The organism is Clostridium saccharoperbutylacetonicum N1-4(HMT) (assembly GCF_000340885.1).
Lineage (GTDB): Bacteria > Bacillota > Clostridia > Clostridiales > Clostridiaceae > Clostridium > Clostridium saccharoperbutylacetonicum.
In genome coordinates, this window is record NC_020291.1 from 6,470,685 (window position 1) to 6,528,355 (window position 57,671).

The following is a 57,671-nucleotide window of genomic DNA, read 5'->3' on the forward strand; positions in this document are numbered from 1 at the left end:
CAGCTATATAATTGTTATCTATGTGATCTTTTAATACTTTTTTTATTTGATTGATTTCTGTATTTTCAAACACTGTTATTTGCTCCTCCTCTAACATATTTTTTTAGTTTCCCCTGCTTTTATTTCCACTGGTGTTCCATTAAGTTCTATCCAAGTTGAAATTGCAGATGGATTATGCACAAGCTCAAAATCTGTAGAAAACTGCAATCTATTTAGAGAATCAAGATAATCTACTATTTGAATATTTGTTGCATACCAGACATCATCCCTATTGCCTATATATTCGCAAAACTTCTCTATTCTATGCCAATTGTTATCTAAATCAAATTCATAGCTATGCCCCCATAAATAAAAAAGCCCTAAACCATGAAATTCTCCTTCAATAAACCTTTCCGCTATCTCCATCAAATGTGGGGCATTATGATGAGCTGTAGGATTCCATTCCAAATAGTTTGAAGGTAAAGTAAAATTCCCATGCTCGTTTACTGTTCTTGAATAAACTACTCCAAGAGCTTCTAATACCTGAAATACTGTTTTATTATAAGTGCCGAAAGCATAAGCCATTCCCCTTACAGGATACCCAAACATCTTCTCATGATTTTTTCTATCTTGCAGAATTTCCTCAACCATAAGTTCCTTAGGTATATCTGTTAGTGAAAGGTGTTTTAATCCATGAATAGCAACTTCATGCCCTTTATATAAATCAATCACCTCATTGTCTTTTATTCTTTCTATAACTAAATCCTTTATTACACAAGCCCCTTCTTCTCCTTGAAGTCCTGAATTTAAATTAAAGGTAGCTTTTAGATTATATCTATTAAAAATTTCAACTAGCTTCTTATCCTGAATAACACCATCATCATAGCTTAAAGTAAATGCTTTTCTTTTTCCCTCTGGAAAAAGTTTAGTTATTCTAGACATATTCACACCTCCGCATTTTATTCGTTAATCCAAAGTATTGCTTTTTCTATATATTCATTCCAAAAATCCCAATTGTGAATACCTGGCCCTTCTATATAAGTATGCTCTATTCCCTCTGAAACTAAAAAATCATGATAGCTTTGATTTTCTTTAATTAGGAAATCCTCTGTTCCACAAGCCATATATATTTTAGGGATATATTTATTTTCTTCTTTTGATTTAAGAATAAGCGCCTCTGGATCTTTATCACTTCCTAATAATTGATTTAAATCTCCGAAAACCCTATTGTAATATTTATAATCAGCCATCATATCCTTATAATCAACTGGAATTCCTGCAATATTTCGAATTATAAGTGCTGAGGATAATGCAATAATGCAGCTAAAATTGTGAGAATATTTTATTCCATTTCTTATTGCTCCATACCCTCCCATGGAATATCCTCCTATGAATGTATCTTCTCTTTTATCTGATAAATGGAACATCTTTCGTGTGAACTCAACTAACTCATTTCCAACAAATTCTCCAAATAGCTCTCCTCTATCAGTATCGTCAAGATAGAAGCTATTTTCACCTGAAGGCATAAACACTGCAACATTATACTTTAGAGACAATTCCTGAATTTTACTTCCACAAACCCAATCATGATGATTTCCAGAGTAACCATGTAAAAGATAAATAGCCTTCATAGGTCCTTTTTGAGCTTCACTCATTCCTGGTATCTCAATAGCATCTATTGGTAAAAGAGCATTAAAGTTAACAAGTTTTTTTAATGTTTTTGAATAAAAATTTGTTTGTAAAAATGCCATTTTTCATCCTCCTCATTATTTTTTTATTGTGCCTTAATATTTAATGCCTGCGACAGTGCATTTATACACTCACTTCTAGCTCGCCTGCTGATCTTTGCATTATTAAAAATTGAATCAAAGCCATGAAAACATCCTGGATATAAATGAAACTCAACAGGAACGCCAGCCTGAGCTAATCGTGCAACATACTCTAAAGTTTCATCTCTGAAAGGATCCAGTTGCCCTATAAATGTATATACAGGCGGAAGCCCTGTCAAATCCTTAGCTCTGCTCGGAGCAGCATAGCAAGGAATTTGCTCTGAATTATTATTACCTAAATACATTTTCCATGCAATCTCATTAGCTTCTCTATTCCACGCTTTCGGTAAGTTTTCTTCGTTGATTTCATAACTTGAAGGGGTTACATTTCGATCGTCTAGCATTGGATACAAAGGCATCTGAAATGCAATCTTTATTTCACCTCTATCACGAGCCATCAAGGCTAATGCCGCTGTTAAGCCACCTCCAGCGCTAGCTCCTGCAATTGCAATTCTTGAAGCATCTATTTTTAGTTCCTCTGCATTATCAACAGTCCACTTAAGTCCTGCATAACAATCTTCTATTGCCGCCGGATATGGGTGCTCTGGTGCCAACCTATAATCAATTGAAACTACAACACAATTGACTTCCATAACAAAACATTCACATAATCCATCATCTCCGTCAGCATTACCAAGTATATAACCACCACCATGAATCCAAACTACTGCTGGCAATTTTGAATTTTGCCTATTCTTAGGTTCATAAATTTTGACCAATAGCTCTGATTCCTTAATTCTACGAGTGGCTGTGAGTACATTAACAGACTTTTCTATAGGTGGTACCGCGAAGTTCCTCATCTCTTCCAAATTCTTAGTCAAATCAATTTTTTCGTTACTTTGTAATATTGGCAACAATTCTGGCAAAACTTTTTCTTCGTAAGACATAAATCTCCCCCACTTAAATATTTATTTTAAACTCTTCTTTGCATTACGCACAATCAAAAAATAATTAATCTGCATGCTTGCATCTTTGGTCTATTATTTTTTTCATGTTCCTTATTTAAGTTTACAAATATATAAAAGGTTCTTTTGCATCTATAAAATGTACAGATGTTCCTTCCAGCATTGGCTCTAGCCATTCAGCCATATATTTCATACCTGCTTCTTCACTACGCTCATGCCCTAATACTAGCATAGCTTTATTCATACCTAATGCAGCAGCATCACGAATATAAGGACATAAAGTCCACTCTGTAATATCGCCACATATCATGACATCTAAATTTTGTTCTTTCATTAGAATCATAGGCATTTCTTCTACACCAAGTCCTAAACTTCCTCCGCCAACTAGAAATCCTGCTCTTTTACATCTAGTATCTGGAGAACCAACAATTTGAATAACCTCCATTTCTAATTTTTCCTTAAAAAACTCTGCTAACTCTCTTAACGACATCTCTGGTATTTCATAGCAATGTGGAAATTGCAGTCCCTTTATCAAATAATCTTTCCATCCAATTTCTTTTAGTACTCCCTCATAAATTAAATCAAATGGTGCAGCATGCATATGATCGTGAAATCTCCAAATTGCAATACCATGTTCATCAAGAATTTTTTTCTTTTCTAAGTATATTGGATCATCTTTTATCCATTCTATTTTATCCTCACCTGTGTAATAAGTTGGTTCATGAGTGATAACAAAGTTTGCTCCACAATCAATAGCTTGTTTAATTACGTCTACAGTGGCCATGAAAGTAGTTACGACACCTGTTACTTCCATATCAAAACTACCACTTATAAGTTGATCACACGTTTGTTCAAATTTAACCCCACCAAACTTATTCATAATTCTATCAATAATTTCTTTTACTTTCACTACATATTCCTTCTTTCTTATTATCTACAAATTATAGTTATACACATTATATACCGATTACATTGCTATGTCAAACGGTTGATATATATTCTAATTATTAACTTAACTAACAGCATAAAAAACTCTTTAAAAGAGTTGCTTTAAATGTACTAAACTCATTTCCTTTGCAAATTTACTTAGTGAACTTGTATAATTTAGACTTTTAATTCCTCTAGTCAATGCAAGAACTAAAAAATGCATTAATATTAGAAAATACAACTGTTAAATAGGCATACTTCAATGTTAAACAAATGTGTGATAGTAAGGTTTTGTCCTTTAAGACATTTTCATAATTCGAAATATCAATTTAATATATCACCTTTATGTTAATCGATTGACATAAATCTTGAAACCTATTATACTGAAAATACGAAAACTTAAAAGTAAACTTAATCTAAGAAATTACATGTTCATAATCATTCTTGCTCTTAAATTTATTAATAACTATAGTAAGAGAGTCGAATTATGCTATAACCGAAAAAATCAAATATATAATAAGGAGGAAATAAATGTTTCACTTTAATGATACCTTAAATTTTGAAAATAAAGATATTGATGTATTTACAATAGGAGAATTGTTAATAGATATGATCTCTAATGATTATGGTGATGATTTTAATTGTAATAATTATACTAAATATTTTGGAGGCTCACCTGCCAATATCACCATGAATATAAAAAAATTAGGTGGAACTTCTGCTATTGCAGCATGTGTAGGCAAAGATAGTTTTGGTAATTTCCTAATTCAACAGCTAGAAACTAATAATATCAATACTAATTATATTAACAGAGTTGAGTCCTCTACTAGTATGGTAGTTGTTACTAAAAGTAAAACAACTCCTATCCCAATATTTTATCGTGGTGCAGATTACAACTTAGACTATAATGCAAAACTTGATTCAGCATTGAAAAACTCTAAAATAGTTCATTTTTCATGCTGGCCTATATCTCAAAAGAATTCTAGAATTACTATTGAAAAAGTAATTGAAGAAGCTAGAAAAAATCATGTCATTATAGGATTTGATCCAAATTATCATAATCTGATTTGGGAATCTGGACATAATGGAATAGAATATATCAAAAATCTTATAAGCAAAGTTGATATAATCAAACCTTCTGAAGTAGATGCTGAAAGAATCTTTGGACCAGATACACCTGCAAATCAAGTAAAGAAATTTATAAATTTGGGCGCAAAGCTTGTAATAATGACTCTTGGAAAAGATGGTGCCATAGTAACCAATGGTATAGAAACTATTACATTCCAAACTCTGGCAACAGAAATAATTGACACTACTGGTGCTGGAGATGCATTTTGGTCAGGGTTTTATACTGGAATGGTTAAAGGTTATACTTTAAATGACGCCTTAAATCTTGGCTTTGGAGTAAGTGCTTTCAATCTAAAATATGTAGGTGCTATTGTCAATTTACCTACTATTCAAGAAATTAAAAACATTTATAATATATAAACATATAGGAGGATTTTAAAATGGCAATTAAAAATCAAGTACAACTTATTACTTATCCTGATTCTCTTGGTGGAGATTTAAAGACTCTTAATAACATACTTTTAAAATATTTTTCTGATATATTTAAAGGCGGCGTTCATATACTTCCTCCATTCCCTTCTTCAGGAGACAGAGGCTTTGCACCATTAACTTACTTTGAAATTGACCCTAAATTCGGTACTTGGGAAGATATTAGACACATTGGTGAAAATTTTGATGTTCTTTTAGACTTAATGGTAAACCATATTTCCAAAGAATCCGAATTTTTTCAGGACTTCTTAGAACACGGAAAAAAATCAGAATATGCTGATCTTTTCCTCACATTAGATAAAATTTGGAGTGATGGAAAGCCTGTTCAAGAAGATATTTCTAAGATGTTCTTACGAAGAAGACAACCTTATTCAACTTTCACTATAAGCGAAACTGGTGAAGAGGAAACTGTTTGGACTACTTTTGGAAAAGAAGATCCTTCTGAGCAAATAGACTTTGATATTAATTCACCAAAAGTTAAGGAATTATTAAAAGATTTTCTTACAAACTTCAGCAAACAAAATGTCAAAATAGTTAGATTAGATGCTGTTGGATATGTAATTAAAAAATTAGGAACCAGCTGCTTTTTCATTGAACCAGAAATTTATAAGTTTATTGACTGGATTACAGAACTGGCGACTTCTTTAGGACTTGAACTACTTCCTGAAGTTCATGCTCACTACACAACCCAATTTAAGTTAGCAGAACATGGTAGCTGGATATATGATTTTATACTTCCTTATAGAATTCTTGATACATTAATAAATAAATCTAACTCAGAACTTTACAAATATTTAAAAGTTCGTCCTCATAAACAATTTACAATGCTGGACTGCCATGATGGCATTCCTGTTAAGCCTGACTTAGATGACTTAATAAACACTAAAGACGCTAAGAATTTAGTTGATCTCTGTGTGGAAAGAGGTTCAAACTTAAGTCTCATTTACTCTGATGCACATAAAGCTAAAGATGGCTTTGATGTTCATCAAATAAGATGCTCTTATTATTCAGTTTTGAACTGTGATGATGATGCTTATCTTGCTGCAAGAGCGATTCAATTTTTCACCCCTGGTATCCCTCAAGTATACTATGTAGGCTTGTTAGCAGGAAAAAATGATGAAGAGAATGTAAAACTAACTGGTGAAGGCCGTGAAATAAATAGACACAACTTCACATCTATAGAAATTGAACAAGAAGTCCAAAAAGAAGTTGTTCAAAGACTTCTTAAACTTATAAAATTTAGAAATGAATATCCAGCATTTAATGGTGAATTCAATATTGTAAATTCTGAAGATGACGAAATAATTCTCTCATGGAAAAAAGATAAAAAATTCTGTACATTAAACATATGTCTTCAAACAAACAAATCAGTTATTGAATATGTTGATGATAATGGAGATATATTAATATACAATATTTAATGATACAAGTAGCTGTTTATTTAGAATAGCTACTTATATTATTATTGTACTAAAAATCTCATTGGTGTATTATTTAATTGATATGAAAAATAGAAAATGAACAATGCACAATGCAGTATAGTGCGCTTTATTATTTTTCATATTAAATTATAAAATTCATATTTGTAAAGGGTGTTTTTATGGCAACAATTAAAGATGTCGCTAAAATAGCTGGAGTTACAGTTACTACTGTATCCAGAGTTTTAAATGATAGAGGATATATAAGTGATGCTACAAGAAAAAAGGTTCATGATGCTATGGAAGAGCTTGATTATAAGCCAAATGAATTGGCTAGATCTTTATTTAGAAAAAAATCTAATATTATAGGTCTTATAATTCCAAATGTATCACATCCTTTTTTTGCTGAATTAAGTAATTATATAGAATATTATGCTTATAAAGAAGGATACAAAATTTTACTATGCAATTCTTACCAAGATAGCGTCAAAGAAAAAGGTTATATAGAAATGTTAAAAAGAAATCAAGTTGATGGAATCATAATGGGGAGCCACACTTTAGAAACTTCAGAATATATTAATACAAATCTGCCTATTGTAGCAATTGATAGAAACTTATCCGATAAAATTCCATTTATCACGTGTGATAATTACCATGGTGGAGTTTTAGCCACAAACCTGTTAATAAATAAAGGCTGCAAAAAGTTGGCACATATAAGTGGTCCTTTAGAAATAAATACTCCAGTAAATAAACGATATCAAGCCTTCATTGATGTTACTAGAGAAAAAAATATTGAAGGTATTGTTATTGAAGCAAAATTAGATACCTTTGAAGGATATAAGAAAATAGTCTTTAAATTGTTTCAAGATCATCCTGATATAGATGGAATATTTGCCAGCAGTGATATAATAGCTGCTTCAATTATTAACGTTGCTCATTATCTTGGTAAAAAAATAACAGAAGACTTAAAAATAGTAGGTTATGATGACATTAGTACCGCTTCATTAATAGTTCCTACTCTTACTACAATAAAGCAGCCCATTGAATATATGGGAAAATTGGCTATCGAAATTTTAATAAAACAAATGGAAAAAGAGCAGGTAAATTTAGAAAATGTTTTACCTATAAATTTAATAGAGAGAATGACTACTTAAATTGAATTCACTGAGTCAAAAAGTTCATCAATAGATATAAAATCACTAGTACTAAAAATACAATTTTTTAATTTATTCCAGATATTTTCTTGTGTATTCAACACTAGAGAATATTTTGGAGTATTTATTAAGAACAATTCTTCGCTATCAAGTGACAGCTCTTTCCTTAGAACAAAATCTGCTACGTTCAAAAGTTATACCCTCAAGGAGTACAAGGTCCTCAGATTTAATTTGATTGTAATTTCCCCAAAGAATAAGAAAAATTCTCCACAAAGAAGATAATCTCTGTAAATAATACAAAAATTATCTTCTAATCTTTTATTTCCAGTGAGAACTCACCTAATATTAAATTCTTATTTTATTGATTGTGGATAATTAAATATATTAAGTGGATCATACTTTTCATTTATATATTTCAACCTACATGCATTTCCACCATAATATTCTTTTCCATAATTTATTAATGGACTGTACGGAAAATTAACATATACTCCTTCTGTTATCATTTTTATATAATTTAATCTGCTAGCTACCCATTCCTTATTTTCTTCTGTATAAATTGAATTCTCCCATACTGATTGTATACCTATAATATAATTGGAGTCTCTATAATAAAAGGCTGTTTCATGCTTTCCTTTATCCTTTACCGCTCCACCTAATCCATAAAAAGTAACTGCAGCATAAACTGACCCTATAGGTTTTTCTTGAAGAGAAGATGCTAATTTTAATAACTCGTGCTTTGAATATATTCTATTTGCAAATCTACCAGTAGATTTAAATTTTTCACTAGTTGGATATATGGCTTCAATCTTTTTTATAGCATTTAAAAAGGTTGTATATTCAAAGTTAGACTCAGCTCTTGGTACTACCAATAAGGGTTTTAAGATTTCTTTTAATTCTTCTATATCTCCATAAAATAATCCTATAATGAATGCTGCTACACCCTCATCTGCAGAATTATAAAAACTAGCTCTCATATTCACTCTTCTATCTAAGGTTAGATATAAATTTTGAAATATATCCATAATACTTGCTTGTTCTAATGGTGTAGTATTTGGATAATATATTGTAAATTCTGTTACCTTATTTAACTTTGGTGGTAATCTAAAAGTTAATGAGATTACTATTCCAAAGTTTCCTCCTCCACCACCCCTTAATGCCCAAAATAAATCACTATTACAATCTCTATTTGCAATGAGTATCTTACCTCTATAATCTACAAGTTCAAACTCTAATACATTATCAAGACCTAAACCAAATAACCTGCAAGATACTCCCCATCCTCCTCCTAAAGTGTATGCTGCTACCCCAACAGTCGGGCAAGTTCCACCAGGAAAAGGATATCCTCTTGTGCCTACATATTCGTAAAGTTCACTATTTTTTACCCCTGATTCTATTTTTACTGTATTAGTTAATTCATTTATAATTATTTTCTTCATTCTACTAACATCAATTACTATAACATTATTCCCAATTGAATATCCCTCATAATTGTGTCCACCAGATCTTATTCTAAATTTAATATTTTTTTTAATGCAAAACCTTAAAGCACTTATAACGTCTTCTCTACTAGTACAATATAATATAGCTATTGGATATTTTTGTATTGCTCTGTTCCACACCTGTCTATCTTCTTCATATTCTATATCATTAGGTGTTACAATCTCACCATTAAAACATAAATCCTTAGCTAATTCCATCATTATCATCCTTTGTAATAGAATATTTTGATTTACAATAAATCTATCTACTTCTATCAATATATGATAAATATAACAATTACTTTCACATATTATATCAAAATATGCACACACCCCTCCAAATATAATTATATATCTTATGTATCAACATTATATTCCAATATTCTCTATATACAGATTTTTATATTAACAGGATTTATCATCAACTTTCTTCTTGAAGCAAAATAGGAAGGCGAACCGCCTCCATTATCATCTGGGCTTGTTTCGCCTCCGTTACTTAGGCATATTATTAAGTTATCATTGATGTTAAGTTCTATTGATTCCATATCTCTAGTTTTGTTCATGGTTATTTTTGAAATCAACATACGCAGTATTTTCTTTCGTTGTTCTCTTGAATGCAACTCTGATAGCATCTTACCGAAACTTGACAGTATCTTACAAACTCATCCGAAACCTCCTGAACACTATCATCTACCATTTCGCTTTTCTTTCATACGTATTGTTGGAACTTATTTTCCTTACCTTTATTTTCTATGGTAACCTTTAAAGTATTATGATATAATTTCCGTGTATAATTCAATAGGTTTTTGTGGGCTACTGGTATCACTTACCTCTTTTTAGACGGGAGGTGATGCAAATGAGTAATGACGTTTTAATTTTGCTATTTCAAGGTGGATTATTTTTACTATCACTATTAACATTAATAGTGATTCTTATAGAAAAAATCTCAAAAAAATAGTAGCCCCGAACGCAATTTGGAAAGCTACTAATTTTTTAACTAAAATTCTTAGTGATACCAGTTGCCTAAGCAACTAGAATTATATACTATAGTTAAAAACATACTGCAATATGTTTTTAACTATTTTTATTTTGCTACTATTTACTTATATTATATCAATTTTTAATAAAAAATAAACAATTATTTTTTTATTACTTATTTAATATATTAGTCTTTAATTGAATTTCAAAGGAAACTCGACTCACATTCGTTCGCTGAGTAATTTCGATGACGAAATGCAAAATGCCCACAGGGAAAGTTCATGTTTCCAAATATAAAATTTGGACATTCACTTTTCAATTCTTACTTATGATATGCTTCTCCGTAACTACTATAAGTGAGGTTTTTTATAATGAAATGTGTTATATAACATTTTTTATATAACAAACACTCTCTATATTTTTATCTGGATAAATAGCATTTGAATTCAGTCCAAATTTACTCATAAGTGTTACCTCCTTTAATGTTTAAGTTTCATTTTATTTTTATACTCTAAAAGCTTGTCATGATTTCTTAAATACTTAATCATTAAACAATAATTATTCATTGCCCACAGAAATTTTATTGTATTGTGATTTTAAATACTCAATAATTTCAGTTTTATTTATAGGTGATGAATGTCCTGGAAAACAAACATCAAACTCTAAGCCCCCTAACATATTTATAAGACTCTCTAATTTAACTGCGTTATACTCACAATTATTATAATAATCCATCCCATAAGCATCTCCTATAAATACTACTCTTTCCTCAGGTATATAAACTATTACTGAGTCCTTAGAATGAGGTGATACCACATTTTTTAAAATGACTTTTAATCCTCCTAATTCTACTTCTAAATTATTTTTAAATACTATATCAGCAGGTACAACATTTATATCGTTAAGATTTTCATATTCTTTACGAATATTTGTATCTGCAAATTCAATATCCTCTCCAGTTAAAAGACGCTTTTTCATTGCATCATCTGTCCACTTCCACTTAGACATAACCTTTAACTGTTCATTAGTTATTTCGCATGCTATTGTTTTTCCTGTAACTGAATGCATTCCATACGTATGATCCCAATGCCAATGAGTGATCGCAACATAATCAGGTAATCTTAAATTCAATTTTTCTATAGAATCATTAAATTTCTCAAGATGTTTTTTTGAATTTCCTGCATCCACCATTAAAGCATATTTATCTCCTTTAATATATCCAAGCACTGGTCTATCAGTTTCTCTGTCATTAATAAGATAATAAACCCTTTGTGTAACTTTTCTTAAACCCATTAAATATTTCCACCTTTCTTAATACAAAATTAAAACTCCCCATAGACAAACAATATCATCTATAGGGAGTTAATTATTTAAAAATCTTTTATCCTATTTAAATTAAATTTAATACTGAACATATATTTTAGCTTAACAAAAATAAATATATATAATATATGTGTATCTAAAGTTACTTTATTTTTTATAAAAGAGTTTAATAGAAGATATTGTTCTTAAAATGCGCACCTAATTAAGTTCCATACTAGAACTTTAACGCATCTAAAACTATTTAATTTCAATAGTTTAATTAAGAACAACTAAACTCATCTCTTCAAGTCTCCTTTTTTATAAAATAATCACTTCAGATAGTATCATACAGCATTTTTACTGTCAATGTTTTTGTTTAACAACTTATAACTAATAAAATATTATTAAATATAATATTATTTATAAGTTTAACATAACTTTATATCACTTCAAGTCCAAATTTAGTAAAAACACCATTTGATTATTATATAGTATTTCCATCTCTAAAAATAGCCTTAATTAAGTAATTTCAATGGTTAGTACTATAAACCTCACTTATTTATGGTACGGTTTATCATATCAGTAGTAAGTGATAACATTCTTCAATTTTAGATAGAATATTCTCTGTTAGTTGTTTGAAATCTCATATGAGTGGATTCCTATCTTCCATATGAAAAGTTTAGCTTCTTTGTTTCTAATATGACTATTTCTGTTGAAGTTACATATTATAAAGTATATTTAGATTATAAATCTAAGCATACTTTATAATATATAGTTTATTGTTTTATCTACAAATGTTAATATTCTTTTACCTTTGATATTATATTATTAATGAACAAAAGCTTATTTTTCCTCTAATCCTCCACAAATAGCATTCATTAATGATTTATCCATTTTAATTTTCCATATTCCACTCGTTTTGTTAAGTGTGATTTTCAAGTCAGATGTAACCATTTTACTATTAGCATTTTTGATTGCTTCAATGAGCGGATTATCTGAATCTTTATAATGCAATATATCATTATATACATTTGATAAATCCCGATTGGTAATTTTTATTTTAACCGTTGCTAAATCATCATTTTCATTTACTTCACCTATTTCATAAGAAAGATTGGCAAAAACACTCTCTATAAATTTTTTTCCTTCTCCATCTAAATTATTGCCAAAGAGCTTATTATCCTTATAAATAAAAATACCATCTTGTCGCTCATTATATTGAATAAATTGATTAAATCCCGTTGAATTTGCATTTTTCAGTGCTTCGAAAGCAATTTCTACGGTTTGCTTAGGGGATGTGGTTGATGACAAATTGATTGTTTCATTACTAACACCTGATGAATTTCCACAAGCGCATAATGACATTATAAATACAAAAGTAATTAATAAAATGAAAAATTTTGTTTTCACTTTAACGGCCTCCTAAAAATGTTTTTGTTAAAAAAGCAAGGCTAAAAATGAACACAACTGCAACAACAGAAATACCCCCAATAAATAAAAGTATGGTAACCATTCTTCTTAATGTACGATTGTCACTCTTTTCTTTAGAATCAATTTCAATTGGCTCAATTATCGGCTCCACACCTTTTAATAAATAGTCGGTACTCACATTATAAACTTCACTTAATTTAATAATATTATTGATATCTGGATTACCTTGGTCACTTTCCCATTTTGATATTGCCTGTCTTGTTACGCCTAATTTTTCTGCTAACTGTTCTTGCGAATAGCTTCCTTGTTTTCTTAATTTTTGTAATCTTTCAGACATACCCATTATATAGCCCCCTCTCTTATTCAATTATATAGAAAATCATAAGTTGCAGTCTACCAAAAAATGGTGAAAATTTGTCAACTAAGCGTTGCTATTCGCTTTTTTACTGAATATATATAATAATTATATTTATTTAGTACTAGATTTTTTCTGCAATTGCATTTAAGAATTTCAAAACAAAAACAGGTGTAAAAATAGTAAATACCAATGCTGAATATGCCATTGGATAATCTGGTAATTAAAAAGGTTTATTATAACCTTCCTCCTATCCTAGTAAATCATATAGGCGATATTTTAATTAATATTCTATTTTAGCTAAGTAGTGTTAAAAGATAATTCTTAAGAACCATTTATATTTATACTGTCCTAGAAATAATGATTCTAAACTTACACATATGAAAAGAAAACCCATCAACATCTCTGTTGATAGGTTCATGGTGAAAGTAAATAACACCTAACTTCTATTTTACTATTAAATTACATTTAATTTATCCTTTATTTATGATATGGTTCACCGTAACTATTATAAGTGAGGTTTTTCCATTTTATTCTGGTGTATATATTCTACATAGCACTTAAAACAAAAATTCATTTTCCCAATTAAAATCACCAGACTCTTCATAAGATGATGGCCAATGACTGCACCACTTAGGGACATTAGGTTTTTCTACTCTATCTATACTTGGAGTATAAGGCTTTATATCTAAAATACTGCTATTGTTCATTGCATCAATATAAGCAATATAGATTCTACCATTATCATAATCAATATGTGTTATTTCAATTATAGATAATGCTATTGGATTTGGCCTTTCAGGTGACCTAGTTGAAAATACTCCTAACTTTTCAGGAGCTTTTTTATAAGGCTTCTTTACTTCAATAACTCCTCTACTTTCATTATTATCACACTTATCAAACCACCAAAGTACGTCAATGTGAGAAAAATCTTCTAATCCTTGAAGTCCCTTTACATACTCTTTATTGATTTGAATAAACATCCCTTCTCCTTCCACATTAATTCTACCAATTTCTTTTAATTGCATAATATTTACCTCCTAGATATTTATCTTATATAAAAATAATAGACCCTCACATAATGTGAGAGTCAATAAATTTTATTTTAATGGAATCTGTATTTCCGTAAGATATTCTTCTGGATTCTTAGTATCATCTACACCTATATGACATATCTGTCTAGAAGGACTTTCAGTCATTTGTTCATTATGACTTTCAAGATAATATGCAAGCATTTCATATGCCTTTGCTAAATTTTCATATGGCCCATACACCATTGCATATGCCATCTTCTCTACTTCCTCTACTTCTCTATATATAAAATTGCCTTTATTTTCTCCTAATTTATCTACAATAACCCCGACTTCAACATCTACATTTTCATCTTTATGTTCAATATCATGATACATAGCCATATTATTATACACATCCTGCTTTATAGAAATATTTTCTTTCTTAATAAAATCACATAACCTATTCCATAAAACTCCCTCATGAAAATAAGTTGGAATTATATCTCTAGTAGATAATATCAATATATTGTCTACTTTTTTAAAACTTATATTACAATGTATTTTAAAATTCTTTTTTATGCTTTCATTTATTGCATTATTTATTTTTTCTATCCTCTGTTTTTCAATTTCTATCTCTTTATTAATTTGAATCTTCTTTTTTTGTAATTCATCCACTATATTTAATTCTTTATAACCTAGTATAATATCTTTTATTTCTGCAGTTGAAAATTTTGTATCTCTTAATAAGATTATTTTTTGAAGCACTGATATCTGCTCAGCAGAATACATTCTATATCCTGTAAACAGATCAACGTTTGCAGGTTTTAATATTCCAATTTCATCATAATATCTTAACATTCTAATAGAGACCTGAGTCAATTTTGAAAACTCTCCAATTTTAAACATAATATCCCCTCACATTAACTATTTTCCAATATGCATTATAATTGTAACATATTTTGTAAATATACTATTGCTTATGATACGGTATTTTTAGGCAAAAAAATAACCCTAAGTAGGTCGTATCAATGCCTAAGGGTATAAACCTCATTTACTTATGATATGGTTCACCCTTCATTATCCTAAACCCTCTATAGATCTGCTCCAATAACATAACTCTAAAAAGTTGATGTGGAAATGTCATCTTTGAGAAACACAATTTATAATTTGCTCTAGCCAGAACACTCTTTGAAATTCCAAGACTTCCACCTATTATAAATGCTAAGTTTGAATTTCCTGTTACCCCTAAGTTATCGATATAACTAGAAAATTCTTCTGATGTTAATTGCTTACCACCTAAATCCATTGCTATTACAAACATATTATCTTTAATTTTGCTTAGTATTCCTTGTCCTTCCTTTTCCTTAATTGCTTCTTCTTCTTTTTCTGAAGCATTATCAGGTGTCTTTTCATCTGCAAGTTCTACTATATCTAATTTGCAATATCGCCCTAATCTCTTTGAATATTCATCTATTGCATCCCTTAAATACTTCTCTTTAATTTTACCAACAGTTATTATTGTGATATTCATTATTTTCTCCTTTTGCGTTTCATACTATAATATATTATAACTATAAATAAAGACTGTAGCCAATTTTTTATTCAGCTACAGTCATTTTTTTAATGAATTATTAAATTTAAACACTCACTATATTTATTATGCGATTTGCCTTTCCTTTTTTAGTTTTCTTTTAATTTGATATAATCTATAAGCTGTTAACATAGCTCCTATCCCACAAATAATAGCTGCAGCTACGTACACATACTGCATACCATATACAAAAATATCATCTCTTCCTTCAACATATCCAGTAACATGATATCCAATTTTACTACTCATACGATAATATAATAAGGTTGTTGAACTAGATATTCCAAAGACCATTCCCAAATTTCTTACTAATGCATTTATACTTCCTGCAATACCTAAATTCTTTTTATCTACTGTAGACATTACTAATGAATTATTAGGTGATTGAAACATTCCATTTCCTAATGTCATTATAGCTATAAATACAATTAGCGCACCTAAATTAGAGTATTGGCTTAAAGTTGACATTAAAAATAATCCTAAGCTAGTTCCTATAAGTCCTATAAATGTTAGAACTTCTGAGCCTACTCTATCAGACATATATCCACTCATTGGTGCAACTACTGCCAATATTATCGGCGATACCATCATAAATAGCCCTGTAACTGATGGACTTAATTTCATTACATATTGCAAATAGAACGGCAATATAATATTAGAACAACTTATTGCTACAAAAGAAATAAATGCACAAAATATACTAAGTGAAAATAAAGGATTTTTAAAGATTTCTAGCTTTAACAATGGAGCTTTAATTTTTCTTTCAGTGATTATGAATAACACAAATAATATTATGGAACTAATCAAAGAGCTTATAATAAATTTATTTTCATATCCAATTTCTTTTCCAAAAGTTAATGCTCCAAATAATAATACCATAGTAAGTCCAAACATAGCTGAACCTTTTATGTCTAATTTTTCATTAGATCCACCACCACTTTTAGGAAGTGTTCTCATTGCAAGAAAAAGAGCTATAATTCCTATAGGAACATTTATTAAAAATATATACTGCCAACTTAAAACTGATACTATTATTCCACCTATAGGTGGACCTATCATGGACCCCAAGGCTACAAAAGTTCCATTTATCCCTAGCGCTCTTCCTCTCTCATTACTAGGAAAAACGTGAGTAATAATTCCATGACTTGTTGACATAGCACCAGCAGCACCTATTGCCTGCAGACATCGAGAAAAAACTAACATCATTAATGAATTAGATAATCCACAAATAAGAGAACCTATTGTGAAAATTATTACCCCTAACTTAAAAATCGTAGCTTTTCCTTTAATATCAGCTAATCTTCCAAATATAAGAATAGTTCCAACTATAACTATTAAATAGCTTGTTACTACCCATTCTATTAATGCCATACTTACTGAAAGCTTCTGTGCCATAACAGGCAATGCAACATTTACTATGCTTCCATCAAGTGTTGCCATAAATGTTAATAATACTGTTGTAAGTAATATTAACCATCTTTTGTTATTTATATTTTCCATATATTTTATCCTTTCGTTTATAAGATCTTCATTTGATTATTTATTTCATTATTATCATTAGTAACTTAATTTAAAATTATAATATAATTTTATCATTTGTACAATTATATAGATATCCAAATTAATAATCAAACTTATTAATGGAATATAGATGCATCATTGAGAAATTATAATCGTAACACTACACTAGAAATCAGATACATTTTTCTGGAAGCAGGCATGTGAAATTGAGCTGATGATGGTTCTTAATGGGGGCTTGTTTTATTTACAGTTTGTCCAGATTTTATATCTGGAACACACTGAAATGACGACAAGCCGCCATTTAGAACCTTCCAGCGAAAATTTCACTAGTCCTGTGGAAGATAAATGTATCTGATTTCGGTAATTGTTGCATAAGTATAATTCTTGCATTATATATCTCTATAAGGTTAATTCAATTACTAAAAATATAATCCACAATTCAAGTATTATTTTTAATTTTATCCACATATAATCCTCATTCTATGGATAACTTCTATATTTAATCCTCTATATAAAATTAAACATATTTTTCAGAAAAGATCACTGTTAATAACCTTTTCTAAGAAATATGCCTAATTATAATTACCTTTAGCTTAAATTTATTTTAATTTAAAGGAACCTACCATTTCATCTAAATTATCTGAAGAATATTCTAATACTTCAGTAGCTTGCTTTAATTGTCTTATTTCAGATAATATCTTCTTAACCATTGTTAATGATTCTTCACTCTTGCTTGAGCTGTTTTCTGTGGATTGTTCTACTTTGTCTGCCATAGTGCTCACATTATTCATAACCTCTCCAACGCTTTCACTTTGAGTAGAAGTTATTTCAGCAATAGACTGCATAGAATTAGCAATTATATTTATATCCTCATTTATTTGATCAAAGGATTTAATTGATTTTTGTACACTTACTGTTGATATACTTACTTTATCATTTATTTCCCCCGCATATTCAAAAGTTGCTTGTGTTTGATTTCTAACTTGATTAATAACATTACTTATTGATTTAGTTGCAGCTTCTGTTTCAAGTGCTAGTTTTGATATTTCTCCTGCAACTACTGCAAATCCCTTTCCACTTTCACCAGCTCTTGCGGCCTCTATGGATGCATTAAGAGCTAAAAGTTGAGTCTGCTTACTAATATTACTTATGACATTTACAACTTCACTTATTTCTTTAGAATATCCTTGCAAAGTACTTATAGAGTTAACAGTTTTGCTTATTGTACTTTCTAAATCTTCCATATTATTTAATACTTCTTTTGATGCATTTTGTGTTGTTACTGCACCCTCATTAGTATCTTCTACTATTCTAGAAACTTCTAATATAAGGCTATCCATTTCTTGAATTGATGCTGTAATCTCTGAAAATTTACTTTTAGTATCTTGAAACACTAAATTTTGCTCCTTAGAATTTTCCAATAAACTCATAACTGTATTTTCAATTATCCCCATTCCTCTTCTAACATTACTTGTTATATTTGAAACTATATTTACTGATTTCTTTGTAGTACTTACTGATTTTTTTACTCTATATAACATGCTCATTTGATTATTTATAAATTTATTAAACCATCTAGATAATTCTCCAATTTCATCTGATGACATTTTATTGACCCTTTTTGTTAAATTTCCTTCACCTTCTGCTATCTCTTGTAATATATTTATCGTCCTGCTTAAAGGTGATGAAACCATCTTTTTAGAAATCACTAACGTTGATATTGATAAAATAATCCACATTGCTAAAGATGTAAATATACTCATATCTGGTGCAACTTTTGTAGTAACTAAGTTTATTAATATTAATACAGCTGACATAATTGATATGGCCATTGGCATTTTTAAATTTATACTTTGAAAGTTATATATTTCATCTATATCACCTTCACACATCATTCCCCAAACTTCATCACAATTAGGAGGTGTTATTAGAGTTCCTTTTCCTCCAACCATAATGTGTCTATAATCTGGATAACCAGGCCAACAATCTAAATTTTCTCCATTTTTAATTGTATTTGCAACACCTTGATGTAATTGATTAGTTGCGGGATCTGTAAATATAATTTCGAATTCAGTATGCTCTTTAATTTGTACCTTTCCCCATCTTTTCGTTTTCACACCCTCCTTAAGATTATCTCCCAAAGTAAAAGTATTATCTTCAAATCTACTCCTTGAAATAGCTGTTCCTGTTTTAATCCCTCTGTTGGATTTGACCATAAATAAATAGTTATCTCCAGAATCTTTATATATATGTGTATCCTCATCTTGAATTACATTGCTCATATCATCATTTAAAGTTCTACAGCATAATATCCTAATTTGCCCATCATGATTTTTACATCTACTTGAAAACATTAATGTTACATCATCAGCAAACTTTTTATTTTTTATATCTGTATCAAGACTTCTTTTATCTATATATGGTCCATACATTAATGGCTTATCTTCTAATCCAGCAGCAAAATTAGGCAAATCGCTCATATTTAATCCTACATGTTCTTTACATGAAGAAACAGAAACTATCCCATTTTCATCTAAAACAAATATTTCACAAAAATCTTCATATTTCTTTACATTCTCTACTAAATAATTGTTTACTATATCATTATTGTCCTCTAATGCTACCAGCGAATTCTTAATGTTTTCTAATTGTGCCCACTTATCGTTAAACCAATTTTCAAGTGCCTTTTTTCTTCCATTAGATATTCCTTCAAAAACTTTTTCTGAATGTTCTCTTAAATTACGATTAAGTAAATACTTAAATTTTAAATTCATATTTATTCCCCCCGAAAAAATATTGCTTATCTCTATATTGCTAAAAAATAAAAGCACAAATAAAGATTTTTCAACCTATATTTGTGCTACCATAGCCTTACTATTATTTTATTGTTGTTCTAATTATACTAAATATTTCATAATTTGTGAATTGTATTTTTTCATAAATAATATAAAAAGAAAAAGTTCTAACAAAATAGAACTTTTTCCAAATGATTTCATATAATTTTTATTTATTCAAATCTATTATTTTTCTTTTCCACAACACTTTTTATATTTCTTTCCACTTCCACATGGACATGCATCATTTCTTCCAACCTTATCTAAATTTCTTACAATTTTAGATTCCTTATATTCTTTTTGTATTTCGTTTCTCTTTTCTGCTGAAAAAATTCCATCCCATTGTGGTAATGTATATAAATATTCTGCTTTAGCATCTAACATATTGAAATATAAAGTTTCTAAGTTTATATCTAATACTAATTCTGTATCAGCATCAACAGTTTCAAGATCATATTGATTTTTTAAACTATCATTAATTCCATCCATAAATCCCATAGTGAACTCTACTGTAGAATTATATTCTTTAGCTAATTCATTAATAGTAGTCTTTTTAGCATTATTATGGTTAGCTAGTAAATCCTTATATATATTCTTTTCTAATTTACTATATTCATCCCAAAATGCATTTTCACCCTTAGTTTTTACATAGTCTACAACCATGTCAGTCCAATCTTTATATAAACTCATTTTTAAGTCCTCCTTAAAATCTTCTTTATTATATTTAATATTTATAAATTATAACCTATATTAATTAAATTTCTATATAACCACTAGGATTATGTCTATTTGCCATAGTTAATATTATGTCTTCCTTTTGCCTAATTCCATTTTCATTTAAAACATTTAAAACTGTTTGATATGCCAAATCAGGCTGATTATTTGTATTACTTAAATGTCCTAAAATAACTTTCTTATTGGTTGAAGTTTTATATAACTGAACTATAGCACTTCCACAATCCTCATTAGATAAATGTCCTATTTCACTAAGTATTCTTCTTTTTAAAGGATATGGATATGGCCCAAATTTAAGCATATTCACATCATGATTACTTTCAAGAAGAATAACTTCTGAATCTTTTATATTATCATAAATTTCTTTAGTAAATGTCCCAAAATCCGTTGCTACACTTATGTTTTTTTGACCCGAACTCACTGTATACCCCATTGGAGCTGCCGCATCATGTGGTATATTAAATGCTTTTATGCTCATATCACATATCTCAGTAACAGATCTTTTATCTATTACTTTTATGTTGTGCTCTTTTATCTTTCCAATAGAACTTTCCATGGCAGACCAAGTATCTGCATTTGCATATATAGGAATATCATATTTTCTTGATACAACACCTACACCTTTAACATGGTCACTATGTTCATGGGTTATAAAAATCCCATTAATTTCAGTTGGATTTTGGTTGATCTCCTGTAAAGCTGAATCGATCTTTTTACCTGGGAGTCCTGCATCTATTAATATCTTAGCTTTATCTGAAGCAATAAACATACTATTTCCGCTACTACCACTATATAAAGAACAAAATATCACGATAACCTCTCCCCCTTGGAAATTTTATTACTCCTCAACTTCTATTCTTCTAATATCTGCACCTAAAGCTCTAAACTTATTATCAATATGAGGATATCCTCTATCTATGTGCTCTATATTAGTAATTTCAGTTGTACCTTCTGCCACTAAACCAGCTATAACCATAGCCGCACCAGCTCTTAAGTCTGTTGCTTTTACTACAGCTCCAGTTAATTTTTGTGATCCATCTATAATTGCAACTCTGCCCTCAACTTTTATATTGGCACCCATCTTTTTTAACTCATCTATATGCTTGTGTCTATTTTCCCATATAGATTCAGTAATTAAACTTCTTCCTGGTACAGTACTTAGTAATGTTGACATTGGCTGTTGAATATCTGTTGGAAATCCAGGATATGGAGTTGTTTTTATATTTACGCCTTTAAGTGGACCTTTTACTGTAACTCGAAGAGAGTCATCCCCTTCTTCAATTACAGCTCCCATTTCTGTAAGCTTAGCAGTTATTGATTCCAAATGCTTTGGAATTACATTTTTTATATAAACATCTCCACCTGTAGCTACTGCTGCTATCATAAATGTACCTGCTTCAATTTGATCAGGTATCACACTATATGAGCAGCCCTTCATGCTTTCAACACCTTTAATTCTTATTATATCTGTTCCAGCACCCTTGATATCAGCACCCATTGAGTTTAAGAAGTTTGCTACATCAACTACATGAGGTTCCTTAGCTACATTTTCTAATACTGTAACTCCCTCTGCTAGTGTTGCTGCTATCATTACATTTATTGTCGCACCAACTGAAACTACATCAAAAAATATGTTAGCACCTTTTAATTTATCAGCTTTAACAATTGCAGCTCCATGCTCTATAACTACTTCAGCACCTAAAGCTTCAAATCCTTTTATATGCTGATCAATAGGTCTTACTCCTATTGAACAACCTCCTGGAAGAAGGACTTTAGCCTTTTTAAAGCGTGCCAATAAAGCCCCAATAAAATAATATGAGCCTCTCATTCTTCTTGCATCGTCTGTGCAAGCTTCAAAGTTATTTACATCAGTACTGTCTATTTCTAAAGTATTATTATCTATTTTAACTATATTACAACCTAAACTTCTAAGTATTCTCTCTAAGCAATGTACGTCTTCAATATCTGGTATGTTATCAATTGTGCATTTCCCATTACTTGCTAATATTGCTGCTGGTAATATTGCCACTGCAGCATTCTTAGCTCCGTTGATATCAACACTACCTTTAAGCAAGTTTCCACCGTTTATAACTAATCTTTCCATTGAATTCACCCTATCCATTAAATCTATATATAATCTATTTCTTCATAGTAATTTTTATTATTAAATAAATCCTTGTTTATTAAAAAAGTCTACTCGTACTATTATAACATAAACTGAATTTATTTAAATATATTTTTTAATCTATAAGCACTTTTTTCACCATAATTACTAGTCTAAAATAAATTAATCCTTACATTTTTTGTTATATTATTACTTTTATTTAATATTTTTCTTAATATTACATAATTATTATCCCAATTCACCAATTAATTATTCTTACAATCATATTCTTTTATATTACTTATTATGCTATAATAAGTAATATTCTAGTAATACACTATTTGAGATTGTGAGGGTTATCATGAAGTATTATATAGTTGCATTATTTGATGAAAATACATATCAAATAATATCTCCTATTCAAAAAAATATGTCAAAAAAATTTAGGGCTAATAGAAATTCACCGGCACCTTTTGTTTTATTATCAGCAATAGAAAATCCAAATTTAGATAAATTATATCCTATCGTTGATAAAATAGTGGCTCCTTATAAGAGTTTTAGAATTGATGCTAGTGATTCAGTATATTTATTTGAACCTACTAAAAGTATAAATTTAAAAGTTGATGATAAAGGTTACATAAAGAGACTTTCTCGTAGTTTATTTGATATGTTAGAACTTAATGGATTTAGTGTTAAATCTTTTGAAGATAACTTTGTTTCACTTGCTAATTTAGTTTACATTCCTAGAGATTACAAAAAGCAAAGTCTAAAATTAAATTTTCCGGATATATATGATGAAAATAGTTGTGTAAAACTAAGAATTAAGAGTATAGAAATATGGAAATTACCTACTGTTAAGAAGAATACACCATTAAAATCCTATGTTTTAAAAGATTTTTAAACTATACTCTGTTGTTTATATGCAATAATTTTAAATTAACAATAAGAAATAAAAGATTAGATTAAATATTAAGTTTTATATTTAATCTAGTCTTTTATCATTTTATTAGATTAAATAATTGATAAAATAATCAAAAAAAATAATAATTTATGAATTTTCTAAAAATATTTTTTCTGTATTCGTTTTCCGAACTTTAATTTACTTTAAAGATTTTGTAAAATAGTAGTATTACTAAAAGTACAGGAGGATTTATTATGAATATTCAACCACTATTTAAAGTACAAAAAAAATACAATGATAGTTTGTCAATAAACGAAGATTTAGACGCTCATAAATTGCAAGTACGTAAAAACTTAGAATTTGAAATTGCTCTTGGAGATTTAGCAAATGAAACTAATTGCTTTAACTACCTATTAAACAATTCTAATCCAATAAACATAACTTCTGTATTCCATAAATATATAACTTGTATTTCTCAGGTGTTGACTTTAGGGATTGACCACAAATACACAGATCTAATTGCAGTAACAATGAATCCCAACGATTATTGTCTAAGTGATCAATTTTTAAATTTATATATTGATACAAATGATTTAATTGCATCACCATCAATGGACCATTACTTAACTTTATTTGAAGATTTATTAAGTTTAGGGCTAACATTAGGTTTTTCAGAAGCTCAAATACAAAATCAATTTTTAAAAAGCTCAGATAAATTAGTAATGCTTTAATTGTTTATAACTTTTACATAATATACTTTTCTTTAATATAATATTTAGTTAACTTACGGGCATAATACTCCTGAGGTGATATTATGTTTGGAATATTATGCGCATTAATTTCTGGAGTTGCTATGAGTGTGCAAGGTGTGTTTAATACAAGGTTGGGAGAAAAAATAGGAGTATGGGAAACTACATTAATTGTTCAAGTTATTGCTCTTATAGTAAGTATTGTAGTTTTTTTCTTTCTACGAGATGGAGATTTTACTAACTTGAAGGAGGTAAACAAACTCTATTTATTAGGGGGAATCCTAGGAGTTGTAATCACTTTTACAGTAATGAAAAGCGTTAGTTCCATGGGACCTACCTTAGGTATCGGTATTATTTTAGTATCTCAATTACTTGTTGCTGCACTTATTGATGCTCTAGGATTATTTGGAAGTGATAAAATTAAGTTTTCCTTAAATCATTTTTTAGGTATTGCTATTATGATTATTGGTATTGTAATATTTAAATGGAATCATTAAGAAAGGAATGACATGCTTTGAATTTTTTTTCTAACATAAATTTTTTATTCCATTTAACAATTAATAATGTAAAAGAATATTTTAGCAAAAACCAGCCAATTAAATCTGATGATATTACTGAGAACTCTGTAAATTGGTTTGGTCATGCAACTACAGTTATTAATTTGGCTAACAAAATAATTATTACAGACCCTGTATTTTCGAGTTTATTAGGTTATTTTAAGAGATTACCAGAAAAGCCTGACTATTTATCTGATTTAAAAGTAGATTATATACTATTATCTCATGGCCACATGGATCACTTAAACTTTCCTTCATTAAAAAAGTTAAATAAGGACGCAACTATAATTGTCCCTAAAGGATATGTTCGCATTATGAAATCATTAGGCTTCAAAAATGTTGTATTGTTACACCCTGGCGACGTATATGATGATGGCTTTGTAAAAATTACTGCTTATGAAGCTAATCATGATGGGAGACGTTTTTATTTTGGCCAAGATAATGAAAGTATTTCTTATTTAATTGAACGTGAAAATAAAAGTGTATTTTTCGCTGGCGATACTGCTCTTACAGATAAATTTAAAAATATTAGCTGTGATATTGCATTAATGCCTGTTGGCTGCTATAAACCTGATAGATTTACATATATGCACTGCACTCCAGAGCAAAGTTATGAAATGTTTAAAATGATGAAATGTCCAATAATGATTCCAATTCATTATAAGACCTTCAAAATTTCTTTGGAAAACTTTAAAGAAACTGAAGAATCATTATTAAACTTAAATGACCAATCTATAAAAATTATAGATATTGGAGAAACTTATAGTTTTTAAATACATTTTAATTAAAATATCTTTTAACAAATAAGTGGTAGGTAATTATTCCAATTATTGTTCTATTACAATATAATGAGGAGTACTTAACCTGCCATTTATAATTTTCCATAATCAAATTTATTTTCACGTAGAGAATAAATTTATTTTAATTATATTAACAATAAATTTATTTTTCATATAATATATTGAAGTAATAATATTTTGGAGAAATATATGTTCTTATTTAAAAAGAAATTAGATCATAATCTACAATCCTATATATCCAAAAATGCTTTTAAAAATTACAGAGTGCTTATTCAATATAAAGATTTTCAATCTTCAATTGTAAAAAAGATCAGTTCATATAGAGGAACTGTTTTTCATATAATAGAATCTTCTAATCTTATAAGTGCAAGACTTAATTCACGAGGTATTGATAGGTTGTCAGAATATCCTGAAGTAAAAAAAATTTACTTAGATGAATACTTATTTTTATGTGGTATGAGCGTTACTACTGCCAACAAAGTTCATTTCTCAGAAAAATTTAATTTATCAGGTGCTGGAATTGGCATAGGACTTGTTGATAGTGGCATATATCCTCATCAGGATTTAACCTCCCCTAGCACTAAGATAGAATTCTTTGAAGATCTAATAAATAATTTCAAGTATCCATATGATGACAATGGCCACGGTACATCAATTGCAGGAATTCTATGCAGTAGTGGTTTATCGTCTAATAATATGTATAAAGGTATCTGCAATAAAAGTAAATTATATTGCTATAAAGCCTTTGATAAGCTTGGAAAAGGATTTGCCTCTGATATATTGTATTCAATTGAAAGTTTATCTAATAAATCTAAAGAAAATAACATAAAAGTATTATGTCTTCCCTTTGAACTTTTAACTCATAATACATTCATCATTTCTTGTTTTGATTTAACATTTAATTATGCTATCTCTAAAGGCTTGATTCCAATAGTGCCTAGCGGAAGTAATCTGAGTACTAAGACTTCTATAATGGGTATTGCAACTCTTCCAAGCTGCATTACTGTATCAGGATTAAACACAGCTTCACCAATTATAAAACCTTATGCTTACTCTTCTGAAGGTATTTATGTCAAATTAAATAAACCTAATTTATCTGCTGCTTGTGTTAATATTGTTTCCTTAAACTCTGACAATAATTACATTCCCGAAAAAAATGGCCTTAAGCTTTATCCTAACAGACTAGATATCGCATATAAGACTTTTACTGGTTCATCAATTGCTGTTGCTTATATTAGTGGTTTATGTGCTTTGCTATGCGAAAAAAATCCAGCTATGAGCTTCAAAGACATGAATTCATTGTTGAAAATTGCATGCGATCCTATTGATGATATCTCTAGTTCAATTCAAGGTGAAGGTTTAATAAATATACACAAACTTATAACTTAATTAATATTTCATACCTTATAGCATATTTTATAATATGCTATAATTATTTACATATAATATTTTTTTATTATAATTATTTAATATAATGTAAATGACAGACCATTTGAAAGGTTGGTGACATAAAAATGAGTACATTTATGTTAAAGAATAAATCTCTAAAATCTACTCCTGTAAGTAATATATTTCTCGAGAAATACATGCCTCAAGCTAGAGGTGAATTTGTAAAAATTTATTTATTAATGTTAAAACATAATATTTCTGGAGAATTAGGAATTAGCTCAACAATATTAGCTTCAGCATTAAATTTATTAGAATCTGATATTATAAATGCCCTTAATTATTGGAATGATCAAGGAGTTTTAAAGCTAACTAAAATAGATACTATGGGAAATTTTGATGTAGAATTTTTAGACTTAATAGAGGAACCAGTAAATACTAAAAAGGAAGTTGATTTACTTGAAGCCTTAGACAGTACTAGTACAAAGGATATGCTAAAAGACATTGAAACACTTTTAGCAAGACCCTTATCGCCAAATGAAATGTCTATTTACTTAAATTGGCAAAAGGAATTTGGCTTTTCCTCTGAATTAATTTTAATATTAATGGAATACTGTATATCAAAAGGCAAAAGTGATCCTAGATATATTGAAAAGGTAGCCTTGGCTTGGCATGATCAAAAAATAACAAATGTTGAGCAGGCACAAAACTTAATCAAAAAAACTGAAGATAAATGGCTTAACATAAGAAAGATATTAACCTACTTAGGTATAAATAATACTGATATAATGAAGCCACAACAAGATTTAATTGAGAAATGGCTTTTAATCTACAAATTTCCAAATGAAATTATAACTAAAGCCTGTGATATATGTTTTGAAAGATTAAGTAGAGCTGATTTCAAATACATCGATGGAATACTAACTAACTGGAATAAAAATAATATTAGAACGCTAGAAGATATAGCTCTTAAGGATACAAAAAATTCTAAAAATAATAATTATCAAAAAAATTATATCCGCAACAATAATAATGATAAATCAACTCCTAAATTCAATAATTTTGAAGCAAGGGAGTATGATTACGATTCCTTAGAAAAAAAACTTTTAGGATGGGATAATGATGATTAAAGGATATCAAACTGAAATTTTAAAAATATATGATAAAATTAGAGAAGATGAGGCTAAAGCTTTAAAACTTAGAAAGGCAGAAATTTCTGAGAAATTTCCAGAGATTATCGAATTAGATAATCAAATTCAGAAGTTATCTTTAAAAATGGCAGTGTCAATACTTAAATCTACTGATGGCGAAAAAGTAATTGATGAATTTAAAGAAAATATAACTGACTTAAGAGTAAAAAAGTGTGAAATGCTGGTTGAACGAGGATATGATCCTGAATACTTAAATTTACGTTACCATTGTACTAAATGTAAAGATACAGGCTTCATAGGACCTGTTAAGTGCAGTTGCTATAAGCAGAAATTAGTTAAATTGTATTATAAAAATTCTGAATTAGAAAATACAGTAGCATCCAATAACTTCGATAATTTCGATTTAAACTTATTTTCTAATCATAAACTTGGAGACGAAAAATTTACACCTCGAAAAAATATGGAAAATATTTTGCAATTTGTATTAAGAGAATATCTTCCTGACTTTTCAAAAATATCAACCAATATGTTATTTTACGGTAACCCAGGCAGTGGTAAAACTTATTTATCTTACTGCATAGCAAAAGCCATATTAGATCTTGGATATTTAGTTGTATACAAAACTTCTGATGAATTAATTAAGAATTTAAGAGAAATAAGATTCAATAACGATTCCTCACTAGAATCCTTGATTTTAGAATGTGACTTATTAATAATAGATGATTTAGGAGCAGAGCATCTTAACGAATTTTCTATAACTGAGTTATTCAATGTAATTAACAAGAGAATTCTTACAAATAAAAAAATGCTTATTTCTACTAATTTAACCTTACCAGGTATAACGAAACAATACAGTGAAAGAATTGCATCTAGATTAATTGGTGAATTTAAACTGTGCAAATTTTATTCTGAAGATATAAGGATAAAAAAGAATTTAGAAAAGAATAAATAACCCATTCCCTTTATAAAAAAGCTACTGCATATTACATGCCGTAGCTTTTTCTATTTCATAGTTCGTAATATATCTAAACAAAAAAATAAGTCCTAGTTAACACTAGAACTTATTTTACTTTGGCGACTCAGAAGGGGCTCGAACCCTCGACCTCCGGCGTGACAGGCCGGCACTCTAACCAACTGAGCTACTGAGCCATCTTATGGTGGGCACAACAGGGCTCGAACCTGTGACCCCCTGCTTGTAAGGCAGGTGCTCTCCCAGCTGAGCTATGCGCCCATAAGATAGATAAAATGGTGACTCCTAGGGGAATCGAACCCCTGTTACCACCGTGAAAGGGTGGTGTCTTAACCGCTTGACCAAGGAGCCATGCTTTGTATGGTTTCTTTAATCTTGAATGTTACAACCCATGTCCTTGAGTTATTCAAGCTGCTGACCACATAGACTATAATACATAAATTTAGATTCCGTGTCAACACATTTTTTCATTTTTTTTATTTTTATCTTGTCTGATATACTTTCTGTACTCATTTTATTAGCATTTTTTCACCATTTTCAATAATTTTATAAACATATAATTAAATTTCATTTACTCTTAGATTTTACTTTTTTTAAATATAGTTTTAATAATTTTAAATTTTTTTAGCTTAATATAATTATTTACATGTATAATTTCCCCTAACTATTATAAATCTATTTACAAATATTTATTAACATTAATACTTTTTTTAAATATAAATTTAATATCCATTTATTTTAACATACATATTACTATGATAAAATTTATAAAGACACATATAATTCATTGTAAGGAGAAATTAATTAATATGATATATCACGATTTAATAGTTGTTGGTGGCGGTGCATCTGGTTTAATGGCAGCAGTAGTTGCTAAAGACTTTGGCTTAGATGTAGCTATTGTTGAAGGTACTGATAGGATTGGAAAGAAAATTCTTGTAACTGGAAATGGACGTTGTAATATAAGTAATAAAAATATTACCTATCCTTATAAAAATTTTCATAGCGATAATAATAACTTTTTCCAAGATGCTTTAAGTAAGTTTTCAGTAGAAGATACTGAAAATATGTTTTTATCTCTTGGTTTACCATTTTCTAATTCTGTTAATGGTAAACTGTATCCAAAATCTCTTCAAGCTTCCTCTGTCATAGATATATTTAGAATGGCTATTGATGATAAAAATATACCATTGTATAACAATTGCCAAATTAATTCGATAACAAAAAAGAAAAACTTCATTTTATCTAGCAATAACGCTGAATATAATAATTTTTCTTGCAATAAACTTATTTTAAGCTGTGGAGGAAAATCTGCTGCAAAAACAGGTTCTGATGGTTCTGGCTACAAACTAAGTAAATCTCTTGGACACAGTATTAAAACACCTCTTCCAGGCATTGTTCAATTAAAATTAGATTATCCTTTTTTAAAAGCTCTATCAGGAATAAAATTTGATGGTTCCGCTTCTATTTTAATAAATGATGAACTTATGCGTACTGAAACAGGTGAAATACTCTTTACCGACTATGGTATTTCTGGTCCACCTATACTACAACTATCATCTTATGCCTCTAAAGCACTTTCAGAAAATGCTAAAGTTACTATACGATTAGACATGTTTCCATATGAAAGTAACGAAGATGTAGAGAATTTCTTATCTTCACATATTTCTATATTTAACCATAGAGAAATATCATCAGCATTGATTGGAGTAATAAATAAAAAATTAATTCCTACTATACTAAAAGATGTTGGTATAAAAGATATTCATTTGCCTTGCAGCAATTTAGACTGGAAATATATCAATAAATTGATTGCTAAATTTAAGAAATGGGATTTTAACTGTACAGGTACTAATGGATTTCCTAACGCCCAAGTTACTGTTGGTGGAATTGACACTAAGGAAATTAATAGCTTAACATTAGAATCTAAATTAGTTAAAAATCTCTATATCTGTGGTGAAGTCATGGATGTTCATGGTGATTGCGGTGGCTTTAACCTTCAGTGGGCGTGGAGTTCTGGTTATTTAGCCGCAAAATCTGCTGCTAGCAAATAAATAACTTAATAATAAAATTAGCTATAACAAACTTATAAATACTATTACGTTTGTTATAGCTAGTTTTCTTAAGGCACATGAAAATAAATAACAAGTCCAAAGCTACTATGAGATGTTCTTAAATGTAGCATAGCTACTCTTTTTAATGTGCACATTTTTCCCATTCAGCCTCTATTAATGCTGCGTCTACATCTTCAGCATTTCTTATTGTATGATATGACTTCAACTTATTATCATCTAGCACTTTTATTGTAGCCGATGATGATATAACTTCTCCATAATTAGTTTCCTTTTCAAAAATAACTTTAATTCTTCTAAGTTCATAATTATTAATAACATCAAGTGGAATTGCTTCCATGGCCCATTCAAAATACTTAACATTATTAACATGATTATTTGAATCAATATCACTATATCTAATGCTAAATTGTTTATTATATTGATTTTCATCAATTTTCTCTATTTTATCCATACTTATATTATAATCAATATCGCCATCAACACCATAAAAATCATATTGTTCTTGTTGTATTCTCATTGGTCTTCTTTTTTCAATATCAATTAAGAAAAATAAGGCTGATCCTTCCCCAATAATATTACCTGCTTCATCGTTGATTTTATAATTTCTTAATCCATAGAATTTTTTAAAACCTACAGGTTCTGTAGTAATACTTATGGTTTCTCCAAACAATGGGTATCTATGAATCTTTATATCATACTTATAAAATACCCAACCACAATTATTTTTTTTGCAATACTCAATTCCGCCTCCCAAACTCTCAGATTGCTGAGTACCTACATCCTCAAGAAAATTAATTATTGATGGTAATTTACATCTCATTTTTGAATTTACTTCATAATAATGTATTTCATATTTTTTTGTAAAACTTTTGCTCATATATATTTATTGCACGTACATAAAATCAATAATCCGCATATTTACCAAACACTAATTTAAACAAAATTTTAATTATGCGCTTTCTATAAGTGCAATAACCCTTCCCCCTTTCTAAAATTATTAATGATTTTGCCTATTCTCATATAATATTATCATAAGAATATGTTTAAATGTATTAAACATTCCATATTTACAAATATATTTATAAATATAGAATATAAAAAAAGGATTTTCTAAAAAGAAAATCCTTTAAATAAATAATATAATTATCTATTTAATGCTTCTAATAAATCGTCTAAATTTATTCCATGAACAGTTGCAGCTTCTGCTATAGTCTCAGCTTGAGCTGATGGACATCCAACACATCCCATTCCAAAACTCATTAAAACTCCTGCTTTAGAGGAATCCGCATTAACTACTTCACCAATTGTCATATCCTTAGTTACCATACTCTCACCTTCTTTAATATAACTTATGTAATTATTGTCTCAATTAAAATTATATTTTATACCAAAGTGAAAGTCAATACCCGAGTATAACACTATACTATAAACTATCTATTCTCATAGTTTGATCTCTCTTTGGACCAACTCCAACTATTGAAATTTTAGTTTCTGTAAATTCTGATATCCTAGCTAAATACTTCTTAACATTTTCAGGTAATTCCTCATAGCTTCTAACATCAGCTACACTATCATCCCATCCATCAAATTCTTCATATATTGGCTCACATTGAGCTAAATCTTCTAAACTTGCTGGAAAATAATCTATAACTGTACCATTAAACTTATATCCAACACATACTTTAATCTTTTCTAAGCCAGCTAAAGTATCAATCTTAGTAACAGCCAATGAAGTCAATCCACTTACTCTAGCAGCAGTTTTAACTATAACTAAATCTAACCATCCACATCTTCTTGATCTTCCTGTAGTTACACCATATTCATGGCCTTTTTCTCTAATCCAATCTCCAGTTTCATCAAGCAATTCTGTTGGAAATGGACCTTTACCAACTCTTGTAGTGTATGCCTTTGTTATACCTACTGCATTAGTAATCATATTTGGACCTATTCCTACACCACTAGAAACACCGCCACCAGTTGTATTTGATGATGTTACATATGGATATGTACCATAATCAATATCAAGAAGCATTCCTTGAGCACCTTCAAATAAAACTATTTTATCTTTCTTAATTTCGTTATAAACTCTTACAGATGTATCTTGAACAAATGGTTTTAACTTTTCAGCAAATTCTAAATATTCCTTTAAGATTTCATCAAAATTTAATGCTTCTCCTCCTAATACTTTAGTAATATAAGCATTTTTCATTTCAACATTTTCTTTTAATTTTTCTGTAAAAACATCTTTATGCAATAAGTCACAAACCCTAATTCCGCATCTTTCAAATTTATCTGTATAACAAGGTCCTATTCCTTTACCAGTAGTACCTATATCATTCTTACCTCTAGCTTTTTCTTTTAATTTATCTAATACTTTATGATATGGCATGATAAGTTGTGCTCTGTCACTCACAATCAACTTTTCAGGTGTGACTTTAACACCAACACCTTCTAGGTAATCTATTTCTTCAAATAAAGCCTTTGGATCTACAACTACTCCATTTCCTATTACATTTAATTTATCTTCATATAAAATTCCAGATGGTATTAAGTGCAGTTTATATTCCTTGTCACCAACTACTACAGTGTGACCAGCATTATTTCCTCCTTGAAATCTAACAACTACATTAGCATCTTCCGCTAAATAATCTGTCATCTTTCCTTTTCCTTCGTCTCCCCATTGAGCTCCTAAAACAATAAATGCTGACATTTATCTTGCCTCCCTTAATATAAATAAGCTTGCCTTTTTTATTTTAATTAATAACTTGGAGTCAATTAATATATTTTAATCTCTCCCTTTAAATAGTAGCAAAGTACATTTCCACGGTCAACTATATATCGAATATTTTTTTGCTTTTTTTATAAATAATTCGTATAATTGTTTTATATTATTAAGTTTTTGCTTAAATTTAACTTATTTTATCTATAACTAACATGTTAAGGAGTGTTTTTAATGAATATTTATGAAGAAGCCTTAAAATTTCATGAAGAAAAAAGAGGCAAATATGAAATCAAACCAACTTGTGAAGTAAAAAACTCAAAGGACTTAAGTCTTGCATATACACCAGGTGTCGCTGAGCCTTGTCGTGAAATACATAAGGATCCTCAAAAAGCTTATATATACACTCGTAAATGGAATACAGTTGCCGTAGTATCAGATGGTACCGCAGTACTAGGCTTAGGTGATATTGGGCCACTTGCAGCTTTACCTGTAATGGAAGGAAAGAGCATTTTATTTAAGGAATTTGGCAATGTTGATGCATTTCCTATAGTTTTAGACACTAAAAACGTTGACGAAATCGTTAATACAGTTGCAAATATAGCTCCAACTGTAGGTGGTATAAATTTAGAAGATATTTCAGCTCCGAGATGTTTCGAAATTGAAAAGAAATTAAAAGAAAGATTAAATATTCCAGTATTTCATGATGATCAACACGGAACAGCAATCGTTGTTTTATCAGCATTAATAAATGCTTTAAAGATAGTGAAGAAAGATTTAGAAACTATAAAAGTAATTATTAATGGTGCTGGTTCTGCTGGAACTGCTATTTGTAAATTATTACTTTCTTCTGGAGTTAAAAATATAGTTATGTGTGATATTGATGGTATAATAAGCCGTGATAAAGATTTAAGCCATAATATTTACATGGAAGAATTAGCAAATATAACTAACCCTAACAATGAAACTGGTAAACTTGCAGACGCCATAAAAGGTGCAGATGTATTTATAGGTGTTTCTGCCCCAAATATAGTCTCAAAAGATATGGTAAAAACTATGAATAAGGATGGAATCATTTTTGCTATGGCAAACCCAACTCCTGAAATCTTTCCTGATGATGCAAAGGAAGCTGGTATTGCAGTAATGGGTACTGGTAGATCTGATTTTCCTAACCAAATAAATAACGTATTAGCCTTTCCTGGTATATTTAGAGGTGCACTAGATGCAAGGGCAACAGACATTAATGAAGAAATGAAAGTTGCGGCAGCTTATGCGATTGCAAATGCTATTTCTGAAAAAGATTTATCTCCTGAAAACATAATCCCTAAAGCATTTGATTTAAAAGTTCAAACTTTAGTTGCTGAAGCAGTTAAAGAAGCTGCAATTAAAAGTGGAGTAGCATCAATTAAATAATATTTAATTACCATAAAGTTAATCTTAATTCTAATTTGGAGTTGAATAATATGAGTGAACTATTAATTCCTATAAGTGACTTTGAATTTAAAAATAATGTTAATATTAGATTTGACAACATACTTGACGGCTTTAATTTATTCGAAAATTTTACTATTGATGCTAGTAATATAGAAGATGGTGAAAAAATCTTAATTAAATTTATAGAAGAAGTTTTTGAAAAAAATAATTCTGAAGCTTACATCGATTTCTATATTGCTAAACTTTCAAACGAAGATAGAAGTCGCCTTGCAAAACTTATGCCTGAAGAAGATATTAAAACATTAAAACTTCACTTAAATTTAAAGTCTCATGATGGAGTTTTTTATCTTCTTAAAAATAAATCCCTTATACCATTTTTAGTTCGGCTTAACACACGGGAAGTTTTCTTTACTACTTTTTATTTTACTAACACCCCTATTACTATCTGGGGAAATTATAACCTTAAATTTCCATGTTTTGTGGATTCTAAAGAAAACTTGAATTTTTACTCCAGCTTATTAAAATCGTTAGCTTTATGATATAGTCCTAATATACAAATAAAGATAGATGATTCTAAAACATCTATCTTTATTTAATCCATCTACATATTTTGTGATTTTTCTGCACACTTATCAATAGCTTGTATAACACTATTTCTAAATCCCAATTTTTCTAGTTCAGCCACTGCAACAATTGTGGTTCCTGCCGGAGAACAAACTGCATCTTTTAATTCCCCTGGATGCTTTCCTGTTTCTAATACCATCTTGGAAGATCCTAAAACACTTTGTGCTGCCATCTTATAAGCTTTAGCTCTAGGTATTCCTAGTTTCACAGCTGCATCTGCCATGGCTTCTATAAACATGTATACATATGCTGGTGACGATCCACATAAAGCTGTAAATGCATGAAAATCCTTTTCTTCTAACTGAACACATTCTCCAAAGCTTTCAAATATTTTAAAACAATAATCCAATTCATCTTTGCTTACGTTTTTATTTGGACATATTGCTGACATAGCTTGACCAACAAGTGCCGGTGTATTAGGCATAGTTCTAATTATTTTAGCATCTTCGCCTATCCAATTTTCCATATTATCTATACTAATTCCAGCTGCTATTGAAATAATTAACTTATCTTTGTTTAATTCTGATTTAATTTCATCTATTATTGTTTTATACATAAAAGGTTTTACAGCTAAAATTATTACTTCTGCTTCTTGTGCTACAATTTTACTATCAAAAGTTGTTAATACATTAAATTGTTCATTTAATTTTTTAGCAGACTTTTCAGTTTTTGTTGAAATTATCATATTATTAGCTTCTAAAAATTCCGACTTTATTAATCCCCCTACCATGGCACTGCCCATATTTCCACAACCTATAAACCCAATTTTCTTATTCATTTTATAGCCCCCATTTTAAATTTATTTGTTATAGCTTCAAATTTTATCATTTTTATATAAATATATTAGATTTTGCCCACCACAATCATAGAATAGCTTGCACGTAAAATCACAAACTATAATAAGTTATGAAGGGAGGAATATATATGACTAATAATTTATTAATACTTAATACTTCATTAAAAACCCCAACGGATTTTATTGATTCTATTTTGTACTCAAACTGTGAGCAACAACTTCCTACATGTGACTTTGAAGAATCTTTAGATTTTTATTACATTAATATAAATTCATTTGATGATAACATGCATTTACTGGAAATATCTTATAAGTATAATTTTTTAATATTAATTATAAAATCTAACAATAATTCTAATAAAATATTGTCTCAAAGAATTTTTTATTTACCAACAATTGATTTAAATCATATATTGCTCCATGAACATAAAAATGCTATTAAATTAATAATTCCCAAAATTATTTAATATTAGTATTTTAAGATATAAGAAGTTAAGATTAACTTCTTATATCTTTTATTATTTCTTTTTATATAAATTTTATTCCCTATGAATTACATCTAGATTACCAAATTTACTGAATTGACCTAGCCATGCTAGTTTTACTGTACCAACTGGACCGTTTCTTTGCTTAGCCATTATACATTCAGCCATATTTTTGTCTTCTGTTTCTTTATCGTAGTATTCATCTCTATATAAAAACATAACTACATCGGCATCTTGTTCAATTGATCCAGATTCTCTTAAGTCTGATAGCATTGGTCTATGATCTGCTCTTTGTTCTGGGGCACGGGATAACTGTGACAAAGCAATTACTGGACATTCCATTTCCTTAGCTAAAGCTTTAATAGATCTTGATATTTCAGATACTTCTTGTTGTCTATTATCAGTACCAGTTCCCCCTGACATAAGCTGCAAGTAGTCTATAACTATTAAATCTATTCCATACTCTATTTTAAGTCTTCTGCATTTTGACCTCATTTCCATAACAGTAACACCAGCAGTATCATCTATATAGATTTTTGCTTTTGAAAGAGGTCCCGCTGCCATAGCTATATTTTCCCAATCTTTATCTTCTAAAGCCCCTGTTCTAAGCCTTAACATATCAACGTTAGCTTCTGAGCAAAGCAGCTTATAGGCTAATTGCTCCTTAGACATTTCCAGTGAAAATACTACAACACTTTTATTTTCTTTAAGTGCTGCATATTCCACTATATTCAAAGCAAAAGTGGTTTTTCCCATTGATGGTCTAGCTGCAATTAATACCATATCTCCACTTTGAAATCCAGAAGTCTTTGCATCCAAATCTGTAAACCCTGAAGCAACTCCAGTAACTGTACCTTTTTCATTAAAAAGCTTCTCTATTTGTGCAAATCCTCTTTCCAATACATCACTTAGTGGTTCAAAGTCTTTTGAAGTTCTTTTTTCTGCAATATTAAATATTTTCTTTTCGGCACTATCTACAACATCTTCTACATTACTTTGATTATTATAACTTTCTTCAATGATAGTAGTTGATGATTTAATTAGCTTTCTCAAAGTAGATTTATCAGAAACAATCTTTATGTATGCACTCAGATTTGCAGTAGTTGGTACAGAAGCACTCAATTCTGTTATATAGGTTACCCCTCCAGCTCGCTCCAGCATATCGGTGCTTTTCAAATATTCTAACAATGTTAACAAATCTATTGCTATGTCACTTCTAAACATATCTAATATAGATCTATATATTATCTTATGGCCATCCCTATAAAAATCTTCTTCTTCTAAGCTTTCCAATACTTTAGCAATAGCATTTTTATCTATTATCATAGATCCTAAAACTGATTGTTCCGCTTCTATGCTTTGAGGCAAACTCCTCATAACTGATGCATCCAAGCTTTATTCCTCCTATCTAATTATCTATTGACAATTATTTATGTATTTCTTCTTTTGTAATTTAACCAATCTAATTCTATCATTTCTTAAGTATAAAAAAAAGTCTCCCATATTACAAGAGACTTTTTATTTTAAATAATATGTTAATTAAATGCAATATTCATAAGATCTTCTATAGATTCTAGAGCCCTTACTTCTACATTCTCAGTATTTAAAGGAATTTCCTTTTCATTATCCCTTGGAATTAATACAAGTTTTATTCCCATTCTTTTAGCTCCATAAATCTTTTCAAATATTCCCCCAACTGGTTTAATATTTCCATGTAGGGAAATCTCCCCAGTAATTGCTATATCCTGCCTTATTGGCTTATTTAACAATGCACTGATTATGCAAATAGTAATTGCTGCTCCCGCTGAAGGACCATCTATTTTTCCACCTCCAACAGCATTAACATGAATATCATAATCCTTAATATCTTTATCTGTTAAATTTCTAATAACTGATGCTGCATTAAATACAGAATCTTTAGCCATACTTCCAGCTGTGTCATTAAATCTAACAACACCAGCACCTTTTTTCTTTGATGGAAAAACAGCTGCTTCAATTTCTATTGTAGATCCTAAAAATCCACTAACACCTAATCCATATACATGCCCTACTTCTTTTCTGTCTATATTCCTTAATCGTTCAAGTGGTATATATCTTCCTATTGATATTACTTCATCTAAATCGGATAACTTTATTTTCAAATTATCTATAAACTTTTTATTGCGATGTAATGCATATCCATATGTATCAGTTAGTATATTTACTGCTTTTCTACCTTCAAATGTATAATTGCTAATTTTTTGTGCTACGCCATCTTCTAATCTAACATTTAACTTGCTTGCTGCATCCTCAACTATATGTATTATGTCTGATGAAGAAAGAGGCTCAAAATATACTTCTGTACATCTTGATCTTAAAGCAGGATTAATTTCACTTGGACTTTTAGTTGTTGCTCCAATTAAAACAAAATCTGCTGGTGCTCCATTATCAAATAGATATTTAATATACTTAGGAATAGCTTCATCATCTGGGTCGTAATATGATGATGAAAATTCTACTCTTTTATCTTCTAAAACTTTTAAAAGTTTATTCTGAAGCATAGAATCCAACTCTCCTATTTCGTCTATAAACAGTACCCCTCCATGCGCTTGAGTAACTAGTCCTGGCTTAGGTTCTGGTATACCAACTTCAGCTAAATCTCTCTTACTTCCTTGATATATTGGATCATGTACTGATCCTAACAATGGATTTGTTATTTCTCTTGGATCCCATCTTAATGTAGTTCCATCTACTTCAACAAATTTTGATTTATCATCAAAAGGAGTAAATGAAAGCTTTTTAACTTCATCTAGTGCAAGCCTTGCTGCTGTAGTTTTACCAACTCCAGGTGGTCCATATAAAATTATATGCTGAGGATATGGCGAAGATAATTTCGATATCAATGATTTTATAGCTCTTTCTTGACCAACTACTTGTGTAAAATCTGTTGGTCTAAGGAAACTCATAATATTTTTACTAGCATCTCTACTATCTAATTCTATCAGATTATTTAATTTACTTATTGTCTTCTTATTTTCAGCACCCTTTTGCTTATTAATAACTGAAAGTCTAACTTCATCGATGTACTTTTCTTGTTTTTCCATGATGGATTGCTCAACTTGTGATTCTATCTTACTCTGAACATATTTTTTAGCCAACTCATTAGAAATTAATCTTATAGTTTTATCTATAGCTTCTTCTAAATCTTCACTTTTAGGTACAGATTTCAAATCCTTTCCTTCAGCCAATATACTATTTAATGCATAAATTTTTTCACAAAGATCTGATGATTGTATAAATTTATCCAATTTAAATCTAACTGTTCTAGCTCTAAATGCGCCTTTATCAAGAATGTTTTTAGTTATAGAAATTAATGCTTCTATTTGTGAATCTAATGATAAAGTTCCAGAAATAATATCTTTCAACAATAAATTTGTGTCATCATATAAATTCAAAATTAATCCTCCTTATTCTTGTGGAACAATAATCACCTTCATTTTAGTACTAACCTCTGGATATAGTTTAATTTCAATTTCGTATCCACCTGCTAATTTTATTGTATCCATAACAATTTTTTTCTTATCTATTTCAATTTTGTATTGTTTTTTTATTAGTTCAGCTACATCTTTACTTGTAATTGCACCAAATAATTTTCCACTATCTCCTGTCTTAGCTTTTATTGATATTTCTTTCCCCTTTAATTCTCCTGCTAATTTTTGAGCAGCTTCAACTTCTGCTAATTTTTGTTTTCTTTCATTTTCTATCTTATTATTTAAAATATGCATATTTGATGTACTAGCTTCTTGTGCTAATTTCCTAGGAAATAAAAAGTTTCTTGCATATCCATCTGATGCTTCAATAACATCACCTTTCTTACCTATTTTCTTAACATCTTGTAATAAAATAACCTTCATTTCTATTCACCTATCCTTAAATATTTTTTCATTGCTTCTTTTAATTCGCAAATTACTTCATCAATTGTTTTATTTGCAATTTTAACACCTGCAATATTCATATGTCCGCCTCCTCCTAGTGCTTCTAGAACGACTTGAACATTAATCTCACCTACTGATCTTCCGCTAATATATACATCATCATTAACTTCACCTAATACAAAACTCACATGTATTCCTGATATATTTAATAATTCATCAGCGGCTTTTGCTATAATTACAGTGTTTATATTTCTTGGTGTTACTGCAATAGCTACATTCTCATTTACTTCTGCAGTCCTTATTGTTTCTGCAATAAGAAGATAGTCTTCTAAATCATCAGTAAACATTTTTTTAATCTCTATCGGATCTGCCCCAAGAGATTTTAGAAAGGATGCAGCTTCAAAAGTTCTAACTCCTGTTTTAAAAGAAAAACCTTTAGTATCCATAAAAATACCTGCAAGCAAGCCTTCAGCTTCCAATCTTGTTAAATTAGGCTTATTTACTATATATTGAATTATTTCAGTAACCATTTCAGATGTAGATGAAGCATATACTTCTATATAATTTAATATATCACATTCTATCATATCTGTACTTCTTCTATGATGGTCAATTATAACTTTTCTTTCTGCTTTCTCTACTAATTCCAAATCAGCAATATATCCTTTATTATGAACATCTACAATAATAATTAGCGTTTTACTATCCAAATCATTTCTTGCATCTTCTGCAGATAAGAATACACCATCATATTTAGATTCTTTTTGCAACTTACTTAAATAATATTCAATTGCACTATTATCATTATTTAATACTATATTACAGTTCTTACCCAATTGTTTTACTACACTTGTTAATCCAACTGCTGCACCAAAACAATCCATGTCAGGATTCTTATGTCCTATTATATAAACCTTGCTACTTTCATAAATCAACTCGCTTAATGCTCTTGCAATAACTCGTGCTTTCACCTTTGTTCTTTTTTCTATCTCTTTGGTATTTCCTCCAAAAAACTTTATTTCATCATTTGTTTTAACAACTGCTTGATCTCCACCTCTACCTAACGCCAATTCTTTAGCTATATTGGCATTATTATAATTTTCAAGTGGTGACATTCCACCTTTTCCTATCCCGATACTTAATGTAATCTCAATTGAATTTCCCTTATCAATTTTAGAAAATTCTTCAATTATTTTAAATTTCTGCTTTATTTCATCTTCAATATACTTATCTTGAATAGACAATACATATTTATTTGTATCATATCGTTTAATCATTGCATTTAAATTATTGGCATAAGCATTTATTTTTCTTTCTATTTCTGCAACCAAAAGTGGTCTATTGTTATCATCAGTCTTATCCAATACTTCAGTAAAATTATCTACTTCTATCAACATTACACTTTCTTTGGTTGTTTCATAGTCTATTAATTTTGTTATATCATTAAATGATAATATATATAAATGCTTTTTATCTTTTGTTTCAATTAAATTAGCATATACATCATATAATTTATCCTTAATATTTATTCTTTGATGCAAACTACTTCCATGCTTCAAAAACTCTTCTAAATTTAATCCTCTGATTATACTTAAAATATTTTTTTCAGATTCTTCTTCATTAGATTTTAACGTTTTAAATAAGTTATTATACCACACTAATTTTCCATCCTCTTCAATTAGTGCTACTGGATAAATAGACTTTAACGCATTATCTGATATTCCTTTGTCTATACTTTTTATAAACTCATTATTATCATTTTCTTTCTTCCAATAATAATTTAATTGCTGAATGTTATCTATTAAATAAATTATGAGGATAATTATACCTATACCTATATAATTGTATATACATAATATTATTGAAATAATAATTAATAGCCAAGGCCTAAGCAATCGTTTAAGCATAATCATCCAATTCATTAAAAAGCCTCCTAAGATATCTTCAATCTTTTCTATCATTAATATAACGATTTAATTTACTTAAACTTTTACCTTCTTTTTCAACTTCATCTTCAGCTCTTATACCCATTTCCAATTTTGATTTAATAATATGATCTATATCTACAAATGAATAACCTAATTTTTCTCCTAAGATATATAATATAATTATTGCACCTGAAATACAATTTGGAATTGAATCTCGAGCTACATTATTTCCTTTTGTTAAAAGTTTAAAGAATTCTCCTATTATACAAATTAATTGTGCCTTTAAATCTTCTATAATTTTAATGTTAGACATTATATTAAAATTATCTTTTTTCATAGTCATATCACCCTCTCTCAAAACCCTGTATTACTATTTTAATTTTTTTTCTTAAGTATTGCAAGAACTTATAATCTTTTTTTGCTATTTTTTACCATTTATTTAAAATTATATGCTTATGTATATTTTTATATATTAAAAAACCCCTGATTTCTCAGGGGATATTAATTATTACCTTTATTCTGTTGTGAATGGTAATAATGCTATGTTTCTTGCTCTCTTAATTGAAGATGTTAATTCTCTTTGATGTTTAGCGCAAGCTCCAGAAATTCTTCTAGGAAGAATCTTTCCTCTTTCTGTAACATACTTTCTTAGCTTATTTATATCTTTATAATCGATAAATTCAGCCTTATCTACACAAAAAGCACAAACTTTTTTTCTAGATCTTCTCATTTTACCGCCAGGTCTTCTACCGTTGTTACCTTCTTCTCTGCTCATCTTTTTCCCTCCTTACTATAATTTTAGAAAGGCATATCTCCATCATCTACAGGAGTTATATCCTCTTCAAAATTTCCGCCACTAAATGCGTCATTTACTGGCATTGAATATTCATTGCTGTTACCAAAACTAGCTCCAGCATTACCTGATGCATTTCCTTTACTTAAAAATTGAACTTCTGTAGCAACTACTTCTGTTACATATCTTTTAGTACCATCTTTCGCATCATAACTTCTGGTTTGAATCCTACCACTAATAGCCATTTGGCTACCTTTACTCATGTAATTAGCAGTACTTTCTGCTTGTTTGCCCCATACTACTACAGGTACAAAATCAGCTTCTTTTTGACCAGTCTTTGTGTTATATTTATCAACTGCTAATGTTAAGGTTGTTACTGCTGCTCCACTTCCTGGAGTAAATCTTAGTTCTGGATCTTTTGTTAATCTTCCAATTAGAACTACTTTATTCATTTACAACACCCACCTTATGCTTGTTCGTTAACAATGATATGTCTTATAACACCATCAGTGATTCTGAATATTCTATCTAATTCTCTTGGTAATTCAGGGTTAGCAGTAAAGTTAACTAAAGTATAATAACCTTCACTAACTTTCTTGATTTCGTAAGCAAGCTTTCTCTTACCCCAGAAATCAACGTTTTCTACTGTTCCTCCACCATTTTCTATAACACCCTTAAACTTTTCGATGTTAGCTTTAACAGTTTCTTCATCAAAAGCAGGATTTAATATAAATATAGTTTCGTACTTTCTCATTAATTTCACCTCCTCCCCTCGGACTAACGGCTATGCTTTGCATAGCAGGGATTACAATTTATGATTATACCATTTAACCAAAATATAATCAAGCAATTTTCCTAATTTTCTGCAGTTACTACTATTTTTTTTGCATCCTTTTTAAATTTCCCTCTTGGAATCATTACTATTCTGCCACAACCTGTGCATTTTATTTTAATATCTGCACCTAATCTTATTATTTCAAATTGATTTACACCGCATGGATGTTGCTTTTTCATTTCTACTATATCTCCAAGATTAAAGCTTTCAACCATAGTTTCTCCTCTTTTCTATAAATATTTATATGCAACAATTAAATATTTTCTTCTTCTGAAGCACATATTTTATTTTTATCTAATGCCAATTTTAATGACATTCTAAGTTCATTCTCCATTTTCCATTGCATAAGCGGTCTAGCTTTACCTGTTATTCTTATTATAGAACTTGTTAATTCTAGAGCTATAATCCCCTTAATTTCTATAGGTTCACTTATGAACTCTTCATTATTACTCTTAAACTCATCACATGTAGTTTTTATAATACTAATTACATCTTCAATATTTTCTTCATTAGATATGTTAATATCTACCGTAAATCTAATATCATTTCTAGAATGATTAGTCACTCCCATTATAGATCCATTTGGAATCGAATGAACATCTCCTGTAAAATCTGTTATTACAGTAGCTCTAATACCTATGCTCTTAACAATTCCATTATAACTTCCTATGGTAACATGATCACCAACTCCAAATTGATTTTCAAATAAAATAAAAAAGCCATTAATTAAATCCTTAATTAAACTTTGAGCTCCAAGTCCAACCGCAATTCCACCAATACTTGCAAAAGTAAAAGATATTTCACCAAATATAATTGATATTATTATTGCTATTCCCATAAAATAAACTGAATATTTCAATACACTTTTTAATACTTCTCCAAGTGTTTTTGCTCTTTGGGTGTCTAATGAAAGCATTGCATTACTCTCAATTTGTTTATTAACAAATTTTTTAATCAAATGTTTACCAACTACTATAGCAATGTACATTAATACTATTGTTAAAATTATTTTTATTCCTTTATATATTATTGATTGAATATCTGTTAATTTTATACTCAAGATATTTCCTATTTGTAATTGAGTATCATCTGATAATAATTTTAATAAATAATTATACACATATTATTCTCCTCTCTATCTTTCTACAATTATATAACCATCATTATCCCTAAAATATATATTCTTAAATTCTATAATATTATTTTTTATTATTGTATGAATTTCTTCTTCTTCCTCTATTCTTATACATATTCCACAACTCATAGTTATTGATGTTGGTGTTGGCATTATTCTAAAATTAAAATTTAATTCCTTCATTCTCTTTTCTGCTGCCATCGCATCATATGTATTTTTGAAAACTATTATGTAGTAATTCAAAATCTTTCACCTCTTACAATTTATTTATATATTAGTTTATTAAACTTCAATTTAAAAATTATCTTACTTATTATTATCAATTTCAATATTATATCATATTTTACATTATATCTGTTTAAATTATCAATGTTCAATTATCAAGTAATGACTATGTTATTTTAAAATTTCTTAAATTGAGCTGCTCAACATTAATTAGAATCTATATATATTTTTTACTAAATAATTATTAATAATATTTAACATAAAAAACTTCATAAATTTAATGAAAAATAATTTTATTTATCTTATAATAATATACAAATGCAACAAAAAGGAGAATATGATGATTTCAGTATTTAGTGTAGCTCAAGCTATAGCTGTAGGTTTTTCTTATGGATTCATTGCATCTATTCCAATAGGTCCTTCTGGCCTTGAATCAGTTAGCCGTTCCATATCAAATGGCTTTCGAGAAGGCTTTAAAGTGTCACTTGGCGCAATATCCGCAGATATAGTCTATATAATAATTATAAATTTAGGTATATTTACAATACTATCTAAAAATCCCAAATTTGAGAGTTTATTTTGGATAGTATCTGGAATTATTCTAGTTTTATCTAATAAAGTTTCATTCAAACGAAAAAAAACAGACCATAATTTGGAAAAACCAATTTTAAAGAATACTTATAATGCATTCTTATCTGGTTTTTTAATAACCTTTCTCAATCCAACTACTCCATCAATATGGATTGTATCAAGTAGTACGATATTTACAGTATGGAGACATCATGGGCGCATATTTTTTACATTATCAATTCTTTCCATGATTATAGGAAGCATAAGTTGGTTTTGTTTACTTAATATTTTAGTAAGTAAAGGGGTTAAAAGATTTAAATCAAACATAGCTAACCACACATCAAAATTTGTTAACTATCTTCTTTTTGCTTTGGGGATAGTATTTATAATTTTTGGAACGTATAAATTTATCTTTTAGGGGTGTATAATGGAAGTTTACTTAGATAATTCATCAACAACTTATCCAAAACCTAAACAAGTAATTGATGGCATGTATAATTACATGCTTAAAATTGGTGGAAATGCAGGACGTGGAAATTATAGTAATTCACTAGAAAGTAATCGATTTTTATATAATGCAAGGGAAGTTATTTGTGATTTCTTTGGTTTTGATTCTCCTAGTAATGTTATCTTCACTAATAATGTTACTACTTCTCTAAATATATTAATTAAAGGAATCTTAAAAGCAGGTGACCATGTAATTACATCTTCTATGGAACATAATTCGGTTATTAGACCTCTATATTTCTGTAAAGACAATTTGCAAATTGAACTGGATATCATACAAGCAAATCAGCAAGGCTTTATTGATATTAATGATTTTAAAAATAAAATTACTCCTAAAACAAAACTTGCTGTTATAACTCAAGCTTCAAATGTTACTGGATCTATCCAAGATATAAACTCCATTGGAAATATATGCAAGGAACATAATATTTTCTTCATAGTCGATTCTTCACAAGGTGCAGGTGTTTTAGATATTAATATGAAATCAATTAAAGCTAATGCAATAGCATTCACAGGGCATAAGAGTTTATTGGGACCACAAGGAATTGGAGGATTTATTATAGATTCAAAATTTAATGAATCTTGTTGCAGTTTGCTACAGGGCGGCACAGGAAGTTTGTCCTCTTCATTATATCAGCCTAATTTTTTACCAGATAAATTTGAATGTGGTACTCAAAACCTTCCAGGTATAGTTGGCTTGACTGAAGCTATAAAATATATAAATTCAATAGGATTAAATGAAGTTTCTAGTCATAATCGTGAGATAATAGATTACTTAATGGATGGTTTATTAAACATTAATGGTATAAATGTTTATGGAGATTTATCTTGTAATAATTTAACCACTTGTACATCAATTAATTTAAATTCTTTAGATTGCTCTGAACTGGCTTATTACTTGGAGAGTAATGGAATAAAGACAAGATCTGGTTTACATTGTGCACCTTTAGCCCACCAAACTATAGGAACATATCCTAATGGAACTGTTAGATTAAGCATTAGTTATTTTACTACAAAGGCCGAAATTGATTATACACTTAATATTTTAAATAATATTTCAAAGAATAATAATTAATTTTAATAATTTTATAATATCTTTCCTATTATCTCATATAACATGAATAAACCTTCTCTTTATTGGATATAAATCTAATAAAGGAGGTTTATTTATTTTATGTTTGATGGCTTAAAAGTCAATTCATCTTCATTTACTTCTTCTATAAAAATAAAAAATTACCTAGTAGAAGAATTACAGCCACACTTAAACAGTAAAAGACCTATTATTTTTGTTTGTATAGGTAGTGACAGGTCTACAGGCGATTCATTAGGTCCATTAGTTGGTCATAAACTACAATATTTCACTAGGAACAATATATTTATTTATGGAACATTAGATAATCCAGTACATGCTAAGAACTTAGAAATTATATTAAATGATATAAATTCAACTTTTACAAATCCATATATAATAGCAGTTGATGCATGCCTTGGTTCTTTTAAAAATATTGGCAATATATTTATTCAAAAAAAACCTCTTAAGCCTGGATTAGCTCTAAATAAAGTTCTTCCTTCTGTTGGTGAGATGAGTATTACTGGAATTGTAAATATATCTGGCAATTTTGATTTCATGGTATTACAGAATACTAGATTGCAGGTTGTTATGAATTTAGCTGATTCAATTTCAAAGGGAATCTACTATTTTATTTTAAATAGCTTGAATTAAGCTTAAAATTACTTTTAGAATTGATTTAATCAAACAATTCTAAACATATTTATAATTTCTTTTTTTATAATTATTGCAATAAAAAAGAAGCTACTTATACATTATTTTCTTATACTGTATAAGTGCTCCTTAATAATTAATTAAGTATTTATTGTTTTGTTTGATGCTTCATTTAATACGTATAATTCTTCTTCTGATAGATCGTATCTAGATATTCCCTTATCAATTGGTTTTGCATAGGTAGTACTCTCTTCTCTTCCATATATACCAGTTAAGATTACTCCATCATTATTATCATCTAGCATTGCAATTGAAAAACTCAAGTCGCTTCCCACATTCTCAAAGGCTTTATATCTCATTATAGCAACCTTTTGTACACACTCTTTCATTTTTATTTCTAACCTGCTACATTCTTGTAATGCTTTATCTGATGATTCCTTGGCTTCTTGAATACTATCTAATCTTTCTAATAGCATTTCTTCTAAATTATTACCAGTTACACCTTTCATTAATTTCCTATATCTATTTTCAACTTTTCCTACCGATTTAAATAGAACTACTACCATAATAAATAGTAATACAATAATTATTATCATTGCTGCTACAATGTAAGGCATTAGTTCATTAATTGTATTAATTAGAGTATTCAATTCCATTGTCATTCCTTTCATAATTGTTTCACGTGAAACATTACATATCAATAATATCTAATATTCTTTGCAAATCTTCTTCTGAATAATATTCAATTTCTATTTTTCCTTTATTTTTTTTATTAGATATATTAACTTTTGTCCCAAAAAAATTCTGAAGTTGATTTTTTATATCTTTATAATATGGGTTTAATTCTTCATTAACTTCTTCAGTTAATTTGTTCTTTTGATTTTCTTCATTAATCTTTTTTATTAATCTTTCTAATTCTCTAACAGATAATTTTTCGTCAATTACCCTTTGTGCTATTTCATATTGTTTTCCTTTATCAGCAAGAGATAAAATAGCTCTTCCATGTCCTTCTGTAATTATCCCCTCAATTATATATTGTTGAACTTTATCATCTAAATTTGTTAATCTAATTGTATTTGTTATGGCAACTCTCGATTTTCCAATCCTCTTACTTAATTCTTCTTGCGTAATTTCAAAATCATCTAATAGTTTTTTATAAGCAAGTGCTTCTTCAATAGGATTTAAATCTTGACGTTGAATATTTTCTATTAGCGAAACTTCAAGTATATCTTTATCACTTAATTCCATAATAACTGCAGGTATTTCACTTAATCCTGCCATTTTTGCAGCTCTCCATCTTCTTTCTCCAGCTACTATTATATATTGATCATTTATGTGCTTTCTTAAAATTAATGGCTGTATTATGCCATGGGTTTTAATAGATTCTGCTAATTCCGCTATTTTTTCAGAATCAAATGATTTCCTAGGCTGTTTATCGTCACTTTTTATTTTATTAATTGAAATTAAATTCTTAGCATTTTTCTCTAAATCATTTTCTGATTCTTCTGGAATAAGTGCACCTAATCCTTTTCCTAGAGTAAATTTTTTTGCCATTCTAATCACCTACTGTCTTTTTAAAAATTCTTTAGTTAATTTTATGTAGGCTTCTGCACCCTTGCATTTTTCATCATACAACATTATTGGTAATCCAAAACTTGGTGCTTCTGCTAATCTCACATTTCTAGGGATTGTTATATTATATACCTTATCCTTAAAATACTTTTGAACTTCCTTTAAAACTTCATTACTCAGATTCGTCCTGTAATCAAACATAGTCATAACTACGCCTTCAATTTCAAGATTTTTATTTAGGGACCTTTTTACTAATTGAATAGTATTAACTAATTGACTAACTCCCTCTAATGCATAAAATTCACATTGTATTGGAATTAAAACTGAATCTGCACAAGCTAATGCATTTATGGTCAATACACCTAATGATGGTGGACAATCAATAAACACAAAATCATATTCATCTTCAATTTCTTTTAACTTGTTCTTTATTATATTTTCCCTGTCACTTCTATTTATAAGTTCAACTTCTGCGCCAGCAAGCTCTACTGTTGAAGGTGAAATGCATAAATTTTCAACCAAATCACTTCTTACTATAGACTCTTTCATTTTAGTATCAGAAATTAAAACATCATAAATCGATAAATCTAAGTTATTTTTATCTAACCCTAAACCACTTGTAGTATTACCTTGAGGATCTATATCAATTGTTAATACCTTATATCCCTCCATGGCTAAATATGCGCACAAGTTTATATTAGTAGTGGTCTTTCCGACTCCACCCTTTTGATTAAAAACACAGATTTTTTTCATACCTATAGCCCTTAAAGAGCGTCCCCCCTTCCCATAATAATATTATATATACTTTTTCCTCATAATAAAAGAATTATGTTTTAAAAAACGAACTTAATAACACAATATTACTAAACTTAATAATATTTTAATAATTAATTTAAACATAATTAAAGTTAAGATCAATAATTAACCTTAACTTTAATTACACAAACTATCAAGTTTTATCACTTTACTTTAGGAATTTTAACAGTCACCTCAATAAATTCGTCTTCATCTTTATATGCGTATTCTGCAGGTATATCAAATTTTTGTAATACTTGCTTAATTGTATTTACATATAACTTTGCTGGTAGAACACCACGTATACTTCTTTTACTACCTTTTTTTAGTTCACTACCTGTTAACTTAAGTAATTCTTTATTTATTAGTTCCTCAGTTTTCTTAACATTTAATCCATCTTTTATTATCTTTTGCACTATTTTTAATTGCAAATCTTCTCTTGGAATTGTAAGTAAGGCTCTAGCATGTCTTTCAGTTAACTTATTCTCTAAACATATTTCTCTAACTTCAGAACTCAATTTTAATAGTCTTAATTTATTAGCTATTGTCGACTGCTTTTTTCCCATTCTCTTGGCAAGTTCATCTTGAGTAAAATTATGATCATTTATTAAATTATAATATGCTTCAGCTTCTTCAATATAATTTAGATCCTCTCTTTGTAAATTCTCTAACAAAGCTATTTCTGCTGATTCTGAATCTGTAATATCAACAATATTACACGGAACTGTTTCTAAATTAGCTAATTTAGCTGCTCTAAGTCTTCTTTCACCGGCAACTAACTCATATACTTCTCCTCTTTTTCTAACTGTTAATGGTTGAATTATACCATGTTGCTTAATTGATTGTGATAACTCTTCAATTGCTTCTTCATTAAAATATTTACGTGGTTGATATATATTTGGAATAACCTTATCTATATTAATTCTTACTATTTCATTGTTCATGCTCTCAATCCATCCCTTATTAAAATACTACAAACATATTTGATCTATAATTATCGTTCTCTATTTAATCGGATTCTTTGTTATCAATCCTGCTTTTCTTGGATAGTTCTTAGGACATTCCTTAATTTTTCTAACTGTAACAAGATTATGTCGCAATTCAGTATCTTCAATATTAATTTCACAAATATTAACTAATTCTCCACCAAGAACTTTAATTGCATTAAGGCTTTCGTTAATTTCCTGCTCAACTGAAGGCCCCTTCAGTGCAATAAAATTCCCACCAACTTTTGCGTATGGAAGACATAATTCTGATAATACACTCATATTAGCGACTGCCCTAGATGTTGCAATATCAAATTTTTCTCTTAACTTACTATCTCTTGCGCCATCTTCAGCTCTTGAATGAATTGTTTTAACATTCGAAAGTCCAAGTTTATTAATTACAGTATTTAAAAAATTAATTCTTTTATTTAATGAATCCAATAAAGTAACTTCTAAATTTTCTTGCATAATAGAAATTGGTATTCCTGGAAAACCTGCACCTGTTCCTACGTCAATCATATTTTTTGCCTTCTTAACCTCATCAGCCTTAAATGCTTTAATTGAGTCAATAAAATGTTTTTTAACTATTTCTTCATCTTCCACTATAGCTGTTAAATTTATCTTCTCATTCCACTCTTGAAGAAGCTTCATAAAATCAATAAATTTCTCATATTGTTCTCTTGAAAATTGCATACCAACATCTTCAGTTGATTTACACATTAAATCATAAAAATCCATATTTCCTCCATATTAACAACTTACTAGGATTGTTTCCCATATCGGTGTTCTAAATATATTAATATTACTGAAATATCAGCTGGAGATACCCCAGAAATACGTGATGCCTGGCCAATACTAATCGGCTTAATACTACTTAATTTTTGAATCGCCTCAGTTCTTAGTCCTTTAATATTATTATAATTAATATCTTTAGGTAGTAATTTCTTTTCAAATTTTTTAAATTGTGCTACTTGTTCAAGTTGACTTTGAATATAACCTTCATATTTTGTTAGTATATTAATTTGTTCACCAACATCATACGGTAATTGAGGTCTTTCACTATCCAATTCTTCTAAATCAAAATAATCTAATTCAGGCCTCTGCAATAATTCGTAAAAACTAATTGGCTTTCTTAGTTCAGCTGAATTTAACGAATGTAAAAATTCATTAACTTCTCTTTTATTAGTTACTTTTAAATTTTTTAGTCTGCATAACTCATTTTCAACATTTTTCCTTCTATGTAAAAATCTATTATATCTTTCATCTGTAACTAACCCTACTTTATATCCCATTTCAGTTAATCTGAAATCAGCATTATCTTGCCTTAACAGTAATCTATATTCAGCTCTCGAAGTCATCATTCTATATGGCTCATTAGTACCTTTTGTAACCAAATCATCAATGAGAACACCAATATATGCATCAGAACGTGTTAAAATTAATTGCTCTTCTCCTTTAATTTTCAACGCAGCATTTATACCTGCAACTAATCCTTGAGCACCTGCTTCTTCATATCCTGAACTACCATTAAGCTGCCCTGCACCATATAACCCTTGAACATCTTTAAATTCTAACGTTGGCCTCAATTGAGTTGGATCAATTGAATCATACTCAATTGCATATGCAGTTCTCATCATTTCAACATTCTCTAAGCCTGGTAATGTCCTAAGCATTTTAATTTGTACTTCTTCAGGAAGTGATGATGAAAATCCACCAACATACATTTCTAATGTATCAAGTCCCTCAGGTTCAATAAATATTTGATGTTGTGGCTTATCTGGAAACCTCATTATCTTATCTTCTATAGAAGGACAATACCTAGGACCAACACCTTTAATACTTCCATTATAAATAGGTGACCTATCTATATTTTCAGTAATAATTTTACGTGTTTCTTCATTAGTATAAGTTAGATAGCAAGAAATTTGATCTTTTTCAATATTATCACTCATAAATGAAAAAGGTACTATTTTATCATCTCCATTTTGCTCTATCATTTTTGAAAAATCTACAGATCTTCTATTTATTCTCGCTGGAGTTCCTGTTTTAAATCTTCTTAATAATATTCCTAAATCTAGTAATGATTGAGACAAATCATTTGCTGGGAATAATCCATTAGGTCCACCACTATATGAAACTTCTCCAATTATAATTTTTCCTCTTAAATATGTTCCTGTTGCAAGTATTACTGCTTTACATGCAAAAACAGCTCCATTTTTAGTAATTACACCAGTTACCTTGCCATCCTCTACATTTAGTTCTGTTACTTCAATTTGTCTTATATTAAGATTTTCCTGTTCCTCTAAAATTCTTTTCATTCTATATTGATAGTTTTTCTTATCTGCCTGTGCTCTTAAAGAATGCACTGCTGGTCCCTTAGAAGTATTCAGCATTCTTGATTGAATAAATGTATTATCAATGTTAATTCCCATTTCTCCACCAAGTGCATCAATTTCTCTTACCAAATGACCCTTTGCAGTTCCACCAATATTAGGGTTACAAGGCATCAATGCTATCGAATCTAAATTTATAGTACAAACTAATGTATTAAGTCCCAATCTTGCAGAAGCTAGTGCGGCTTCACACCCTGCATGACCAGCTCCAACAACTATCACATCATAATGCCCACCATCATAATTTACTGCCATTACTTTACCTACTTTCCTACACAAAATTCACTAAAGATTTTATTTAATAAATCTTCCTCTAATTCATCTCCTGTTATTTCACCCAAAGCTTTCATAGCTGCTGTTATGTAAATAGAAATTAGATCAAGATATTCATCAGCATTAACCTTATTTAAAGCCATATCACAATTTTCTAATGACTTATATAACGCTTGCTTATGCCGTGTATTTGAAATTAATAGACTCTCAGATTTTATTTCTCCATTAAAAAATAGATCTTTAATTTTCTTTTTTAAATCATCAATACCTATTCCAGACTTTGCTGATATGTTAATTATATTGTTTAACTCATTAATATTTTCTTCAGATATTTTTCTATCCAAGTCAATCTTATTAGCTAACACAATATGTTTTCTATTCTTTATTTTTTCAATTATAATTTTATCCTCAATATCGATCTCTCTAGATACATCAATCATTAATATAACTAGATCAGCTTCCTCAATTTTTTCTTTTGATCTTTCTACACCTATTTTTTCAACTATATCTTCAGTATCTCTTATTCCTGCTGTGTCAATTATTCTAATAGGTATTCCATCAACATTTAAATATTCTTCTATAATGTCCCTTGTTGTGCCTGGTACATCAGTCACTATCGCTCTATTTTCCTTTAATAAAGCATTAAGTAACGATGATTTCCCTACATTAGGTTTTCCAACAATAACTATACTAAGACCTTCTCTGATTATCTTACCTTCATCAGCACTTGCTAATAGATTTTTGATTTTTACTATTGTTTTATCAATTCCATTCTTAATTTGCATAATTAAATTATCATCAACAATATCTTCATCATCCTCTGTAAAATCAACAGCATACTCAATTAAAGCTAAAGTATTTAACAAATTTTTTCTCAATTCAACTATCTCTTTTGAAAGCGCACCATTACTTTGAAGCATTGCTGATTTCATTGCCAACTCAGTTTTAGCTGTAATTATATCCATTACAGCTTCTGCTTGACTTAAGTCTATTCTGCCATTTAGAAATGCCCTTTTAGTAAATTCACCAGGTTCTGAAAGTCTTGCACCTGCTTGAATTGCTTGATCTAATACACTATTAGTTGATACAATACCTCCATGACAATTAATTTCAACTACGTTTTCTCCTGTATAACTTCTAGGTGCTTTCATATAAGTTAAAATAACTTCATCAATTATTTCTCTAGTCTTAAAATTTACAATATTTCCATACTTCATAGTGTATGTTTTCATATTTTTAATATCATAATCATTCTTGGGTACAAATATTTCACTAGCTATTTCTAAAGCTTTTTCCCCTGATATTCTAATTATGGCAACACCACCTTCACCAATGGGTGTTGCTATCGCACAAATTGTATCAAATTCTTTCATTCAATTTCCTCCTATATTAAAGAAGATTTTATTAACTATATCGTTTCAAACTAATATCAATTTTACATAACAATATTTAATTAGTCAAAAATATATTACTAAATTTTATTTTATATTTATAAATATTATTATTAAACTTAAAAAGAAAGCCTTCAGGCTTTCTTTTTACAAATCTTTTTTTAATTCAATTACTACTCTTCTAAATGGCTCTTCACCTTCGCTATATGTATTAACAAAAGTATCTCCTTGAAGCGCAGAATGAATAATTCTTCTCTCATATGGATTCATTGGTTCTAACTTAAATGGTCTCTTAGCACTTTTCACCTTACCAGCTGTTTTAATAGCAACACCTCTAAGGGTTTCTTCTCTTTTTCTTCTATAGTTCTCTGTATCTAAAATAACTTTTTTATGAGGAAGTTCATGTACCTTATTAACTATTAATGAAACTAAATATTGTATAGAATCTAAAGTTTCTCCTCTATAACCAATTATAACGCCCATCTTATCTCCTGATAAATTGATTACTATAGTATCATTTTCCTCTTTGATATTTATATTAGCTTCTATTTCCATGCATTCAAGCATTTTTGAAATAAACCCACGAGCTTCTTCAATATAATCGTATTTATAAGAAACTCTAATCTTAACTGGCTTAACACCTATAACATTAAATAAACCTTTTGAACCATGATCTAAAACCTCAACATTAACATTATTTTTATCTGTTCTAAATTCAATTAATGCTTTGTTTAAGGCTTCTTCTACAGATTTTCCTTCTACTTCTATTGATTTCATTTGTTAATTCACCACCTCTCATAATTAAAGCAAAATTTTTATAGATAAATTAAATTTATTTCTTTTTTCGTTTTTTACTAGCTGAATTTTTTG

At 29.0% G+C, this 57,671-nt stretch carries 61 protein-coding genes and 3 tRNA genes (2 of these 64 cut by a window edge); 18 read left to right on the forward strand and 46 right to left on the reverse strand.

From position 1 onward, the window contains the following. From CSPA_RS28075 to CSPA_RS28095, 5 genes are all read right to left on the reverse strand, one after another. Window positions 1–73: the beginning of a serine hydrolase domain-containing protein gene (locus tag CSPA_RS28075; RefSeq protein WP_026106462.1), read on the reverse strand. Its footprint begins 1,109 nt before the window's first position; only the first 73 of its 1,182 coding nucleotides appear in the window; the start codon lies at window positions 71–73; the stop codon falls past the left edge of the window. Window positions 74–90: 17 nt separating this feature from the next. Continuing rightward, window positions 91–921 carry a polysaccharide deacetylase family protein gene (locus CSPA_RS28080; RefSeq protein WP_015395808.1) on the reverse strand — a complete coding sequence of 277 codons (831 nt, stop codon included), beginning with the start codon at window positions 919–921 and terminating at the stop codon, window positions 91–93. A 17-nt stretch (window positions 922–938) separates the two neighbouring features. Beyond that, window positions 939–1,730 carry an alpha/beta hydrolase gene (locus CSPA_RS28085; protein ID WP_015395809.1) on the reverse strand — a complete coding sequence of 264 codons (792 nt, stop codon included), beginning with the start codon at window positions 1,728–1,730 and terminating at the stop codon, window positions 939–941. 23 nt (window positions 1,731–1,753) lie between these two features. Continuing rightward, window positions 1,754–2,695 carry an alpha/beta hydrolase gene (locus CSPA_RS28090; protein ID WP_015395810.1) on the reverse strand — a complete coding sequence of 314 codons (942 nt, stop codon included), beginning with the start codon at window positions 2,693–2,695 and terminating at the stop codon, window positions 1,754–1,756. A 121-nt stretch (window positions 2,696–2,816) separates the two neighbouring features. Beyond that, window positions 2,817–3,623, reverse strand: a complete 807-nt coding sequence (locus tag CSPA_RS28095) for a Nif3-like dinuclear metal center hexameric protein (RefSeq protein ID WP_015395811.1) — start codon at window positions 3,621–3,623, stop codon at window positions 2,817–2,819. Window positions 3,624–4,171: 548 nt separating this feature from the next. Between CSPA_RS28095 and CSPA_RS28100 the strand changes: the two genes are divergently transcribed. From CSPA_RS28100 to CSPA_RS28110, 3 genes are all read left to right on the forward strand, one after another. Further along, complete coding sequence (locus CSPA_RS28100) at window positions 4,172–5,128, forward strand: carbohydrate kinase family protein (RefSeq protein WP_015395812.1); 957 nt, start codon at window positions 4,172–4,174, stop codon at window positions 5,126–5,128. Between the two features lie 20 nt (window positions 5,129–5,148). Further along, entirely contained in the window at window positions 5,149–6,618 is a 1,470-nt protein-coding gene (gene gtfA, locus CSPA_RS28105) for a sucrose phosphorylase (protein ID WP_015395813.1), read from the forward strand. A gap of 179 nt (window positions 6,619–6,797) precedes the next feature. After that, complete coding sequence (locus tag CSPA_RS28110) at window positions 6,798–7,769, forward strand: LacI family DNA-binding transcriptional regulator (protein ID WP_015395814.1); 972 nt, start codon at window positions 6,798–6,800, stop codon at window positions 7,767–7,769. Here CSPA_RS28110 and CSPA_RS28115 read toward each other — a convergent pair. From CSPA_RS28115 to CSPA_RS28125, 3 genes are all read right to left on the reverse strand, one after another. Continuing rightward, the gene (locus CSPA_RS28115) at window positions 7,766–7,960 is read right to left on the reverse strand and encodes a transposase (RefSeq protein WP_017810894.1); all 195 of its coding nucleotides are present in this window, start codon (window positions 7,958–7,960) and stop codon (window positions 7,766–7,768) included. The genes CSPA_RS28110 and CSPA_RS28115 overlap by 4 nt on opposite strands. A gap of 162 nt (window positions 7,961–8,122) precedes the next feature. Continuing rightward, window positions 8,123–9,529, reverse strand: a complete 1,407-nt coding sequence (locus tag CSPA_RS28120; protein ID WP_241393355.1) for an FAD-binding oxidoreductase — start codon at window positions 9,527–9,529, stop codon at window positions 8,123–8,125. A 107-nt stretch (window positions 9,530–9,636) separates the two neighbouring features. Next, window positions 9,637–9,882 (reverse strand): hypothetical protein, encoded by a 246-nt coding sequence (locus CSPA_RS28125; RefSeq protein ID WP_157228434.1) that lies wholly within the window; start codon window positions 9,880–9,882, stop codon window positions 9,637–9,639. Window positions 9,883–10,106: 224 nt separating this feature from the next. Between CSPA_RS28125 and CSPA_RS28130 the strand changes: the two genes are divergently transcribed. Further along, window positions 10,107–10,208, forward strand: a complete 102-nt coding sequence (locus CSPA_RS28130; RefSeq protein WP_017810891.1) for a putative holin-like toxin — start codon at window positions 10,107–10,109, stop codon at window positions 10,206–10,208. 578 nt (window positions 10,209–10,786) lie between these two features. On the opposite strand, the gene CSPA_RS28135 is transcribed toward CSPA_RS28130, so the two are convergent. The 11 genes from CSPA_RS28135 to CSPA_RS28185 all read right to left on the reverse strand — a co-directional run bounded on the left by CSPA_RS28135 (window position 10,787) and on the right by CSPA_RS28185 (window position 23,114). Next, on the reverse strand, window positions 10,787–11,521 hold the full coding sequence (locus CSPA_RS28135; RefSeq protein ID WP_015395816.1) for an MBL fold metallo-hydrolase: 735 nt from the start codon (window positions 11,519–11,521) through the stop codon (window positions 10,787–10,789). Window positions 11,522–12,373: 852 nt separating this feature from the next. Continuing rightward, complete coding sequence (locus tag CSPA_RS28140; protein WP_015395817.1) at window positions 12,374–12,940, reverse strand: hypothetical protein; 567 nt, start codon at window positions 12,938–12,940, stop codon at window positions 12,374–12,376. Window position 12,941: 1 nt separating this feature from the next. Then, complete coding sequence (locus tag CSPA_RS28145; RefSeq protein ID WP_015395818.1) at window positions 12,942–13,304, reverse strand: helix-turn-helix domain-containing protein; 363 nt, start codon at window positions 13,302–13,304, stop codon at window positions 12,942–12,944. Window positions 13,305–13,876: 572 nt separating this feature from the next. Further along, window positions 13,877–14,344 (reverse strand): tRNA (N6-threonylcarbamoyladenosine(37)-N6)-methyltransferase TrmO, encoded by a 468-nt coding sequence (tsaA, locus tag CSPA_RS28150; RefSeq protein ID WP_015395819.1) that lies wholly within the window; start codon window positions 14,342–14,344, stop codon window positions 13,877–13,879. A 72-nt stretch (window positions 14,345–14,416) separates the two neighbouring features. After that, window positions 14,417–15,235, reverse strand: a complete 819-nt coding sequence (locus CSPA_RS28155) for a MerR family transcriptional regulator (RefSeq protein WP_015395820.1) — start codon at window positions 15,233–15,235, stop codon at window positions 14,417–14,419. Between the two features lie 145 nt (window positions 15,236–15,380). Beyond that, window positions 15,381–15,860: a 23S rRNA (pseudouridine(1915)-N(3))-methyltransferase RlmH gene (rlmH, locus tag CSPA_RS28160; RefSeq protein WP_015395821.1), complete on the reverse strand. Its 480-nt coding sequence runs from the start codon at window positions 15,858–15,860 to the stop codon at window positions 15,381–15,383. A 126-nt stretch (window positions 15,861–15,986) separates the two neighbouring features. Then, a complete protein-coding gene (locus CSPA_RS28165) occupies window positions 15,987–17,420 on the reverse strand; it encodes an MFS transporter (RefSeq protein WP_015395822.1) in 1,434 nt (477 codons plus the stop codon). A gap of 620 nt (window positions 17,421–18,040) precedes the next feature. After that, entirely contained in the window at window positions 18,041–20,215 is a 2,175-nt protein-coding gene (locus CSPA_RS28170; protein WP_015395823.1) for a methyl-accepting chemotaxis protein, read from the reverse strand. Between the two features lie 246 nt (window positions 20,216–20,461). Continuing rightward, on the reverse strand, window positions 20,462–20,965 hold the full coding sequence (locus CSPA_RS28175; RefSeq protein WP_015395824.1) for an SEC-C metal-binding domain-containing protein: 504 nt from the start codon (window positions 20,963–20,965) through the stop codon (window positions 20,462–20,464). A gap of 64 nt (window positions 20,966–21,029) precedes the next feature. After that, entirely contained in the window at window positions 21,030–21,821 is a 792-nt protein-coding gene (locus tag CSPA_RS28180) for an MBL fold metallo-hydrolase (protein WP_015395825.1), read from the reverse strand. A 27-nt stretch (window positions 21,822–21,848) separates the two neighbouring features. Next, window positions 21,849–23,114 (reverse strand): UDP-N-acetylglucosamine 1-carboxyvinyltransferase, encoded by a 1,266-nt coding sequence (locus CSPA_RS28185; RefSeq protein WP_015395826.1) that lies wholly within the window; start codon window positions 23,112–23,114, stop codon window positions 21,849–21,851. A gap of 361 nt (window positions 23,115–23,475) precedes the next feature. Between CSPA_RS28185 and CSPA_RS28190 the strand changes: the two genes are divergently transcribed. The 7 genes from CSPA_RS28190 to CSPA_RS28220 all read left to right on the forward strand — a co-directional run bounded on the left by CSPA_RS28190 (window position 23,476) and on the right by CSPA_RS28220 (window position 29,610). Further along, complete coding sequence (locus CSPA_RS28190; protein ID WP_015395827.1) at window positions 23,476–24,015, forward strand: hypothetical protein; 540 nt, start codon at window positions 23,476–23,478, stop codon at window positions 24,013–24,015. A gap of 254 nt (window positions 24,016–24,269) precedes the next feature. Further along, window positions 24,270–24,746, forward strand: a complete 477-nt coding sequence (locus tag CSPA_RS28195) for a dUTP diphosphatase (protein ID WP_015395828.1) — start codon at window positions 24,270–24,272, stop codon at window positions 24,744–24,746. An 83-nt stretch (window positions 24,747–24,829) separates the two neighbouring features. Further along, window positions 24,830–25,261 (forward strand): DMT family transporter, encoded by a 432-nt coding sequence (locus tag CSPA_RS28200; protein WP_015395829.1) that lies wholly within the window; start codon window positions 24,830–24,832, stop codon window positions 25,259–25,261. A 17-nt stretch (window positions 25,262–25,278) separates the two neighbouring features. Continuing rightward, window positions 25,279–26,094 carry an MBL fold metallo-hydrolase gene (locus tag CSPA_RS28205; RefSeq protein ID WP_015395830.1) on the forward strand — a complete coding sequence of 272 codons (816 nt, stop codon included), beginning with the start codon at window positions 25,279–25,281 and terminating at the stop codon, window positions 26,092–26,094. A gap of 216 nt (window positions 26,095–26,310) precedes the next feature. Then, a complete protein-coding gene (locus CSPA_RS28210) occupies window positions 26,311–27,510 on the forward strand; it encodes a S8 family serine peptidase (protein WP_015395831.1) in 1,200 nt (399 codons plus the stop codon). Window positions 27,511–27,635: 125 nt separating this feature from the next. Beyond that, window positions 27,636–28,637, forward strand: a complete 1,002-nt coding sequence (locus tag CSPA_RS28215; protein ID WP_017810890.1) for a DnaD domain protein — start codon at window positions 27,636–27,638, stop codon at window positions 28,635–28,637. Next, window positions 28,630–29,610 carry an ATP-binding protein gene (locus CSPA_RS28220; RefSeq protein ID WP_017810889.1) on the forward strand — a complete coding sequence of 327 codons (981 nt, stop codon included), beginning with the start codon at window positions 28,630–28,632 and terminating at the stop codon, window positions 29,608–29,610. Before CSPA_RS28215 ends, CSPA_RS28220 begins: the two co-directional genes overlap by 8 nt. A 120-nt stretch (window positions 29,611–29,730) precedes the next feature. On the opposite strand, the gene CSPA_RS28225 is transcribed toward CSPA_RS28220, so the two are convergent. The 3 genes from CSPA_RS28225 to CSPA_RS28235 all read right to left on the reverse strand — a co-directional run bounded on the left by CSPA_RS28225 (window position 29,731) and on the right by CSPA_RS28235 (window position 29,979). Next, window positions 29,731–29,807 (reverse strand) — tRNA-Asp (locus CSPA_RS28225). A gap of 6 nt (window positions 29,808–29,813) precedes the next feature. Then, a tRNA-Val gene (locus CSPA_RS28230) sits at window positions 29,814–29,889 on the reverse strand. 15 nt (window positions 29,890–29,904) lie between these two features. Beyond that, window positions 29,905–29,979, reverse strand: a tRNA-Glu gene (locus CSPA_RS28235). 458 nt (window positions 29,980–30,437) lie between these two features. On the opposite strand from CSPA_RS28235, the gene CSPA_RS28240 reads away from it, so the two are divergent. Further along, window positions 30,438–31,682 (forward strand): BaiN/RdsA family NAD(P)/FAD-dependent oxidoreductase, encoded by a 1,245-nt coding sequence (locus tag CSPA_RS28240; protein ID WP_015395834.1) that lies wholly within the window; start codon window positions 30,438–30,440, stop codon window positions 31,680–31,682. Window positions 31,683–31,824: 142 nt separating this feature from the next. On the opposite strand, the gene CSPA_RS28245 is transcribed toward CSPA_RS28240, so the two are convergent. The 3 genes from CSPA_RS28245 to CSPA_RS28255 all read right to left on the reverse strand — a co-directional run bounded on the left by CSPA_RS28245 (window position 31,825) and on the right by CSPA_RS28255 (window position 34,413). Next, a complete protein-coding gene (locus CSPA_RS28245) occupies window positions 31,825–32,580 on the reverse strand; it encodes an acyl-[acyl-carrier-protein] thioesterase (protein WP_015395835.1) in 756 nt (251 codons plus the stop codon). A gap of 266 nt (window positions 32,581–32,846) precedes the next feature. Further along, window positions 32,847–33,029, reverse strand: coding sequence for a DUF1858 domain-containing protein (locus CSPA_RS28250; RefSeq protein WP_015395836.1), 183 nt, complete (start codon window positions 33,027–33,029; stop codon window positions 32,847–32,849). 97 nt (window positions 33,030–33,126) lie between these two features. Further along, the gene (locus tag CSPA_RS28255) at window positions 33,127–34,413 is read right to left on the reverse strand and encodes an adenylosuccinate synthase (RefSeq protein ID WP_015395837.1); all 1,287 of its coding nucleotides are present in this window, start codon (window positions 34,411–34,413) and stop codon (window positions 33,127–33,129) included. Between the two features lie 243 nt (window positions 34,414–34,656). Between CSPA_RS28255 and CSPA_RS28260 the strand changes: the two genes are divergently transcribed. Both CSPA_RS28260 and CSPA_RS28265 read left to right on the forward strand, forming a co-directional pair. Next, complete coding sequence (locus CSPA_RS28260; RefSeq protein WP_015395838.1) at window positions 34,657–35,835, forward strand: NAD(P)-dependent malic enzyme; 1,179 nt, start codon at window positions 34,657–34,659, stop codon at window positions 35,833–35,835. Window positions 35,836–35,885: 50 nt separating this feature from the next. Continuing rightward, complete coding sequence (locus CSPA_RS28265) at window positions 35,886–36,395, forward strand: hypothetical protein (protein WP_015395839.1); 510 nt, start codon at window positions 35,886–35,888, stop codon at window positions 36,393–36,395. A gap of 62 nt (window positions 36,396–36,457) precedes the next feature. On the opposite strand, the gene proC is transcribed toward CSPA_RS28265, so the two are convergent. After that, the gene (gene proC / locus CSPA_RS28270; protein WP_015395840.1) at window positions 36,458–37,258 is read right to left on the reverse strand and encodes a pyrroline-5-carboxylate reductase; all 801 of its coding nucleotides are present in this window, start codon (window positions 37,256–37,258) and stop codon (window positions 36,458–36,460) included. Between the two features lie 146 nt (window positions 37,259–37,404). Between proC and CSPA_RS28275 the strand changes: the two genes are divergently transcribed. Next, window positions 37,405–37,743 carry a hypothetical protein gene (locus CSPA_RS28275; RefSeq protein WP_015395841.1) on the forward strand — a complete coding sequence of 113 codons (339 nt, stop codon included), beginning with the start codon at window positions 37,405–37,407 and terminating at the stop codon, window positions 37,741–37,743. 72 nt (window positions 37,744–37,815) lie between these two features. On the opposite strand, the gene CSPA_RS28280 is transcribed toward CSPA_RS28275, so the two are convergent. The 11 genes from CSPA_RS28280 to CSPA_RS28330 form a co-directional block, all read right to left on the reverse strand. Then, the gene (locus CSPA_RS28280; protein ID WP_015395842.1) at window positions 37,816–39,153 is read right to left on the reverse strand and encodes a replicative DNA helicase; all 1,338 of its coding nucleotides are present in this window, start codon (window positions 39,151–39,153) and stop codon (window positions 37,816–37,818) included. A 143-nt stretch (window positions 39,154–39,296) separates the two neighbouring features. Next, window positions 39,297–41,195: a Lon family ATP-dependent protease gene (gene lonC, locus CSPA_RS28285; RefSeq protein WP_015395843.1), complete on the reverse strand. Its 1,899-nt coding sequence runs from the start codon at window positions 41,193–41,195 to the stop codon at window positions 39,297–39,299. Between the two features lie 12 nt (window positions 41,196–41,207). Then, window positions 41,208–41,654: a 50S ribosomal protein L9 gene (gene rplI / locus CSPA_RS28290; protein ID WP_015395844.1), complete on the reverse strand. Its 447-nt coding sequence runs from the start codon at window positions 41,652–41,654 to the stop codon at window positions 41,208–41,210. A 2-nt stretch (window positions 41,655–41,656) separates the two neighbouring features. Continuing rightward, on the reverse strand, window positions 41,657–43,597 hold the full coding sequence (locus CSPA_RS28295) for a DHH family phosphoesterase (protein WP_015395845.1): 1,941 nt from the start codon (window positions 43,595–43,597) through the stop codon (window positions 41,657–41,659). A gap of 22 nt (window positions 43,598–43,619) precedes the next feature. Next, window positions 43,620–43,940, reverse strand: coding sequence for a MazG-like family protein (locus tag CSPA_RS28300; protein WP_017810888.1), 321 nt, complete (start codon window positions 43,938–43,940; stop codon window positions 43,620–43,622). A 177-nt stretch (window positions 43,941–44,117) separates the two neighbouring features. Next, complete coding sequence (gene rpsR, locus CSPA_RS28305) at window positions 44,118–44,378, reverse strand: 30S ribosomal protein S18 (protein WP_015395847.1); 261 nt, start codon at window positions 44,376–44,378, stop codon at window positions 44,118–44,120. A 23-nt stretch (window positions 44,379–44,401) separates the two neighbouring features. Further along, entirely contained in the window at window positions 44,402–44,848 is a 447-nt protein-coding gene (locus CSPA_RS28310) for a single-stranded DNA-binding protein (RefSeq protein WP_015395848.1), read from the reverse strand. 14 nt (window positions 44,849–44,862) lie between these two features. Further along, window positions 44,863–45,150: a 30S ribosomal protein S6 gene (rpsF, locus tag CSPA_RS28315; RefSeq protein ID WP_015395849.1), complete on the reverse strand. Its 288-nt coding sequence runs from the start codon at window positions 45,148–45,150 to the stop codon at window positions 44,863–44,865. A gap of 101 nt (window positions 45,151–45,251) precedes the next feature. After that, window positions 45,252–45,446, reverse strand: a complete 195-nt coding sequence (locus CSPA_RS28320) for a DUF951 domain-containing protein (protein ID WP_015395850.1) — start codon at window positions 45,444–45,446, stop codon at window positions 45,252–45,254. A gap of 38 nt (window positions 45,447–45,484) precedes the next feature. Further along, window positions 45,485–46,351, reverse strand: coding sequence for a mechanosensitive ion channel family protein (locus CSPA_RS28325; protein ID WP_015395851.1), 867 nt, complete (start codon window positions 46,349–46,351; stop codon window positions 45,485–45,487). A 15-nt stretch (window positions 46,352–46,366) separates the two neighbouring features. Next, window positions 46,367–46,609 carry a putative Se/S carrier protein gene (locus CSPA_RS28330; protein ID WP_015395852.1) on the reverse strand — a complete coding sequence of 81 codons (243 nt, stop codon included), beginning with the start codon at window positions 46,607–46,609 and terminating at the stop codon, window positions 46,367–46,369. 322 nt (window positions 46,610–46,931) lie between these two features. Here CSPA_RS28330 and CSPA_RS28335 point away from each other — a divergent pair, with 322 nt between their 5' ends. The 3 genes from CSPA_RS28335 (at window position 46,932) to yyaC (ending at window position 49,391) form a co-directional block, all read left to right on the forward strand. Next, window positions 46,932–47,579 (forward strand): LysE family translocator, encoded by a 648-nt coding sequence (locus CSPA_RS28335; RefSeq protein ID WP_015395853.1) that lies wholly within the window; start codon window positions 46,932–46,934, stop codon window positions 47,577–47,579. Between the two features lie 9 nt (window positions 47,580–47,588). Beyond that, complete coding sequence (locus CSPA_RS28340; RefSeq protein ID WP_015395854.1) at window positions 47,589–48,743, forward strand: aminotransferase class V-fold PLP-dependent enzyme; 1,155 nt, start codon at window positions 47,589–47,591, stop codon at window positions 48,741–48,743. A 99-nt stretch (window positions 48,744–48,842) separates the two neighbouring features. After that, window positions 48,843–49,391 carry a spore protease YyaC gene (yyaC, locus tag CSPA_RS28345; RefSeq protein ID WP_015395855.1) on the forward strand — a complete coding sequence of 183 codons (549 nt, stop codon included), beginning with the start codon at window positions 48,843–48,845 and terminating at the stop codon, window positions 49,389–49,391. 140 nt (window positions 49,392–49,531) lie between these two features. Here the strand turns inward: yyaC and CSPA_RS28350 are convergent, their stop codons facing one another. The 9 genes from CSPA_RS28350 to CSPA_RS28390 form a co-directional block, all read right to left on the reverse strand. Beyond that, window positions 49,532–50,062: a DUF4446 family protein gene (locus tag CSPA_RS28350; RefSeq protein ID WP_144053550.1), complete on the reverse strand. Its 531-nt coding sequence runs from the start codon at window positions 50,060–50,062 to the stop codon at window positions 49,532–49,534. 19 nt (window positions 50,063–50,081) lie between these two features. Then, entirely contained in the window at window positions 50,082–50,945 is an 864-nt protein-coding gene (locus tag CSPA_RS28355) for a ParB/RepB/Spo0J family partition protein (RefSeq protein ID WP_015395857.1), read from the reverse strand. Window positions 50,946–50,954: 9 nt separating this feature from the next. After that, the gene (locus CSPA_RS28360; protein ID WP_015395858.1) at window positions 50,955–51,716 is read right to left on the reverse strand and encodes a ParA family protein; all 762 of its coding nucleotides are present in this window, start codon (window positions 51,714–51,716) and stop codon (window positions 50,955–50,957) included. Window positions 51,717–51,922: 206 nt separating this feature from the next. Then, window positions 51,923–52,702, reverse strand: a complete 780-nt coding sequence (noc, locus tag CSPA_RS28365) for a nucleoid occlusion protein (protein WP_015395859.1) — start codon at window positions 52,700–52,702, stop codon at window positions 51,923–51,925. Window positions 52,703–52,762: 60 nt separating this feature from the next. Next, window positions 52,763–53,482 carry a 16S rRNA (guanine(527)-N(7))-methyltransferase RsmG gene (gene rsmG, locus CSPA_RS28370; protein ID WP_015395860.1) on the reverse strand — a complete coding sequence of 240 codons (720 nt, stop codon included), beginning with the start codon at window positions 53,480–53,482 and terminating at the stop codon, window positions 52,763–52,765. A gap of 23 nt (window positions 53,483–53,505) precedes the next feature. Then, window positions 53,506–55,392 (reverse strand): tRNA uridine-5-carboxymethylaminomethyl(34) synthesis enzyme MnmG, encoded by a 1,887-nt coding sequence (gene mnmG, locus CSPA_RS28375; RefSeq protein ID WP_015395861.1) that lies wholly within the window; start codon window positions 55,390–55,392, stop codon window positions 53,506–53,508. A gap of 8 nt (window positions 55,393–55,400) precedes the next feature. Beyond that, window positions 55,401–56,783, reverse strand: a complete 1,383-nt coding sequence (gene mnmE, locus CSPA_RS28380) for a tRNA uridine-5-carboxymethylaminomethyl(34) synthesis GTPase MnmE (RefSeq protein ID WP_015395862.1) — start codon at window positions 56,781–56,783, stop codon at window positions 55,401–55,403. A 165-nt stretch (window positions 56,784–56,948) separates the two neighbouring features. After that, window positions 56,949–57,578: an RNA-binding cell elongation regulator Jag/EloR gene (gene jag, locus CSPA_RS28385; protein ID WP_015395863.1), complete on the reverse strand. Its 630-nt coding sequence runs from the start codon at window positions 57,576–57,578 to the stop codon at window positions 56,949–56,951. A gap of 55 nt (window positions 57,579–57,633) precedes the next feature. After that, window positions 57,634–57,671, reverse strand: partial view of a membrane protein insertase YidC gene (locus tag CSPA_RS28390; RefSeq protein ID WP_015395864.1) — the 3' end only. 721 nt of this gene lie beyond the right edge of the window; the window shows 38 of its 759 coding nt (coding positions 722–759); the start codon falls outside the window, past its right edge — the gene reads right to left on this strand; its stop codon occupies window positions 57,634–57,636.

Coding starts and splice junctions, on each gene's coding strand:
- CSPA_RS28080 (WP_015395808.1), bottom strand. CDS start 921: ATGTCTAGAATAACTAAACTTTTTCCAGAGGGAAAAAGAAAAGCATTT.
- CSPA_RS28085 (WP_015395809.1), bottom strand. CDS start 1,730: ATGGCATTTTTACAAACAAATTTTTATTCAAAAACATTAAAAAAACTT.
- CSPA_RS28090 (WP_015395810.1), bottom strand. CDS start 2,695: ATGTCTTACGAAGAAAAAGTTTTGCCAGAATTGTTGCCAATATTACAA.
- CSPA_RS28100 (WP_015395812.1), top strand. CDS start 4,172: ATGTTTCACTTTAATGATACCTTAAATTTTGAAAATAAAGATATTGAT.
- gtfA (WP_015395813.1), top strand. CDS start 5,149: ATGGCAATTAAAAATCAAGTACAACTTATTACTTATCCTGATTCTCTT.
- CSPA_RS28110 (WP_015395814.1), top strand. CDS start 6,798: ATGGCAACAATTAAAGATGTCGCTAAAATAGCTGGAGTTACAGTTACT.
- CSPA_RS28125 (WP_157228434.1), bottom strand. CDS start 9,882: ATGCTATCAGAGTTGCATTCAAGAGAACAACGAAAGAAAATACTGCGT.
- CSPA_RS28130 (WP_017810891.1), top strand. CDS start 10,107: ATGAGTAATGACGTTTTAATTTTGCTATTTCAAGGTGGATTATTTTTA.
- CSPA_RS28135 (WP_015395816.1), bottom strand. CDS start 11,521: ATGGGTTTAAGAAAAGTTACACAAAGGGTTTATTATCTTATTAATGAC.
- CSPA_RS28145 (WP_015395818.1), bottom strand. CDS start 13,304: ATGGGTATGTCTGAAAGATTACAAAAATTAAGAAAACAAGGAAGCTAT.
- tsaA (WP_015395819.1), bottom strand. CDS start 14,344: ATGCAATTAAAAGAAATTGGTAGAATTAATGTGGAAGGAGAAGGGATG.
- CSPA_RS28155 (WP_015395820.1), bottom strand. CDS start 15,235: ATGTTTAAAATTGGAGAGTTTTCAAAATTGACTCAGGTCTCTATTAGA.
- rlmH (WP_015395821.1), bottom strand. CDS start 15,860: ATGAATATCACAATAATAACTGTTGGTAAAATTAAAGAGAAGTATTTA.
- CSPA_RS28165 (WP_015395822.1), bottom strand. CDS start 17,420: ATGGAAAATATAAATAACAAAAGATGGTTAATATTACTTACAACAGTA.
- CSPA_RS28170 (WP_015395823.1), bottom strand. CDS start 20,215: ATGAATTTAAAATTTAAGTATTTACTTAATCGTAATTTAAGAGAACAT.
- CSPA_RS28175 (WP_015395824.1), bottom strand. CDS start 20,965: ATGAGTTTATATAAAGATTGGACTGACATGGTTGTAGACTATGTAAAA.
- CSPA_RS28185 (WP_015395826.1), bottom strand. CDS start 23,114: ATGGAAAGATTAGTTATAAACGGTGGAAACTTGCTTAAAGGTAGTGTT.
- CSPA_RS28190 (WP_015395827.1), top strand. CDS start 23,476: ATGAAGTATTATATAGTTGCATTATTTGATGAAAATACATATCAAATA.
- CSPA_RS28195 (WP_015395828.1), top strand. CDS start 24,270: ATGAATATTCAACCACTATTTAAAGTACAAAAAAAATACAATGATAGT.
- CSPA_RS28200 (WP_015395829.1), top strand. CDS start 24,830: ATGTTTGGAATATTATGCGCATTAATTTCTGGAGTTGCTATGAGTGTG.
- CSPA_RS28210 (WP_015395831.1), top strand. CDS start 26,311: ATGTTCTTATTTAAAAAGAAATTAGATCATAATCTACAATCCTATATA.
- CSPA_RS28215 (WP_017810890.1), top strand. CDS start 27,636: ATGAGTACATTTATGTTAAAGAATAAATCTCTAAAATCTACTCCTGTA.
- CSPA_RS28220 (WP_017810889.1), top strand. CDS start 28,630: ATGATTAAAGGATATCAAACTGAAATTTTAAAAATATATGATAAAATT.
- CSPA_RS28240 (WP_015395834.1), top strand. CDS start 30,438: ATGATATATCACGATTTAATAGTTGTTGGTGGCGGTGCATCTGGTTTA.
- CSPA_RS28245 (WP_015395835.1), bottom strand. CDS start 32,580: ATGAGCAAAAGTTTTACAAAAAAATATGAAATACATTATTATGAAGTA.
- CSPA_RS28250 (WP_015395836.1), bottom strand. CDS start 33,029: ATGGTAACTAAGGATATGACAATTGGTGAAGTAGTTAATGCGGATTCC.
- CSPA_RS28255 (WP_015395837.1), bottom strand. CDS start 34,413: ATGTCAGCATTTATTGTTTTAGGAGCTCAATGGGGAGACGAAGGAAAA.
- CSPA_RS28260 (WP_015395838.1), top strand. CDS start 34,657: ATGAATATTTATGAAGAAGCCTTAAAATTTCATGAAGAAAAAAGAGGC.
- CSPA_RS28265 (WP_015395839.1), top strand. CDS start 35,886: ATGAGTGAACTATTAATTCCTATAAGTGACTTTGAATTTAAAAATAAT.
- proC (WP_015395840.1), bottom strand. CDS start 37,258: ATGAATAAGAAAATTGGGTTTATAGGTTGTGGAAATATGGGCAGTGCC.
- CSPA_RS28275 (WP_015395841.1), top strand. CDS start 37,405: ATGACTAATAATTTATTAATACTTAATACTTCATTAAAAACCCCAACG.
- rplI (WP_015395844.1), bottom strand. CDS start 41,654: ATGAAGGTTATTTTATTACAAGATGTTAAGAAAATAGGTAAGAAAGGT.
- CSPA_RS28295 (WP_015395845.1), bottom strand. CDS start 43,597: ATGAATTGGATGATTATGCTTAAACGATTGCTTAGGCCTTGGCTATTA.
- CSPA_RS28300 (WP_017810888.1), bottom strand. CDS start 43,940: ATGAAAAAAGATAATTTTAATATAATGTCTAACATTAAAATTATAGAA.
- rpsR (WP_015395847.1), bottom strand. CDS start 44,378: ATGAGCAGAGAAGAAGGTAACAACGGTAGAAGACCTGGCGGTAAAATG.
- CSPA_RS28310 (WP_015395848.1), bottom strand. CDS start 44,848: ATGAATAAAGTAGTTCTAATTGGAAGATTAACAAAAGATCCAGAACTA.
- rpsF (WP_015395849.1), bottom strand. CDS start 45,150: ATGAGAAAGTACGAAACTATATTTATATTAAATCCTGCTTTTGATGAA.
- CSPA_RS28320 (WP_015395850.1), bottom strand. CDS start 45,446: ATGGTTGAAAGCTTTAATCTTGGAGATATAGTAGAAATGAAAAAGCAA.
- CSPA_RS28335 (WP_015395853.1), top strand. CDS start 46,932: ATGATTTCAGTATTTAGTGTAGCTCAAGCTATAGCTGTAGGTTTTTCT.
- CSPA_RS28340 (WP_015395854.1), top strand. CDS start 47,589: ATGGAAGTTTACTTAGATAATTCATCAACAACTTATCCAAAACCTAAA.
- yyaC (WP_015395855.1), top strand. CDS start 48,843: ATGTTTGATGGCTTAAAAGTCAATTCATCTTCATTTACTTCTTCTATA.
- CSPA_RS28350 (WP_144053550.1), bottom strand. CDS start 50,062: ATGAAAGGAATGACAATGGAATTGAATACTCTAATTAATACAATTAAT.
- CSPA_RS28355 (WP_015395857.1), bottom strand. CDS start 50,945: ATGGCAAAAAAATTTACTCTAGGAAAAGGATTAGGTGCACTTATTCCA.
- CSPA_RS28360 (WP_015395858.1), bottom strand. CDS start 51,716: ATGAAAAAAATCTGTGTTTTTAATCAAAAGGGTGGAGTCGGAAAGACC.
- noc (WP_015395859.1), bottom strand. CDS start 52,702: ATGAACAATGAAATAGTAAGAATTAATATAGATAAGGTTATTCCAAAT.
- rsmG (WP_015395860.1), bottom strand. CDS start 53,482: ATGGATTTTTATGATTTAATGTGTAAATCAACTGAAGATGTTGGTATG.
- mnmG (WP_015395861.1), bottom strand. CDS start 55,392: ATGGCAGTAAATTATGATGGTGGGCATTATGATGTGATAGTTGTTGGA.
- mnmE (WP_015395862.1), bottom strand. CDS start 56,783: ATGAAAGAATTTGATACAATTTGTGCGATAGCAACACCCATTGGTGAA.
- jag (WP_015395863.1), bottom strand. CDS start 57,578: ATGAAATCAATAGAAGTAGAAGGAAAATCTGTAGAAGAAGCCTTAAAC.